General features: G+C 32.2%; 47 protein-coding genes and 2 CRISPR repeat arrays (2 of these 49 only partly in view). Of the genes, 44 read left to right on the top strand and 3 right to left on the bottom strand.

The window, feature by feature from the left end; genetic code table 11:
• A CRISPR array of direct repeats spans positions 1-4,484; the repeat unit is 30 nt; unit sequence GTTTAGAGAATACCTATAAGGAATTGAAAC (it extends 2,821 nt beyond the left edge of the window).
• 114 nt (positions 4,485-4,598) lie between these two features.
• The 14 genes from istA to EHE19_RS11415 all read left to right on the top strand — a co-directional run bounded on the left by istA (position 4,599) and on the right by EHE19_RS11415 (position 21,720).
• Complete coding sequence (gene istA / locus EHE19_RS11480; RefSeq protein WP_190530273.1) at positions 4,599-5,891, top strand: IS21 family transposase; 1,293 nt, start codon at positions 4,599-4,601, stop codon at positions 5,889-5,891.
• A complete protein-coding gene (istB, locus tag EHE19_RS11475) occupies positions 5,884-6,636 on the top strand; it encodes an IS21-like element helper ATPase IstB (protein ID WP_190530271.1) in 753 nt (250 codons plus the stop codon). The genes istA and istB overlap by 8 nt, the downstream gene beginning before the upstream one ends.
• Before the next feature lie 106 nt (positions 6,637-6,742).
• A CRISPR array of direct repeats spans positions 6,743-7,576; the repeat unit is 30 nt; unit sequence GTTTAGAGAATACCTATGAGGAATTGAAAC.
• Between the two features lie 276 nt (positions 7,577-7,852).
• A complete protein-coding gene (locus EHE19_RS11470) occupies positions 7,853-9,016 on the top strand; it encodes a GDSL-type esterase/lipase family protein (RefSeq protein ID WP_137695810.1) in 1,164 nt (387 codons plus the stop codon).
• 99 nt (positions 9,017-9,115) lie between these two features.
• Positions 9,116-9,838 (top strand): RNA 2',3'-cyclic phosphodiesterase, encoded by a 723-nt coding sequence (thpR, locus tag EHE19_RS11465; RefSeq protein WP_137695811.1) that lies wholly within the window; start codon positions 9,116-9,118, stop codon positions 9,836-9,838.
• A gap of 503 nt (positions 9,839-10,341) precedes the next feature.
• Positions 10,342-12,615: a methyl-accepting chemotaxis protein gene (locus EHE19_RS11460; RefSeq protein WP_137696637.1), complete on the top strand. Its 2,274-nt coding sequence runs from the start codon at positions 10,342-10,344 to the stop codon at positions 12,613-12,615.
• Between the two features lie 578 nt (positions 12,616-13,193).
• Positions 13,194-14,525 (top strand): methyl-accepting chemotaxis protein, encoded by a 1,332-nt coding sequence (locus EHE19_RS11455; RefSeq protein WP_137695812.1) that lies wholly within the window; start codon positions 13,194-13,196, stop codon positions 14,523-14,525.
• A 475-nt stretch (positions 14,526-15,000) separates the two neighbouring features.
• Positions 15,001-16,290, top strand: coding sequence for a replication-associated recombination protein A (locus tag EHE19_RS11450; protein ID WP_137695813.1), 1,290 nt, complete (start codon positions 15,001-15,003; stop codon positions 16,288-16,290).
• 55 nt (positions 16,291-16,345) lie between these two features.
• Positions 16,346-16,528, top strand: a complete 183-nt coding sequence (locus EHE19_RS11445; protein WP_137695814.1) for a hypothetical protein — start codon at positions 16,346-16,348, stop codon at positions 16,526-16,528.
• A 288-nt stretch (positions 16,529-16,816) separates the two neighbouring features.
• Positions 16,817-17,098, top strand: a complete 282-nt coding sequence (locus tag EHE19_RS11440; RefSeq protein ID WP_137695815.1) for a YkuS family protein — start codon at positions 16,817-16,819, stop codon at positions 17,096-17,098.
• A 794-nt stretch (positions 17,099-17,892) separates the two neighbouring features.
• A complete protein-coding gene (locus tag EHE19_RS11435; RefSeq protein WP_137695816.1) occupies positions 17,893-18,330 on the top strand; it encodes an RrF2 family transcriptional regulator in 438 nt (145 codons plus the stop codon).
• Positions 18,331-18,636: 306 nt separating this feature from the next.
• Complete coding sequence (gene nifS / locus EHE19_RS11430; RefSeq protein WP_137695817.1) at positions 18,637-19,824, top strand: cysteine desulfurase NifS; 1,188 nt, start codon at positions 18,637-18,639, stop codon at positions 19,822-19,824.
• 53 nt (positions 19,825-19,877) lie between these two features.
• A complete protein-coding gene (nifU, locus tag EHE19_RS11425) occupies positions 19,878-20,336 on the top strand; it encodes a Fe-S cluster assembly scaffold protein NifU (protein ID WP_483314004.1) in 459 nt (152 codons plus the stop codon).
• Positions 20,337-20,375: 39 nt separating this feature from the next.
• Complete coding sequence (gene mnmA / locus EHE19_RS11420) at positions 20,376-21,455, top strand: tRNA 2-thiouridine(34) synthase MnmA (RefSeq protein WP_137695819.1); 1,080 nt, start codon at positions 20,376-20,378, stop codon at positions 21,453-21,455.
• Positions 21,456-21,531: 76 nt separating this feature from the next.
• Positions 21,532-21,720 carry an asparagine synthase gene (locus EHE19_RS11415; protein ID WP_137695820.1) on the top strand — a complete coding sequence of 63 codons (189 nt, stop codon included), beginning with the start codon at positions 21,532-21,534 and terminating at the stop codon, positions 21,718-21,720.
• A gap of 47 nt (positions 21,721-21,767) precedes the next feature.
• Here EHE19_RS11415 and EHE19_RS11410 read toward each other — a convergent pair whose 3' ends face one another.
• On the bottom strand, positions 21,768-22,565 hold the full coding sequence (locus tag EHE19_RS11410; RefSeq protein ID WP_137695821.1) for a histidinol-phosphatase HisJ family protein: 798 nt from the start codon (positions 22,563-22,565) through the stop codon (positions 21,768-21,770).
• A gap of 240 nt (positions 22,566-22,805) precedes the next feature.
• Between EHE19_RS11410 and EHE19_RS11405 the strand changes: the two genes are divergently transcribed.
• The 6 genes from EHE19_RS11405 (at position 22,806) to EHE19_RS11380 (ending at position 28,015) form a co-directional block, all read left to right on the top strand.
• Entirely contained in the window at positions 22,806-24,239 is a 1,434-nt protein-coding gene (locus EHE19_RS11405; RefSeq protein WP_137695822.1) for an aminopeptidase, read from the top strand.
• 70 nt (positions 24,240-24,309) lie between these two features.
• Complete coding sequence (locus EHE19_RS11400) at positions 24,310-25,164, top strand: TIM barrel protein (protein WP_137695823.1); 855 nt, start codon at positions 24,310-24,312, stop codon at positions 25,162-25,164.
• Positions 25,161-25,595: a type II 3-dehydroquinate dehydratase gene (gene aroQ / locus EHE19_RS11395; RefSeq protein ID WP_137695824.1), complete on the top strand. Its 435-nt coding sequence runs from the start codon at positions 25,161-25,163 to the stop codon at positions 25,593-25,595. The genes EHE19_RS11400 and aroQ overlap by 4 nt, the downstream gene beginning before the upstream one ends.
• 91 nt (positions 25,596-25,686) lie before the next feature.
• Positions 25,687-26,772, top strand: coding sequence for a M24 family metallopeptidase (locus tag EHE19_RS11390; RefSeq protein ID WP_137695825.1), 1,086 nt, complete (start codon positions 25,687-25,689; stop codon positions 26,770-26,772).
• A 198-nt stretch (positions 26,773-26,970) separates the two neighbouring features.
• Positions 26,971-27,534, top strand: a complete 564-nt coding sequence (gene efp, locus EHE19_RS11385; protein ID WP_137695826.1) for an elongation factor P — start codon at positions 26,971-26,973, stop codon at positions 27,532-27,534.
• Positions 27,535-27,595: 61 nt separating this feature from the next.
• Positions 27,596-28,015 carry a CD1247 N-terminal domain-containing protein gene (locus EHE19_RS11380; protein ID WP_137695827.1) on the top strand — a complete coding sequence of 140 codons (420 nt, stop codon included), beginning with the start codon at positions 27,596-27,598 and terminating at the stop codon, positions 28,013-28,015.
• Between the two features lie 653 nt (positions 28,016-28,668).
• Here EHE19_RS11380 and EHE19_RS11375 read toward each other — a convergent pair.
• Both EHE19_RS11375 and EHE19_RS11370 read right to left on the bottom strand, forming a co-directional pair.
• Entirely contained in the window at positions 28,669-29,028 is a 360-nt protein-coding gene (locus tag EHE19_RS11375; protein ID WP_137695828.1) for a CRISPR-associated protein, read from the bottom strand.
• Positions 29,029-29,053: 25 nt separating this feature from the next.
• Positions 29,054-30,535, bottom strand: coding sequence for a TM1812 family CRISPR-associated protein (locus EHE19_RS11370; protein WP_137695829.1), 1,482 nt, complete (start codon positions 30,533-30,535; stop codon positions 29,054-29,056).
• Between the two features lie 158 nt (positions 30,536-30,693).
• On the opposite strand from EHE19_RS11370, the gene EHE19_RS11365 reads away from it, so the two are divergent.
• From EHE19_RS11365 to dxs, 24 genes are all read left to right on the top strand, one after another.
• Positions 30,694-32,571, top strand: coding sequence for a hypothetical protein (locus tag EHE19_RS11365; protein ID WP_137695830.1), 1,878 nt, complete (start codon positions 30,694-30,696; stop codon positions 32,569-32,571).
• Entirely contained in the window at positions 32,572-35,106 is a 2,535-nt protein-coding gene (locus EHE19_RS11360) for an RAMP superfamily CRISPR-associated protein (protein WP_137695831.1), read from the top strand.
• The gene (locus EHE19_RS11355) at positions 35,096-36,823 is read left to right on the top strand and encodes an RAMP superfamily CRISPR-associated protein (RefSeq protein ID WP_171003465.1); all 1,728 of its coding nucleotides are present in this window, start codon (positions 35,096-35,098) and stop codon (positions 36,821-36,823) included. The genes EHE19_RS11360 and EHE19_RS11355 overlap by 11 nt, the downstream gene beginning before the upstream one ends.
• Positions 36,816-37,442: a type III-D CRISPR-associated protein Csx19 gene (csx19, locus tag EHE19_RS11350; protein ID WP_137695833.1), complete on the top strand. Its 627-nt coding sequence runs from the start codon at positions 36,816-36,818 to the stop codon at positions 37,440-37,442. The genes EHE19_RS11355 and csx19 overlap by 8 nt, the downstream gene beginning before the upstream one ends.
• Positions 37,420-39,618, top strand: a complete 2,199-nt coding sequence (locus EHE19_RS11345) for a TIGR03986 family type III CRISPR-associated RAMP protein (protein ID WP_137695834.1) — start codon at positions 37,420-37,422, stop codon at positions 39,616-39,618. The genes csx19 and EHE19_RS11345 overlap by 23 nt, the downstream gene beginning before the upstream one ends.
• A 683-nt stretch (positions 39,619-40,301) precedes the next feature.
• On the top strand, positions 40,302-41,615 hold the full coding sequence (locus EHE19_RS11340) for an AAA family ATPase (protein WP_137695835.1): 1,314 nt from the start codon (positions 40,302-40,304) through the stop codon (positions 41,613-41,615).
• A gap of 10 nt (positions 41,616-41,625) precedes the next feature.
• Complete coding sequence (locus EHE19_RS11335; RefSeq protein ID WP_137695836.1) at positions 41,626-42,207, top strand: hypothetical protein; 582 nt, start codon at positions 41,626-41,628, stop codon at positions 42,205-42,207.
• Between the two features lie 845 nt (positions 42,208-43,052).
• On the top strand, positions 43,053-44,051 hold the full coding sequence (spoIIIAA, locus tag EHE19_RS11330) for a stage III sporulation protein AA (RefSeq protein WP_137695837.1): 999 nt from the start codon (positions 43,053-43,055) through the stop codon (positions 44,049-44,051).
• Complete coding sequence (gene spoIIIAB, locus EHE19_RS11325; RefSeq protein ID WP_137695838.1) at positions 44,048-44,566, top strand: stage III sporulation protein SpoIIIAB; 519 nt, start codon at positions 44,048-44,050, stop codon at positions 44,564-44,566. The genes spoIIIAA and spoIIIAB overlap by 4 nt, the downstream gene beginning before the upstream one ends.
• Before the next feature lie 282 nt (positions 44,567-44,848).
• Positions 44,849-45,046, top strand: coding sequence for a stage III sporulation protein AC (gene spoIIIAC, locus EHE19_RS11320; RefSeq protein ID WP_137695839.1), 198 nt, complete (start codon positions 44,849-44,851; stop codon positions 45,044-45,046).
• Positions 45,047-45,373: 327 nt separating this feature from the next.
• Complete coding sequence (gene spoIIIAD, locus EHE19_RS11315) at positions 45,374-45,760, top strand: stage III sporulation protein AD (RefSeq protein ID WP_137695840.1); 387 nt, start codon at positions 45,374-45,376, stop codon at positions 45,758-45,760.
• A gap of 507 nt (positions 45,761-46,267) precedes the next feature.
• A complete protein-coding gene (spoIIIAE, locus tag EHE19_RS11310) occupies positions 46,268-47,650 on the top strand; it encodes a stage III sporulation protein AE (protein ID WP_244648209.1) in 1,383 nt (460 codons plus the stop codon).
• 13 nt (positions 47,651-47,663) lie between these two features.
• Entirely contained in the window at positions 47,664-48,320 is a 657-nt protein-coding gene (locus EHE19_RS11305; protein WP_137695841.1) for a stage III sporulation protein AF, read from the top strand.
• 357 nt (positions 48,321-48,677) lie between these two features.
• Positions 48,678-49,349 (top strand): stage III sporulation protein AG, encoded by a 672-nt coding sequence (locus tag EHE19_RS11300; protein ID WP_244648207.1) that lies wholly within the window; start codon positions 48,678-48,680, stop codon positions 49,347-49,349.
• Positions 49,350-49,706: 357 nt separating this feature from the next.
• The gene (locus EHE19_RS11295; protein WP_137695842.1) at positions 49,707-50,270 is read left to right on the top strand and encodes a SpoIIIAH-like family protein; all 564 of its coding nucleotides are present in this window, start codon (positions 49,707-49,709) and stop codon (positions 50,268-50,270) included.
• A 295-nt stretch (positions 50,271-50,565) separates the two neighbouring features.
• Positions 50,566-50,952 (top strand): Asp23/Gls24 family envelope stress response protein, encoded by a 387-nt coding sequence (locus tag EHE19_RS11290; RefSeq protein ID WP_137695843.1) that lies wholly within the window; start codon positions 50,566-50,568, stop codon positions 50,950-50,952.
• 698 nt (positions 50,953-51,650) lie between these two features.
• Positions 51,651-52,202 carry an alkaline shock response membrane anchor protein AmaP gene (gene amaP / locus EHE19_RS11285; protein ID WP_137695844.1) on the top strand — a complete coding sequence of 184 codons (552 nt, stop codon included), beginning with the start codon at positions 51,651-51,653 and terminating at the stop codon, positions 52,200-52,202.
• 21 nt (positions 52,203-52,223) lie between these two features.
• Positions 52,224-52,454, top strand: coding sequence for a DUF2273 domain-containing protein (locus EHE19_RS11280; RefSeq protein ID WP_137695845.1), 231 nt, complete (start codon positions 52,224-52,226; stop codon positions 52,452-52,454).
• Between the two features lie 178 nt (positions 52,455-52,632).
• A complete protein-coding gene (gene nusB, locus EHE19_RS11275) occupies positions 52,633-53,088 on the top strand; it encodes a transcription antitermination factor NusB (RefSeq protein ID WP_137695846.1) in 456 nt (151 codons plus the stop codon).
• A 413-nt stretch (positions 53,089-53,501) separates the two neighbouring features.
• Positions 53,502-54,719 carry an exodeoxyribonuclease VII large subunit gene (gene xseA, locus EHE19_RS11270; protein WP_137695847.1) on the top strand — a complete coding sequence of 406 codons (1,218 nt, stop codon included), beginning with the start codon at positions 53,502-53,504 and terminating at the stop codon, positions 54,717-54,719.
• Positions 54,712-54,957: an exodeoxyribonuclease VII small subunit gene (gene xseB, locus EHE19_RS11265; protein ID WP_137695848.1), complete on the top strand. Its 246-nt coding sequence runs from the start codon at positions 54,712-54,714 to the stop codon at positions 54,955-54,957. The genes xseA and xseB overlap by 8 nt, the downstream gene beginning before the upstream one ends.
• Complete coding sequence (locus EHE19_RS11260) at positions 54,954-55,838, top strand: polyprenyl synthetase family protein (RefSeq protein ID WP_137695849.1); 885 nt, start codon at positions 54,954-54,956, stop codon at positions 55,836-55,838. The genes xseB and EHE19_RS11260 overlap by 4 nt, the downstream gene beginning before the upstream one ends.
• Before the next feature lie 1,004 nt (positions 55,839-56,842).
• A complete protein-coding gene (locus EHE19_RS11255) occupies positions 56,843-57,520 on the top strand; it encodes an Mg2+ and Co2+ transporter CorB (protein WP_137695850.1) in 678 nt (225 codons plus the stop codon).
• 14 nt (positions 57,521-57,534) lie between these two features.
• On the top strand, positions 57,535-57,671 hold the beginning of the coding sequence (dxs, locus tag EHE19_RS11250) for a 1-deoxy-D-xylulose-5-phosphate synthase (RefSeq protein WP_137695851.1). Its footprint extends 1,747 nt past the window's final position; only the first 137 of its 1,884 coding nucleotides appear in the window; it begins with the start codon at positions 57,535-57,537; the stop codon falls past the right edge of the window.

Genomic DNA, 57,671 nt, shown 5'->3' with positions numbered 1-57,671 from the left:
ATTTTCTATATGGAATGCGGGTTTAGAGAATACCTATAAGGAATTGAAACTCCTTTTTCATAGCATTATAAACACTATTAATAAATGTTTAGAGAATACCTATAAGGAATTGAAACTAACTTTGTATATATAGGTGGAAGTTTTTTTCAATCGTTTAGAGAATACCTATAAGGAATTGAAACCAGCTTATGTAGCTTTAATTGTTAATGATAAAAAATTGTTTAGAGAATACCTATAAGGAATTGAAACAAATAGTATAGTTATCATTTAGTATAACGCTTGCGTTTAGAGAATACCTATAAGGAATTGAAACGAGTATGGACATGCTAAACAAAATGGTGGACGTGTTGTTTAGAGAATACCTATAAGGAATTGAAACTATTCCTATATGTAGTACGTTTGCTGTAATAGATTTAGTTTAGAGAATACCTATAAGGAATTGAAACAAATTTTCTTTGTAATATGCTATACATATATTTATAGTTTAGAGAATACCTATAAGGAATTGAAACAAATTTATTTTGAAGGTTAAACCCTCTAGCAAGCCCAGTTTAGAGAATACCTATAAGGAATTGAAACAAAGATAATACTGTTATATATGACAGTGGAAATATGTTTAGAGAATACCTATAAGGAATTGAAACTATAACCTATTACATTTTCAGTTGCAGAATATCCATGTTTAGAGAATACCTATAAGGAATTGAAACTTGTCCATAGTACTCTTTGTAAAGCTGTGCAATTTGGTTTAGAGAATACCTATAAGGAATTGAAACGACCCTACGGCAGTAATTGAAATTGATGTTGATGGTGTTTAGAGAATACCTATAAGGAATTGAAACTAATTTTTATGAAAATTCTATAGGTATAAACTCGAAGTTTAGAGAATACCTATAAGGAATTGAAACTGGGATGGTATAAAGGCTAAATTTACATGGTTAAAGTTTAGAGAATACCTATAAGGAATTGAAACAAAGAGCCTTTCAGCTCTTTGAAAATACAAAATCTGGTTTAGAGAATACCTATAAGGAATTGAAACTTACTTGAAGATAATATAGATATATTACCTACTGTTTAGAGAATACCTATAAGGAATTGAAACTCTGTATGTCATGGCGTTTAAAAAAGTCTTTTTTTAGTTTAGAGAATACCTATAAGGAATTGAAACTGGTCTGGGAAAATGTACCCGGAGCATTTAGTTCAAGTTTAGAGAATACCTATAAGGAATTGAAACTATACTGATTTCCGATACCTTTATAATCTCTTGCGCGTTTAGAGAATACCTATAAGGAATTGAAACCTGTATAACCTAAAACTAGAAGAAGATGCAGACGGGGGTTTAGAGAATACCTATAAGGAATTGAAACTAGGTATTCTCTAAACAAGGTATGGAGTCAATTGGAGTTTAGAGAATACCTATAAGGAATTGAAACAAATACATATATTCTTCTTCTGAGCCTTTTTGAGTTACGTTTAGAGAATACCTATAAGGAATTGAAACACATTCAATTACATCAACACCATAATCTAAACTACTGTTTAGAGAATACCTATAAGGAATTGAAACCCCAATAGTCCATTTCAAGCTGTAGATACAAGTGATGTTTAGAGAATACCTATAAGGAATTGAAACATCTGTCCAATCCCATAAAAATTTTTGACCTGTTTCGTTTAGAGAATACCTATAAGGAATTGAAACATATTCAGTTAATTTTAAAAATCTCCAAATAGGTAAGTTTAGAGAATACCTATAAGGAATTGAAACAAGGGTATGTATAAAATAGTTCATCTATAACACTCGTTTAGAGAATACCTATAAGGAATTGAAACCAAGACTAGATATACTAGAACCTAGACTAACCAAAGTTTAGAGAATACCTATAAGGAATTGAAACCCGTACAACTTCTTTATGTATACATGAATATTGTACGTTTAGAGAATACCTATAAGGAATTGAAACGCGGTTTGAGGAACTGGAAGAGATACACCAGAACGTGGTTTAGAGAATACCTATAAGGAATTGAAACGGAAATTACTGTCATTGAACATACTGGCTTTGGATGTGTTTAGAGAATACCTATAAGGAATTGAAACAATGTTGTTCTTCAACCAATGCTGTATTTAAATCTGCAGTTTAGAGAATACCTATAAGGAATTGAAACTAAAATATTTTCTACCTTTTTTTATTCCTTCTATTGCGTTTAGAGAATACCTATAAGGAATTGAAACGAAGAAATAGAAGAAGCTGAGCAGGATTTGAACATGTTTAGAGAATACCTATAAGGAATTGAAACATTTTTTCGCCGTCTACCTTGACGGCTTTCACATTGGTTTAGAGAATACCTATAAGGAATTGAAACGCCGAGAGAGTTACACGGGTGGAGGAAAGCGCAAAACAGTTTAGAGAATACCTATAAGGAATTGAAACTGCACATTACAGCCTATCTTATCTAGAAGACAAAGTTTAGAGAATACCTATAAGGAATTGAAACCATAATATAGGAGGTAAAATTCCTAATGCCGTACAGTTTAGAGAATACCTATAAGGAATTGAAACCAAAATAAAAATAAAAGGTAGGTGATTAGCATAATAGTTTAGAGAATACCTATAAGGAATTGAAACATGAAAATAGAAGGTTAAATTATAATGATTGTAAAAGTTTAGAGAATACCTATAAGGAATTGAAACACTAATTAAGTCGAATTATAACACTGGCTTGTTGGTTTAGAGAATACCTATAAGGAATTGAAACCTTGTATCTATGTGTTTGCTGTCTTCTATAATTCCCCGTTTAGAGAATACCTATAAGGAATTGAAACGTCTATAAATTTCTCGGTCTTCTTTGCAGAAGCCAAGTTTAGAGAATACCTATAAGGAATTGAAACCGAAATAATAAAATAATATAAGTAAATAAAGAGGTAGTTTAGAGAATACCTATAAGGAATTGAAACTTGAAAAAGTTAAAACCCCATGTTGATTGGTCTGTTGTTTAGAGAATACCTATAAGGAATTGAAACAAACCTTTATAAGTCCATAACAGCAACCTTAAAAAGTTTAGAGAATACCTATAAGGAATTGAAACGTCTATAAATTTCTCGGTCTTCTTTGCAGAAGCCAAAGTTTAGAGAATACCTATAAGGAATTGAAACTCACTTCCTATAACTCCGTTGAATTCTGTGGAGTAGGTTTAGAGAATACCTATAAGGAATTGAAACTTTTTAAATTACCATCTTTGTCCAAATCCTTGTCATGGTTTAGAGAATACCTATAAGGAATTGAAACCTATGCTAATAATTAAAATGGATTTAAAGGGCAATTGTTTAGAGAATACCTATAAGGAATTGAAACTGCTTTCTTTTGAGAAAACATTACCTGCATATATAAGTTTAGAGAATACCTATAAGGAATTGAAACCTGCAAAAATTTTCAAAGGTTTCACTTCCTGCCATAGCGTTTAGAGAATACCTATAAGGAATTGAAACCCACATGATGTGCAAACAATTTCATTGTCTTCATTTTGTTTAGAGAATACCTATAAGGAATTGAAACTTCCAATAAGTATTCCTAATTCATCAGATTCAAAAACGTTTAGAGAATACCTATAAGGAATTGAAACCGAATTTTTATTACTTCTCCAAATTCTGCTGTATCTGTTTAGAGAATACCTATAAGGAATTGAAACGATAATTTAGCTAGTTGTACAATGACATACGTTGGTGTTTAGAGAATACCTATAAGGAATTGAAACTAACATCAGAACCCTCAGAAATACAAAAGGAGCTGGGTTTAGAGAATACCTATAAGGAATTGAAACTTCACACTGCAACGACAGAGAACTAAAAAAGTAAGAAGGTTTAGAGAATACCTATAAGGAATTGAAACAACAATTTATCTCTTAGGTCATTATATTTCTTTGTTGTGTTTAGAGAATACCTATAAGGAATTGAAACCGAAAATTCTATTGCTAGCTGCAGCAACAATTATTCTGTGTTTAGAGAATACCTATAAGGAATTGAAACTTATGCATTGGATTTTTTTGTGTAAAGAATTTTTTAGTTTAGAGAATACCTATAAGGAATTGAAACTTTTGTATAGATGTTCCCTTAGCCATCTCAACATGAGTTTAGAGAATACCTATAAGGAATTGAAACGCCATCTCAACATGACCACCAGTAAATTTTTCTTGGTTTAGAGAATACCTATAAGGAATTGAAACATTTCACTTATCCTTAAACTAGAACGAAATTCCTCAGTTTAGAGAATACCTATAAGGAATTGAAACATGTATCCATATTTTTCCATTACATACCTTGTTTTAGTTTAGAGAATACCTATAAGGAATTGAAACAATACTGCCAATATGATTTTTTCTTTCTTTGTCATTCGTTTAGAGAATACCTATAAGGAATTGAAACTACTTTGTTGTCTATATTCTGCGTCTTTTGGCAGATTGTTTAGAGAATACCTATAAGGAATTGAAACATTCTTTTGTTGTACCCTCATTTAATTTATAAAGTTATAATTAATAATGTACAAATAATATTAAATAAAAATGTACAAATGGTATGATTACAGGGTACAAAAGGAGGTACCCTAATGATTATCAAAAGTAGTATCATAACAGATTTAAATATTCAAACTGTCAAGGATCTTTATAAGTTAAAACCATTTATGGAGGACACAACATTGAAGGTTAATAAAAGCCAGATCGCAAGGGAACTTGATGTCGATAGGCGTACAGTTGATAAATACATTAATGGCTTTCATAAGGCCAAATCCAGAGAATGCGTGAATTGTATCACTGCTTACTATGACATTATCGCAGAGCTTCTATCTGATAACAGCCAGCAGATATTTTATTACAGAAGAGTTTTATGGCAATACCTAGTAGACAATCATTCTTATGAAGGGTCTTATGTGAATTTCTGCTACTATCTAAGAAAATATCCTGAACTAGACTCATATTTCAAAAAAAGCAGACCTTCAAACGCAAATAACGTAACCATACGTTATGAAACAGGAATGGGTCAACAAGCACAACTAGACTGGAAAGAGTCTATACGATTTACTCTTTCAACAGGTGAAATAATAGAAGTAAACATATTTGTATTATTGCTGTCATACTCACGTTTTAGAGTATACAGGGTATCTCTATCAAAAACACAGGACATATTATTTTCATTCCTTGATGATGCGTTTAACACGTTTGGAGGTGTTCCAAGTGAGATTGTCACCGATAATATGAAAACAGTTATGGATGAGCCAAGAACAGAGTATACAGAAGGGAAAATAAATATAAAATTTAAGCAGTTTGCGGATGATTATGGTTTTAAGGTGCACCCTTGTATTGCAGGAAGACCAAGAACAAAAGCCAAAGTAGAAGCACCAATGAAACTACTTGATGAGATAAGAGCCTACAATGGAAAACTTGATTACAAGGAACTTAATGAGTTGGTCACACGAATAAATAACAGAGTAAACATGCAGGTAAATCAAGGTACAGGTCGTATTCCATTAATGTATTTCAACAAGGAAAAAGCTTTCTTAGGAAGCTTACCAGCCGATACCATAAGAAAGCCTTATCAAATAACTCCACATAAAGTAAAAGTAAATTCATCCAGCATGTTCAACCATAATGAATGCCAGTATTCTGTACCACCAGAATACATTGGAAAAACTCTTACTTTACAAGTGTATGATGGTTACATACATGTTTATTATAACATGGAATTAATAACTATCCATACCCTTAGTAAAAAGAAACTAAATTATTTTACAGAACACTATACTGCTATAGCAAGAAAATCGCATGCATTTAAGGAAGAAAATATAAATGAGCGGGCAAAAGAAAACTTACAGGTTATAGGAGAAGTATATAGTTATGAATAACAGTACATACAACCAGCTATGCCGGAACATGGAAATTCTTGGTCTTGGGCAAATGGTAATTCATCTTGATGAAATATCTAATTTTGTGACATCCAACAATCTTTCGTTTACAGAAGGACTACTGAGACTTAGTAATTACGAAGTTGATTTTAAGGAGGCCAAAGCATCTAGATCTATGATTAAAGCAGCAGCATTTCCTTTTGTAAAGGAATTGAAAGATTATGATTTCAATTTTCAGCCGTCAGTAAATCAGCAAGAAATACAAGAACTTTGCACGCTTGGTTTTCTTGAAAGAAATGAGAATATAGTATTTCTTGGTCCAAGTGGTGTTGGAAAGACTCATCTGGCAACATCAATAGGAATAGCTGCAGCAAAGAAACGTACTAGCACATATTTTATCAAATGTCATGATTTATTGCAGCAACTAAAGAAAGCAAAACTGGAAAACAGACTTGATGTAAGACTCAGACACTTCTGCCATTACAGACTACTTATCATTGATGAACTTGGCTACTTACCCATTGATAAAGAAGATTCTAATATGTTTTTTCAGCTTATAGATATGAGATATGAGAGAAAAAGTACCATTCTTACAACAAACATGAATTTCAACGAATGGGATGGTGTATTCTATGACGCAGTTGTAGCCAATGCAATACTTGACAGGGTATTGCACCATGCACATGTAATATCTATATCTGGAAAGTCATACAGATTAAAGGATCATATGAAGCAAGGAGAATAGTTGTACATAATTATTTAATACTTTTTATACATTTTTCCTTGACAGTTTATACCTATGAGGAATTGAAACAGTGGTATTTCTGATTTCTTTTCTTGCTCTCTCATATGTTTAGAGAATACCTATGAGGAATTGAAACCAATATGGCTCTCATAGTACGACTTTTGTCTAATAAATCGTTTAGAGAATACCTATGAGGAATTGAAACGACATAGTATCATAGAAAACGGTGTAGATTTCGTTGTTTAGAGAATACCTATGAGGAATTGAAACACGTATAATAGCGTGAGTAGAAATGATATTGAAAGAGGTTTAGAGAATACCTATGAGGAATTGAAACATTTCAATATATCCGTCTACGTTTACCCTTACCGAACGTTTAGAGAATACCTATGAGGAATTGAAACTTTTCTCCATTCTTGCAATTTGAGTAGGGCTTCTTTCTGTTTAGAGAATACCTATGAGGAATTGAAACATGTATGGAACATTCACAGAGCAACAGGCTCTGGTGAGTTTAGAGAATACCTATGAGGAATTGAAACAGCCTTGAAATGAAAAAAGAGAAAATTGCAAACAGGTTTAGAGAATACCTATGAGGAATTGAAACCGAAAATTCTATTGCTAGCTGCAGCAACAATTATTCTGGTTTAGAGAATACCTATGAGGAATTGAAACACGTATAATAGCGTGAGTAGAAATGATATTGAAAGAGGTTTAGAGAATACCTATGAGGAATTGAAACAATTCTTTTGATTCCCTTCCTCAAGTTCATTGTTTTGGTTTAGAGAATACCTATAAGGAATTGAAACTCATTAGTTTTTTATCTATTTCTATGTCTATATTTTTGGTTTAGAGAATACCTATAAGGAATTGAAACTCTTTTGCTATTTCTTCAAGTCCTTTGACATCCAAAGTTTAGAGAATACCTATAAGGAATTAAATTTGACTTTATATGGAAATACTCAATAAAACAGATTATTTAAATTACTCACTTTTGGATAAATCTACTGTTGGAAAATTTACCATTAAAGAATGTATATATAGTTTGAGAGTATACCATATGCGAATGTCACTTGATTACCAAATATTACTGCCCAGATAACACCCGCCACAGCCCTCTGTTACATTTTCTTAATTTGAATAACCAAATTGAAAAATATATAATGAATTATAGGTATAAATACTCAGTATATATTTTGAAAAATTTGGAGCTGATTATATGAAGAAATTGAAAGAAATGCTTTCAATCGTACTTAGTGCTGCATCGTTATTTGGAGCGTCCTTACCTGCCTATGCTCCTAGCAATTTAGTAGAAGAGGTTATCACTACATATATCCCAATGAGTATTATGAATCAAAGTACTAAGTATGTTGCGTTAGGAGATTCTATTACAACGGGATATGGTTTGGAGAACTACAATAGTAACGATGTAAAGAATAAAACTAGTGAAAAGAGTTTTGTTACCAAATTAAGTAAAAAAATAGGGAAAGAAGCAGTGAATTTAGGGGTAGATGGAATAGATTCCACAAGGCTATTAAAAGCAATAACTAAGCCTTCAACAGCAGATGAGAAGGAGATAATAGCCCAAATAGAGAAAGCCGGCGTTATAACAATTTCTATAGGTGGAAATGATGTGTTTATGGCGTTGGCAGAGGTCTTAAATGACAAGCTTGGAAAAGACAAGAATCTTTTTAATGCCAATAAGCAGGATATTCTCAAGGTAACAATGGACCTTATTTTCAATAAAAGTGCAAAGGAAACCTTAAAAAATAACGTAATAAAAGCTACCAGAACATTTACTGGGGATAAAGCAAATAATGAGGAAGGAAACTTTGCTAGTATAATAAGAGAAATAAAGGAGTTAAATCCTGGTGCTCAAATTGTAGTAAACACAATCTATAATCCATATGATATTCAATTTGCCAGCTTTTGTAATGAAGCCATAGAAACAATAAACGCAAAGATAATAAGTGACTCTGAAAATGGGAAAAATTATCTAGTGGCTGATGTGTATTCGGCTTTTGCCAAAGCTAGGAAGGGAACTATACTTGTAAATGCCGATACTGGAAAAACCTTTGATCCCCATCCTACTGCAAAAGGGCATGAAGTAATTTATACTGTAATTGCGTCCGTTATGCAGAATAACACTCTTCCATACAGTATTAAAGCCTCTATTTCAAATGGTAAGCTGACTCATAGTGTTTTTGAAGGTGAAGTGCATTTTAAAGTTACGCCAGACAAAGGCTATAAGATTCCTAAAAATATTTCAATAACAATTGGAAACGGTGATAAGACAATTATTGCCTTAGACAGCAACGGTACGGCAGTAATACCAATTGCGGATGTTGGAGCAGATATGGTGGTTAGTGGAATTTGCGATTAGCTTATTGAAGCTTGGACTATAAATATTTAAAATAAAGCAGCTGAAGGTCGAAAGAATATGGTCTGAGTTTTTAGTAATGTCTTTATGAAAGGAAAAGAAATGAGATTATTTTTTGCTATTGAGTTTAATGAAGAACTAAAGGATTATTTATTTAGTATTCAAAAACAGGTCAGGCAATATTGCATAGGAGGAAATTTTACCTCAAAAGATAATTTTCACTTAACATTACGTTTTATTGGAGAGCAAAGTCAACAACAAGCAGAACTTTTAAAATCTGCAATGAAAGCTACTGCTACTAGCTTAGAAAGTTCAACAGAAAAGTCTGGCGCAAGATACCTTCTTAATAATAAGGAAAAACACATAGATACTTTTTCTGCTGTAAACACTGATGATGGAATTTCCCAAAGAGGGGCTAAGCTTTTTGAAGGTGAGGAGATTCATGAGAGCACGTCAATATCCAGCGGTGGTGCTTGTAAGCCAGGATTTGAACTGAGACTAAGTAAAATAGGCAAATTTGATAGAGGAAATAAGAAAATATTATGGGTTGGTCTGCAAAGAAGTCAACAACTGCAAGCCTTGCATAATAAACTTGAAACTAATTTATTTAAAGTTGGATACAATAAAGAAGAGCGAGGCTACAATCCACATATCACTTTAGCTAGAGAAGTTAGAATAGAAGCATTTGACCAGTTGGCAAATGAAATAAAGCTAAATGAAACTTCCATTTGGGTAAATGCTATTTCACTTATGGAGAGTAAAAGAATTAATAACAAGCTATGTTATGTGCCTATAGAGAGAGTGGAATTTGCAGGCAAGAAATAGTACTAAGTAGCAATATATATCTAATTGCGAATCTCAGTATAAAATTGATGCTAGAAATAGAAGATGAAAACACGTATTGCAGCCGACACAGGGAATGAACCATACAAATTCAATAAATATCTTGGAGTAGTCAAAAAGATAGGTTTGCATAGAAGTACCAGTAAGGGCACTTTTAATTTGGTTTCAAGGTTCATAAATATTTAGTAAAACACGTTATAAATATAAATAGGAAGCACGAGAGAGATAATTTTTCTTTCACGTGCTTTTGTTATGCTATTTACCATAAAATGAGATAAATAAAAGATTTGTGCTAAATATGACAAAATATTTTTAATAATTGTAAAAATAAGACTTGAAATGAAACATATAGTAACGTAATATTAATTTATAGACACATAATACAATAATGTAATAAATTTACAAACTATCTTTGAGATGGAAGAAAAATGAAGTTATTATATATGTCTAATCATATATAAAGGAGAATTATGAGTACATATAAAATGAAATTTAAACTAATGAAATCTAAAATATCAGCATTGTTTTTTTCTATAGCAAGCAAGTTTTCTAAGAAGAGAAAAACTAGTGCAGACAAAAATATTAGTAAACCTCCAAAAATCTCTAGTAAATTCATATTTCTAAGAAGATTTAAAATCAAGACTAGATTAATTGCGTCCTTTGTACTACTATTGGTTGCTGTAATTTTAATCACTGGCATTTTTTCATATAATTCATCAACGCAAACTATTGATGATAAAGTGAAAAGGTATTCATTACAGGTAATGGAACAAACTAGTGTCATATTAGATGGCAAAATAGAAAGAATGGAAGCGTACATTAATGATGTAGGTTTAGATAGAAATATTCAAAATGCTATAATAAAGTATAATGAAGGTAATGCTTTTGATAAATATGATCAAGTTAAAAGTATTATGGAATATTTAATGACTAAGTTTGTAGCTGACTATGATGTAGAGTATTGTGCTATATTACATGGTGAGGATTTTTCACAAGTACAAAACTTTAACCGAGGACAAGCTGAGTTAGATGCTCAAAAAATAGCAGGCGCAGATTTTAAGCAGTTGACATGGTGGGATGTAAATTTTGTAGAGTCAAATAAGCAGAAGAGTTATTATGGTATTACACAGAACATAAAGGGTGTTAACAGTGGAGGAGTTATTGCCAAAATGGTAGTAATTCCAAAACCCAACTATCTTGCCAGTGGATTTGAAAAATTAGATATTGGCAAAGACTTAGCATCAGATACAGTTTTTCCTATATTTGTAGTTGATGATGAGGGCAGAATATTAGCAACTAGAAATGCTGAAAGCTATACTATTGATTCGTCAAATGACAATTCAAAACTTATAACCAGTGAAATTAAAAAGGCAATAGAAGATGATACTAAACAAATAGAAATACTTAAAGATTTGTCAAAAACAAAGCCTCTTACTGATTCACAAAAATTAGAAATTGAAAACTTACAAAAAAGCTATAAATCTGGCAATATTGATATTAATGTTGATGGGGTTAACAGCTTAGTTACATATTCAAGAATTGGTAAGAAAAATTGGTATGTTGTTTCTGTGATTCCTTATAACTATTTAAATAGTGATGCTAATGAGTTAAGGACGAATATTATCTTGATTGGAAGTATTTGTATTTTATTTGCGTTTTTACTATGCATATTAATTGCTAGAAGTGTATCAAAACCACTATATATTCTTGTTTCAGCTATGAAAAAAGTAAAGGATGGAGATTTAACAGAACATGTAGCGGATAATGGGAAAGATGAAATTGCCGATGTGTGCAATAACTATAATGATATGCTTTCAAATATATGTTCCCTTATAAATAAGGTGAGAGATGCCTCAAAACATGTATTTGATTCTGCAAACAAGATAACGTTGGCTTCAGAATCAACATATTCTGTTTCTGAACAGGTTGCTCAGTCTGTAGCTGAAGTGGCTATGGGTGCTTCAGACCAAGCGATGGAGATAAATGAAAGTGTTACAGACATAAGTAAATTATCTGAGGGTATTACTTTGGTTGAAGAAAATGTAACAAAAGTAATAGAAATAGCAAACAAGATAAGCGGGTTAAATGAAGTTGCAGCTTCAACTATTAGTGAACTTAATACTAAATCAGCTCAAGTGAGTGAAACAACAAATAAAGTTTATACAAACATAAATGAACTTAGTAATAGTATGAAAGAAATACAAAAGATACTTAAAATGCAGAATACTATTTCTGAACAAACAAATCTTTTGTCATTAAATGCTGCTATTGAAGCTGCTCGTGCGGGTGATGCCGGAAGAGGCTTTGCAGTAGTTGCTAGTGAGGTTAGCAAATTAGCAGAAAAATCAAAAGAATTTAACAGTTTAATAAATAATATAATTTCTTCTATAGGGAAGAAAACTAAAGATACTGTTAATGAGGTGCTCAAGTCTAATGATGTAGTTAATGAGCAGATAAATTCTGTTAAGGGAACAGAGAATTTGTTTGAGACAGTATTTGGTTCTATGAAGGATGTATTAACAAATATTGAATTAACTGAAAAATCAGTTGAAAATATTATGATGTCAAAAAATAGTGTATTAGAATCAATAGGAAATATATCTGCAGTTGCGCAGGAATCAGCTGCTGCAACAGAGCAGATTTCTGCTAGTACACAAGAACAAATATCTGCAGCCCAAGAATTATCTTACCAAGCAAAAGATTTAGAAAGGCTTTCGGAAACTCTCAATAAGGAAATATCCAAATTTAGAATTGAATAAATTAATAATCGATCGATGATTTAAAATTGAAAAGATTTAAATTGAAAAGATTTAAAATTGAAAAGATTTAAAATTGAAAAGATTTAAAATTGAAAAGATTTAAAATTGAAAAGATTTAAAATTGAAAAGATTTAAAATTGAAAAGATTTAAAATTTAATAAAACACATTTTAATATTATTTAAACACTTCATTAACGAAATACCGGCCTCAAAGGGTTAGAACTAAAATCTAACCAATAGAGGTCGGTTTTTATTTGGTTCTATGTCAATAGTTGGAGTAGAACTTTAATCTGAATTTTATGTTCTGTGTCAATGGTTGGGGTAGAACTTTAATCTGAAATTTGGGTTCTGTGCCAATAGTTGATGAAGCAATGTAAACTGATATTTTAATTTGGATTAATATTTTGTGATTTCTGCAATTTTATTTTAAATAGCCTCATATAATTCCCATTTTTTTTATCGAGTATATATTCATTTTTACAAGTAGTAATTTAACGAATATCATTTCAGTAAATAGATTACCATATTTTACTAAAGCTTTATATGTCTTATATACAGCGATTTCTCAATTAAATGGTTTGCATATAGCAAGTGAAATTGAAAGCTATAATAAAGCAAATCCTGAAGCAAAATCTGCTAACCTTGATATTAATATAGATGGTGCTGATAGCCTTGTAACATTTGCTAAACTAAGTGACAATAAGGATTGGTATATTGTATCAGTAATACCATACAATTATCTAAATAGTTCTTCTAAGAATTTAGGAAATAGAATTGCTATTATTGGATTAATTTGTGTTGTAGTTGCGTTTGTGTTGTGTATCTTTATTGCAAGAAGTGTTTCAATACCTTTAGGCAGGTTTGTATCAACTATGGAAAAGGCAAAGAGCGGAGATTTAACGGATCAGGTAATAGACAATGGATCTGATGAGATAACTGATGTTTGCAACAGCTATAATGAAATGCTATTAAATATAAATTCACTTATTTCAAAGGTTAAGGACTCATCACAACATGTCTTTTCTTCGGCAGGCAAGATAACTACAGCTTCTGAATCTACGTACAATATATCAGGGCAAATAGCACAGACAATTGGCGAAATAGCAAAAGGATCGGCAAATCAAGCTTCCCATATAAGTGATAGTGTTATTGTCATGAACAATCTTTCTGAAGGAATTGCAACTGTTGATGAGAACGTAACTCAAGTAATAACTATAGCAAACAAGATAAACGGATTAAATGCAACTGCATACAGTACAATAAACAAACTCAATGATAAGTCGATTCTAGTAAGTGATACTACTAATAAAGTACATGCAAATATAAATGAATTGAGTAATAGCATGAGTGAAATTCAGAAAATTGTCAAGCTACAGAGTTCAATTTCTGAACAGACTAATTTACTAGCATTAAATGCATCTATTGAAGCTTCTCGTGCGGGTGATGCCGGAAGAGGTTTTGCAGTAGTAGCTAGTGAGGTTAGCAAGCTGGCAGAAAAATCTAAAGAATTTAATATGATTATCAATGACATTATTACGTCAATAGAAAACAAAACAAATGATACTGTAAAAGAGGTGCTAAAATCTAATGAAGTAGTAAATGAGCAGATAAATGCCGTTAAGGATACAGAAAGCTTGTTTGGTACAGTATTTAGTTCAATGGGAGAGGTGCTATCTAGTATTGAAAAAACAGAGCAATCGGTAGAAACTATTATGCAAGCAAAGAGCAATGTATTAGAATTAATTGAGAGTATTTCAGCAGTAGCACAGCAATCAGCTGCAACTACAGAGGAGATATATGCTAGCACAGAAGAGGAAATTGCAGCGGCTGAAGAACTAGCAATTCAAGCAAAAGAATTAAAAGAACTGTCAGAAGATTTGAATTCAGCAGTTACTAAATTTAAAGTATAGTAATAAATATTACATTTATATCAGAAACTCAACTTTCCCTCTTGAAAGGCCTAACTTCGTAAAAGCCTATCATTGATAAGGGTGAACATCAATAATTTAGTTGGAATTTTAGTTAGGAAAGTTGGGCTAATAAGTATAAAAATCCACTTAATGATTATATAAATAATTATTATTAGGGGGATTTTTTTGCAATTACTGAGTGTTTTATGCAATTGTATTGATGATGCATTGATGATAAAATATATTAATCGGCTTTTGCATATGAGGTTCTAGTAGTGAGGAAGATAAGGTGTTTGACAAGGATAATTTCACGTATGCTTTATAAGTGAAATGTATGACTTGAATGCTACAGACAAGGCAGTTGCTGAAATTAATGATATATGGAAATCCTTTAAGTTTAATAAATAAACTCTGGTTTACAGAGGGATGCCTTCTTTATGATTAAATCAAAATTTCATATCGAAAGGGAAATGAGATGAGAGAAAAAATACAACCATTGGCATATAGAATGTCACCAAGGACAATTGAAGAGTTTGTAGGACAGAAACATATAATTGGCAAAGATAAAATGCTGTACAGAATGATTAAAGCAGATAGAATAACGTCTATTATTTTATATGGACCGCCGGGCACGGGTAAAACCTCTCTTGCAAGAATAATTGCAAATACTACTGAGTCCAGCTTTGAAAAGCTAAATGCAGTTACTTCTGGAGTTGCAGATATAAAAAGGATAGCGGCAGATACAAAAAATACTATGCTAAATCCAAAAGGCAGGACTGTGCTATTTATTGATGAAATTCATCGCTTCAACAAGTCTCAGCAGGATGCGCTTTTACCCTATGTGGAGGATGGCTCAATTGTTTTGATAGGAGCCACTACAGAAAATCCTTTTTTTGAGGTGAATAAAGCCCTAATATCAAGGTCTACTGTGTTCATGCTAAAGCCCCTTGAGCATGAAGATATCAAAAAGCTTATAATTACAGCGATAAATGACAAAGAGCGAGGGCTAGGAACATACAATATCAATATATCTGAAGATGCCATTGATTATCTATGCGAGGTTTGCTCTGGAGATGCCAGAACAGCACTTAATTCTATTGAACTGGCTGTACTTACCTCTGAACTTAATGAAAATGGTATTATAGACATCAATCTTCATACAATTGAGGAATGTGTTCAAAAAAAGGCCATTCGATTTGATAAAAATGGTGAGGAGCATTATGATAATATAAGTGCGTTTATTAAATCAATGAGGGGTAGTAATCCCGATGCTGCTGTATTTTATTTGGCAAGAGCCTTATATGCAGGAGAAGACGTAGAATTTTTGGCAAGAAGAATAATAATATGTGCTTCAGAGGATGTGGGTATGGCTAATCCCACTGCTTTACAAGTTGCAGTTGCTGCGGCACAGGCTGTAAAAATGATTGGAATGCCAGAGAGCAGGATTATATTGGCACATGCAGCAGTTACAGTTGCATGCAGTCCAAAATCAAATTCTGCGTACATGGCTATAAACAAAGCTTTAGCAGATGTTGAGACAAAAAATACGGGAAGCGTTCCAATGCATCTTCGAAACGCCCCTGCAAAGGGAATGGAGCAGCTTGGTTATGGAAAGGGCTATAAATATGCTCATGATTACGAAAATAACCTTGTAAAGCAGGAGTATTTCCCAGAAGAAATGTTGGGTACGCTATATTACCATCCTACTGAAAATGGGTATGAAGCAAAGATTAAGGCTTGGTTGGAAAAATGGAGAGAGGCTTAACAGATAAGAATTTTAATATTTTATGCTCACAATTGGGCACGGGAGGAAGCGTTTTATGAAAAGAGTTTTAGCATGGATTTTGTTAGTTGGATTTATATTTTTGCTTGTGAATATATTTACATTTAAATTCTTAATAGGACCAAGTGTTATGGTTTATATATTAGCTATTGTTTTGTTTATATTTACTAATAAACCATATAACAGCAAAAGTAATGAGGCTGAAAAAGATAAAGTTTAAAAAATAAAGTTTAATTTTCTTAAGCTAAATTGCATAAATAAGATTAATTCAGATTGATTCAGATTGATATCGTTGGATTTGTAGTAGACCAAATGGCTTACAACATTGCAAGATTTATTAAAAAGAATCATTAGTTGGTACAGAAAGCAAAGTAGCAAATGCTGCATATGGTCAGCTAATAGGTTAAGCCCATTAAAAAGCTATATTTGATTGAATTTAAAGAATAATATTTGTTCCTTTTTGAAATAATATCCCATTATTGATATTTTAAAGATAGAGGTGGCAAATATGATTGTTGCAGTTCAATCAATGCGCTCAGGTATTGCTGACCAGCTAAAGCAAAGAGGATATACAGTTGTTGATTTATACACTTATTCAAAACCTATAGATGCAGTGGTTTATGAAGGAAATAAATTTGATTTTTCAGCCATTACTGAAGAAAATACTAGTGCAACTATGGGGGTAAATAACAGTTCTAGCTATGGCGTTTTTATAGTCTGTTCAAATGGAAAAAGTATTGATGAAATAGATTATATGCTTAGAACTAGGTGTTATAGTTCATTTATATGACTTTCTTCTAAATTAGAGTTATAGGTGATTACACATATCAATGGAAATTGGATATAAATAATTGGATGAATTAGCTTTGTGAATAAAGCTTGCAAACGCAGTATAAAAATATCTGTGTTAATAAAACCGTAAAATCAGCATTTATGCATGATTAAAGTTGGTTGGCAAGCTTTAATTTTTGCTGAAGGAGTTGTCAAAACAACATTTTCTGTATATCGATGTCTTATTAAGAAGATGTCTTATTAAGAAATAGTACTATACTAAGCATAAAAATATAATTGCGAAGCTGGGTTAGAAATTGAAGCTAGAAATAATGGGCGAAGAATGAGTATTGTATCCGGCACAGCGAAAGTAAGTAGCTGCGAGCATTGACCAAAGATAGGATTTCTTGGTTATTTGTGTTTTTAATTCTTCTCCTTATTTTTTTCTATAATCGACCAATGACAGGGTGCCTTGGTTATACGGTCGGCGTATATGCTTTTTTTCACTGCAATTATTTTAGTGTTAATTTCGGGAGCGAGCCATAGATTATGTTGCACGAGAGTACTATTTACTAAATAATATCTATTAAGAGACTCACTCAAACTTTAGTTACTCAAATAAGCCTTTGACAATACAATATAATTAATAAATTAAAAATTCATAGACTAAGCTAATATAACAGGTTGAATAATTACAAGCCTTCTGGAATTTCATTGGAATTTAAATAGTTTATATTTATTAGTACTTGCAATAATAAAGAAAGTATGTTACTATCAAATCGTAGTAAATTGATTGGAATTAAGGTGATTAAATTGAAGGTATCAACAAAAGGAAGATACGGCCTTAAAGCCGTTGTAGACTTAGCTATAAATCAGGATAATGGAATGATATCCATAAAGAGTATTGCTCAAAGACAAGGTATTTCAGAAAATTATCTTGAGCAGCTTTTCGCTTCATTGAAAAAGTCTGCAATAATTAAAAGTGTCAGGGGTGCTCAGGGCGGTTATATGCTTGCAAGACCTGCTGACAGGATAACTGTTGGAGATGTTTTAAGATCACTTGAAGGAGCACTTTGTCCTGTAGAATGTATGGATTTTGAATATCCCACTGAATGTGAGAAATCTGAAACATGCGTAACTGCTCCAGTTTGGGCAAAATTACGTGACAAGGTTAATGAGGTGGTAGATTCAATAAAAATCAGTGATCTTGTGAAAGATTATGAAATTAAGACAAAAAAAGTTTCTAAGTAGCTTGATTCTTGTGAACCTAAAAGGGTATATTATTATATGATAAAAATTTATAAGTTTATTTTTCATATATGTAAAGTTTGGGAGTACAAGAACTAGGATAGAGTTAGAATTGATTTCATAATCATATGAAAGCATTGAAACTTATTCCAGTTTTTAGAATACATAATATGTTTAAAAGTGTAGAAGAAAATATGTATTAAAAAATATGTATTAAAAAACTACAGAACATTATTAGTACAACTAAAGTAATTACTTAAATGGGCAAGTTGCTAGACAACATTGCTATTAAAAAAGGGAGTGTTTGTAATGGGAAATAAAACAATTTACTTAGATCATGCTGCAACCACATATGTAAAACCTGAAGTATTTGACGCTATGAAGCCATATTTTTGCGAATATTTCGGCAATGCTTCATCAATATATAGCATTGGCCGTGAAAGCAAGAAGGCAGTTGAAGAAGCACGTGAAAAGGTTGCGAAAGCAATAGGTGCTCAGCCACGGGAAATTTATTTTACAGGTTCGGGAAGTGAAGCAGATAACTGGGCATTAAAAGGTATTGCTGCAGCTTATAAGAAAAAGGGTAATCATATTATAACATCAGTAATCGAGCATCCTGCTATTCTTAATACTTGTAAGTACCTTGAAGGTGAAGGGTTTGAGATTACATATCTTCCAGTTGATGAAGATGGTCTTGTATCTTTGGAAGATGTGAGAAATTCAATAAAGGATAGCACTATTCTTATCAGCATTATGTTCGCTAATAACGAGATTGGTACTATTCAGCCAATTCAGGAAATAGGAGCAATTGCACGTGAAAAGGGTGTTTTATTCCATACTGATGCAGTACAGGCAGTAGGAAATATTCCAATTGATGTTGAAAAACTGAATGTAGACTTATTATCATTATCTGGCCATAAATTCTATGGACCTAAAGGAATTGGTGCATTATATATTAAAAAAGGTGTAAAGATTGCATCATTAATTCATGGAGGACAACAAGAAAGAGGAAAAAGAGCAAGTACTGAAAATATTCCAAATATTGTTGGTTTAGGTAAAGCAATTGAGTTAGCAACAGAAAATATGGAAAAATACAATAAAAAACTTATAGACTTAAGAGAAAAGACAATTGAAGGTCTTATGGCAAAAGTACCGTATATCAAGCTCAATGGTCATAGAACTCAGAGACTGCCAGGTAATGTGAATTTTTCCTTCCAGTTTATTGAAGGAGAGTCCTTATTACTAATGCTTGATATGAAAGGAATATGTGGTTCAAGTGGTTCAGCTTGCTCATCAGGCTCACTAGATCCTTCCCATGTTTTGCTGGCTATTGGACTTTCCCATGAGATAGCTCATGGCTCCTTAAGATTGAGTTTTGGTGATGAAAATACAGAAGAAGATGTTGAGTTCATATTAGAGGAGATACCAAAAATTGTTTCGAGACTTAGAGATATGTCACCTCTTTATGAGGCAGTTAAAAATAAACAAAAAGTATAAAGCTGCAATAAGTAATTTTGTTTAGTAAAATTATAATTTAGAAAAGAGGTTTTATTATGTATAGTGAAAAGGTTATGGATCATTTTACAAATCCAAGAAATGTTGGAGAAATAGAAGATGCAAACGGCATAGGTCAAGTTGGAAATGCAAAATGCGGCGACATTATGAAAATGTATTTAAAAATAGAGGATAATATAATAGTTGATGCGAAATTCAAGACTTTTGGCTGTGGAGCAGCTGTAGCAACAAGCAGTATGGCTACTGAACTTGTAAAAGGCAAAACCGTTGAGGAAGCTATGAAAATAACAAACAAGGCTGTTGCAGAAGCATTAGATGGTTTGCCACCAGCAAAAATGCATTGTTCAAATCTTGCTGAGGAAGCAATAGCAGCAGCACTGGAGGACTATAGGAGAAATATAGGTGAAGCTTCAAATGAAACTGTAGATTGTACAGGTTGTTGTAATAGCTGTGGGCATAGTCATGGACGTGAGGAAGATTTTGACGAGGAATAGAAATATTCTTTCTGAATTAATGATTTGGGAGAAGTTAAAATGGGCTCAAAAAAAGTTATGGTAGGTATGAGCGGCGGCGTAGATAGTTCTGTAGCTGCCGCCATTTTATTGCAGCAGGGTTATGAGGTTATTGGGGTAACACTTCAAATATGGCAGGATATGGATGAAGAAACGCAAAAATCTGAAGGGGGCTGCTGCTCCTTATCAGCAGTAGATGATGCACGCAGAGTTGCAAACAAGCTTGGAATACCCTATTATGTACTTAATTTTAAGGATATTTTTAATAAAAGTGTTATAGATTATTTTAAAGAGGAGTATTTCAAGGGGCGTACACCAAATCCTTGTATTGCCTGTAATAGACATGTTAAGTGGCAAGCAATGCTGGATAAAGCAGTTTCTATGGGTATAGACTATATTGCTACTGGTCATTATGCGAAGGTTTTATTTGATAAGGAAACTAATAGATATGTTCTTAAAAAGTCTGTTACTGACAGAAAAGATCAGACTTATGCACTATACAATTTGACACAGGAGCAGCTAAGCAGAACTTTAATGCCAATTGGAGACTATTCAAAGGACGAAATAAGAAATATGGCAAAGGAAATAGGGCTATCTGTAGCAACAAAACCAGATAGTCAGGAGATTTGCTTTATTTCTGACAATGACTATGGAAAATTTCTCAGTGAGAATTGTGATAAAAAGATTATACCAGGCAAATTTGTTGATACCAAAGGAAATGTTTTGGGCGATCATAAGGGTATAGTTCATTATACAGTTGGACAGAGAAAAGGCCTTGGAATAGCCTTTGGCAAGCCAATGTTTGTTGTGGCACTGGATGCTGAAAACAATACTGTTGTATTAGGCGATGATAGAGAAGTATTTTCTAGTGAACTTACTGCATCAGACCTAAACTTTATTTCTGTAGAAAAACCATATGACGGCATGAGAGTTGGAGCAAAGATTAGGTACTCATCAAAGGAAGCGCCAGCAACTATATATGTTCTCGATAATGATAAAGTAAGAGTGGTATTTGATGAACCTCAAAGGGCTATCACTCCAGGGCAGGCTGTAGTTTTTTATGATGGTGATGTTGTTGTAGGCGGAGGTACTATTGACTGAGTAATTTAAAGCATATTTTTTGTGTGGTTGCAAACAATAATATAGATCTTATTTCTAAATTAAAGGAGGAGTCTTAATGCGTGAAGGACTAATTCCTACAGTTTTAGGTACAGCAGTTACAGCTACAGGTGTGGCTTTGCGAGGTTATGACATGAAAAAACGTGGAATGACTAAGCGAGATACAACGGTTGCAATTGGTGCTGGTGTACTAGGATTTGGATTGGCACACGTAGTATTAGGTTCCATAGATTTAATTAAGAAGTAGATTATTGGGGTGCTGAAATCAGTACCCCATAAATTTTATGTTCATTATTACAGCTTTTCAAATATGGGATTTCTAGCTTCAAAATGTGCCACATACTTAAAGCCTATTTCCTTCAGATATTCAGCAGCTTCTTTAAAGCTATGGCCTACATGTTCTGTTCTATGAGCATCTGAGCCGATAGTAATTAATTCTCCGCCTAATTCAAAGTATCTTTTAAAAGTATCTAAACCTGGTATTGAACAATGTAAATCTGATCTTATGCCCGAGGTGTTTAGTTCTATGCCCTTGCCTTTTTCAATTACTGCTCTTAATATTTGGTCTAAAAGCTCAGCATAATCATTATATCTGAGGGGCTTATCTTCAACTTTGCAATACCTTGCAACATAACCAATATGGCCAATGATATCATAATTATCATATGAAACTATGGAACTCAAAATTTCTTGCAAATACCTTTCATAAGCTTGTCTCTGAGTTTTTCCTATAAAATACTGTCCTGTATATGGATCTAAGTGATCAATAATATGAACGGAGTTAATAATAAAGTCAAAAGGATAATTATTAATTGTTTTGTTAATTTCATCTATTACATGAGGTTGAAAGCCCATTTCAATGCCAATTCGAATATCAAGTTTATCTTTCCAATTACTTTGAAGCTGTTTAAAATAATTAAAATATTGATCTAAATTTATTAAAAAACTTTCATCAAAATCCGGATAATCATAATCTACATGGTCAGTGAAAACTAAGCCAGATAAGCCCATTTCCAAAGCTTTTTGGCATGCACTATTTGCTTCCATATCGGAATCACCGGAAAAATTTGAATGAATATGGTTATCATGCATTGTTTATTTCTCCTTTGAAAAGTATAATTATAATAAATAAACTATCATAAATTATTATATTTTGGTAAAATTTATTTTAAATTAGTTGTATAGCTTAAGACTACTAAGCAAACATTTTTATCCTAAGGAATCAATAATATAGTATTGGTAATAGTAATAGTATCAAGTTTTGATTGATTAATCAACTTAAACGTGTAAAAAACAAATAACATAAAACTAGTTAAAAGAGAGGATTATAAAATGAGTGAAGAAAAGTCACAGGCAGAATTGTTAAAAGAAAGTTTATCCTATGAGATTAAAAATGCTTGGGAACAGAGTGATGACAGTCAAATAAGAAAGGCATTTGACCTATGCGAAAATTATAAGGTCTACTTAGACAAGGGTAAAACAGAGAGAGAGTTTTCTACTCTAGTTGAAAAGGAATTAATAAAGGCTGGATATCATAATTTACAGGAATTATTTAAACAACGTAAAAAGCTAAGTAAAGGTGACAAGGTTTACTATGTTAACAAGAAAAAGTCTGTTGCTTTTGCTATTATTGGACAAAAGCCTTTGACAGAAGGCATTAATATGGTGGGTGCTCATATTGATTCACCTAGAATTGATATAAAGCAAAATCCGTTATATGAGGATTCAGGACTTGTACTGCTGAAAACTCATTACTATGGAGGAATAAAAAAATATCAATGGGTTACAATTCCATTTTCTCTTCATGGTGTAGTTATTAAAGCAGATGGAACAAGTGTTGAAGTTTGCATAGGTGAGGATGAAAATGACCCAGTATTTACAATTACTGATTTGCTTCCACATCTTGCTCAGAATCAGATGCAAAAGAAGGCAACTGAAGTTATTAGCGGTGAGGGACTCAATCTTTTATTGGGCTCTAGACCGTATAATGACAAAAAAGTTAAGGATAAAGTGAAATTAAATATTTTGAAAATACTTAATGATAAATATGGCATAGTTGAAGAAGATTTTCTTTCAGCTGAACTTGAGGCTGTACCTAGCTTTAAAGCAAAGGATATAGGACTTGACAGAAGTATGATAGGTGCATATGGTCAAGATGACAGGGTTTGTGCCTTCACATGTGTAAAGGCTATGCTAGATGCTAAGCCATCAGATAAGACTGCATTATGTATTCTGACAGATAAAGAAGAAATTGGAAGTATGGGTAATACAGGAGCTCAGTCCAATTTCTTAAAGAGTTTTATTTCAAAGCTGTTATATTTAACTAGTGAGAGCTATTCCGATGTATTAATGAATATATGCTTGGAAAATTCAAATATGCTTTCAGCTGATGTAAACTCAGGTGTTGACCCAAGCTATGCAGATGTAAATGACAAAATGAATGCTTCATTTTTAGGAAATGGCGTTGTAGTGCAGAAATACACTGGTTCAAGAGGAAAGTATGATGCTAGTGATGCAAATGCTGAATATATGGGAATGATAAGAAAGCTATTCAATGAAAATAAAATCATATGGCATACTGCAGAGTTAGGAAAGGTTGACCAAGGTGGAGGAGGAACAATAGCGCAGCATGTTGCAAACTTGGGAGTTGATGTTATTGACTGTGGAGTACCTATATTGTCAATGCATTCACCAATGGAGATAACAAGTAAAATTGACGTTTATATGTGCTATCTTGCAATGAAGGTCTTTTTGGAAAGCAAATAGCTAATTATAAATATGGCGTAACCTCTGAAAAATCTATATTTTAAGGTAAATAAAAAACAGGAGATAATTCATGATAAGATTCGGACCATCAGGAAACTCAGACAGCTTTTATGAACAGGGCTACAAAAACTCTTATCAAATGCCCCAGTGGCTTGCTGCAATGGGTTTAAATGCATATGAATATTCATGTAGTAAAGGTGTTAATATTAAAGAGACAACCGCTGTTGAGATTGGAAATGAAGCCAAGAAGCATGACATTTATTTAAGCATCCATGCACCATATTATATAAGTATGGCAAGTGAGGAAGCTGATAAGAGGGAAAAATCTAAAAAGTACATTTTAGATACTCTTATGGTTGCTAAATGGATGGAGGCAAAAAGGATAGTTGTTCATTGCGGAGCCTATAGCAAGGTGGATAAAAGGTGGGCGTTAGATACAGCAAAGCATGTCTTGAAAGAAACGATAGAATTAGCAGATGCAGCTGGATTTGGAGATATTCACATATGTCCTGAGGTTTTAGGAAAACAGAACCAATTGGGAACACTTGAGGAAATACTAGAATTATGTCAATTAGATGAAAGAATTATTCCAACCATTGATTTTGGCCATATTCATGCCAGAGGTCTTGGAGTTCTTAATTCAGAAGAGGATTTTATTGGCATTATTGATTCAATTGAAAATGCCATTGGAGCAGAAAGAGCAAAAAATATACACTGCCATTTTAGCAGAATAGAATATACAAAGGGCGGTGAGAAAAGGCACTGGAATTTTGAAGACAGAGAGTTTGGTCCCAATTTTGAACATTTGGCTCCAGTGTTAATTAAAAGAGATATGGAGCCAGTAATTATCTGTGAATCAAGAGGTAAGATGGCTGAGGATGCGTTAGAAATGAAGAAAATTTATGAAGGGATAAAAAGTGTATGAAAAAAGTACTTGTAATAAATGGCCCCAATCTTAATTTGCTTGGGGTCAGAGAAAAGAGTGTTTATGGAAGCGAAACGCTTCTAGATATTGCTAAAGCGGTCAATGATGAATCTTTGAAGCTTGGGCTTGACACTGATTTTATTCAATCAAATATAGAGGGTGAAATAATAGAAAAGCTACACTCTGCAAGAGGTGTATATGACGTTGTTATTATAAATGCTGCAGCTTATACCCATTACAGTATAGCAATAAGAGATGCAATAAAAGCAATTGAAATACCAGCAATTGAAATACATCTTTCAAATATACATAGCAGAGAAGAATTCAGACATACATCTGTTATAGCACCAGTTTGCGTGGGTCAGATATGTGGCTTTGGAAAAATGAGTTATATTCTGGCACTACATGCGGCAGCAAATTTGCAGACATAAAGTAAAACTTCTGACAAATTCAATGGTTTTAGATGAATTAGTATTATTTTTGTGTATAATTCTAAAAATAGAATTTATAGGAGGCGGAAAAATGTTCGACATAGATAATTTATCTTTACGCTTGAATACATTTAGAAATAAACTTAAGGACTTAAAAATTGATGGGGCACTTATAACGAAAAGGGAAAATTATATGTACTTGTCAGGGTTTTCCGGTAGTTCTGCAAATTTGCTTATAACTGATAAAAAAGCATATTTACTTACTGATTTCAGATATGTTGAACAGGCAGCAAAGCAAGCACCATTATTTGAAATTGTTCAGCATAAGTCTAATATATTAGACACAATATATGAAATAGTTAATTCAGAAGGAATAAAGAAGCTTGGATTTGAAGACCAAAGTGTGACCTATTGTCAATACAAGGAATATTCTGAAAAGCTGAAAAATACGGAGTTATTTAGTATTGGCAGTGTTGTTGATGATTTGAGAGCCATCAAGGATGAGCAGGAAATAGAAATAATTAATAAGGCGGTAGAAATAGCAGATAAAGCATTTGAACAGGTTTTGAAAATTATAAAGCCTGGTATTACTGAATTGGATGTTGCAGCTGAATTGGAATATAAAATGAAAAAGCTGGGTGCTTCAGGTGCATCCTTTGAAACAATTGTGGCCTCTGGCATAAGATCATCAATGCCACATGGAATAGCATCTGAAAAGAAACTTGAACTAGGTGATACCATTACAATGGATTTTGGTGCTATGTACAATCATTATTGCTCGGATATGACTAGAACTGTTTTTTTAGGACAGCCTAAGGTAGAAATGATAGAAATTTATAAAATAGTCCTAAATGCACAGCTAACATCTGAAAAAGGAGCTATAAAAGGACGTACAGGAAAAGAAGTTGACAAAATAGCAAGAGACATTATATACAGAAATGGCTATGAAGGCAAATTCGGTCATGGCTTAGGTCATGGTTTGGGTTTGGAAATCCATGAAAGTCCAAGGCTGTCAGTGGGCGGCGATAAAGTTTTAGAAAACAATATGGCTGTTACAATTGAGCCTGGAATATATGTAGAAGGCTTAGGCGGTGTAAGGATTGAAGATACAATTATTATCAGGGATGACAATCCAAGGGTATTGACAAAGTCAGCAAAGGAAATAATAATATTATAGTATGTGGCAATATTTGCATAGTTATAGTTTTGTTTAGCTAAGAATGATAAAAAAATATGAAAAAACGTATAATAATGAAAATTTTCCTTGCCTTAGAGTCAAATATAATTTAATATAAACTAAGATGCAAATAATGCAAAATGGTTATTTTTGTTTATGAATTAATCATAAAATGTTTATTTATTACGGAGGTATATTATGATAGTAGCTGGTGATTTTAAAAATGGTGTGACGTTTGAATATGATAATAACATATTCCAAGTGGTGGAATTCCAACACGTTAAGCCTGGAAAAGGAGCAGCTTTTGTAAGATGTAAGCTAAAAAATATTGTTACTGGTGCTACAGTTGAAAGAACTTTTAGCCCAACTGATAAAATGCCAAAGGCACACATTGATAGAAAAGATATGCAGTATCTTTATAAAGATGAAGATCTTTACTATTTCATGGATGTTGAATCATATGAGCAGATTCCAATAAGCAAGGAAACAATAGGTGATTCACTTGCTCTCGTTAAGGAAAATGAAATAGTTAGAATATTATCACATAAGGGAAATGTTTTTGGAATTGAGCCACCTACATTTGTTGAACTTGAAGTTACAGAAACAGATCCTGGCTTTAAGGGTGATACTGCTACAGGAGCAACTAAACCAGCTACTGTTGAAACTGGTTATGTTGTAAAGGTTCCATTATTTATTAATGTTGGAGATATAATCAGAATTGATACTAGAACAAATGAGTACATGGAAAGAGTAAACAAATAATTAACACAAAATACTGATAAAATACTGAAAAATACTAAATGGTAATGAGGAGGTAAGATTAATGAGCTATATTAGCGAAAGAGTAGCTTTCATCAAAGGTTTGGCAGAGGGTATGAAAATTGACGATTCAACAAATGAGGGTAAATTGCTGAATGCAATCATTGATGTTTTGGATGATATTTCTCTTGCAATTGAGGATATTGAGGAAATTCAGGACGAAATGAGCGAACAGGTTGACGGCATTGATGAGGATCTTGCTGAGCTTGAAAAAGTGGTATATGATGACGAAGATCTAGAATTTGAAGAAGTTGAATGCCCATACTGCGGTGAGATAATAGAAGTAGATCTTGACATGATTGATGAAGATGCTGAAACAATTGAATGTCCCCATTGCCATGAAAAGATTGAGTTAGAGTGGGATTGTGACTGTGGTGATGATGATTGCGGTTGCGGTTGTGACTGTGATCATGAAGAAGAATAAAAATATTTAATAAGAAAAAGAAATATCAGATGAATAGCTGCTGACATCCAATGTTAGCAGCTTTTTTATGTTTTAGGATTATCAAACTAAAATGTTTTGTAAATAACTATCATATTTTATATTATTTAATAAATGTTTGATAATTATATACTTTTTATTTTGATTTTTAGTATAAAAATCTCAAAAGCCTTTATAATAAAGGGTTTCAAGTATATAAAACTAGCAAAAAAGCACCTTGAAAACATAAAAAAGCGTTAAAAAGTGCAATTTTAACCCAATCTCAAAATGGCTGAAAGCCTTGGTGTTACTGAGAATAACTCAAAAACGAGTTGAAATGCATGTGACCCGTTGTAGGGAATTGAAACACAACTTGTCTGGCTTGTGTTCTAGGTATTCCCAACAGTTGAAATGCATGTGACCCGAATTAGGGAATTTGAAAAGTCCATCAGCTAGAATTTTGTAAATTGATTGGGCAGTAAGAATGCAAGTGTTCTGAATCGGGGAAATGAAAAATTTATGTTCTAGTATTCCGCTACCTGATAGACGGTAAGAATGCTAATGAGCAGATGTAGGGGATTTGAGCGTTAAAAAAGCTTCTCACAGAATAAATCTGTAAGAAGCTTTTGTTATTAGAAATAGATAAATATTTCGGTTTAATATTCTCTGAATTGAACAAATTCAAAAGTGGAAAGCCTAACAGTTTTGCCTTCTGAATCTACTTTTTCAGAAGTAACACGCTCAGAACATGCTGCCAATACTTTAATTCCTGAGTTTTGTAGCAATTTTGTAAGACAAAATGTAAAGGTCATTTCACCTTGAAGCAAAACCGCTTTGGGCTTTAAAGCAATAATTTTAGTCAAATAATCCTGTGCTAAAGCTTCAATGCCCTCACGTGACAAATGCGGTGAAATCTCAGGAAATGGCATATCAACTATTTCACCATAAGCTTTTGCATATGATGTTTGCTTTTCACTCCAGTTTGAGTGAGGGTGGTTTGTAAGGTTAAGGAACATGGTGGGGGTTCTCCTGTGGTATAAGTTATTTATAGTTTTTGTTGTTCTTATTAAGAAGATTGATATATTCAATTAAATCATTTTTAATATGCTCTGAAGTTTTAAAGTTTTTCTCATTACTTGCATGGTTAGAATTGTTTCGGTCATCTTTTATTGTATAGTAATTTTTAAGTATATTTTTTAAATAATCGGAGTCATATTTGATAACATCTGATTTTAATTTGACGATTTTATTATTTAATCTATTTATAATTAATTCAGCTTTTTTATCTGGTTCTAAAAAATCTTTTTCTTTATTCTTTTTGGGTTTATAATTTGCATTGTTTTTTGATAAAATGTATTTATTAATTAAATAGAAGCCTAGGCTAGTATTTGACCAACACGATTTTTCTACAATTTTTAATTCTTTATCATCTAGAGATGGGAAAAGATTGCTATAAATAAAATCAGGAACCTTCTCAACATACAATGTTAGTGCTTGTTGTAAATAACCCTTTTCAATGCACCATGAGATAATATCTAAATCTGTTCTATCTTGTTTTAGTAATAAATCATATTCTTTTTTTATTGTTGATAAAAATAAATAAAAAATTTTCTCATTAATATCATTTAAAGCATTTCTTCTATAATTGTTTATACAATCTTTTAATTTATCTATTGATTCTTTAAAATATCCATATCTACATAACTTTAGATTTTCAGAAAAGTTATTCATTGCATCAATTAATAGCGATAATGGAGAGGTGGGATTATTATTTATAAATATTTGAAAATATTCTGTTAGTGTTTGTGCACTACCAAACTTAACAAATTCTTCAGCACCTGCAATTAAATTATTTATTTTATAAATATCTGTAATATTATCAATGGTGTTATATTTTTGTTTATCATCATTTTGCTTGCAAACAGAATTTTTATCTTCATTACTTATAATTTCCATATATGTTTCACCAGTATCGGGTGACCAATTTGAATATAATACTTTTTCTATTTTTATCCCCTTGTATTGTAGTAATCTCATAATGGATAGCATAAGCATAGAAGAATTTCTCATTCCACCAGTCATATCAGCATATACCGTAATATCAGATGAGTTATAATCTTCGTCAATTTTATTTGCCATGTTGATTATTTCATTAAATACTTTTTCTCCTTTACTACTCTCATCATAATCAATTTTTTCAAATTTAGGACAACTGTATTTATTATCTTCACAAAATTCTTTAATTCTTCTTTCAAAGAATTCTTTGTGCTTTTCTTCTAATCCTTTTATCTCATCAAGCACTGTTTTTGTGCAGAGCATATAAACAGTGGAAAGCTTTTTTTGAGATTCATGTAATAATTGAATTACTGTTTTAACAGCAGCTTCGTTAGTTTGTACACCTTTAATATCAAAATTATAATTATGATTTTCATTTGTTTCGGTATACTTGTATGGATACTTTTTTAAATTATTCTTAACAGGCCGTACATTACTTAGAAATAAAATCATTATATTCTCATTCATTATTCAATCTCCCTTAATATTATTAGTTTATATGTATAAATTTACCACTTAAAATTTGTAAAAACAATACAAAAATGAAATAAATATAATAAAAATTGTAATATATACAATAATTAGTATTATAATATAAGCATATGTAAAACTAAGGAGGAATATGAATGTCAGTGTTGACGGTTTTTGATGTAAGAGGAATACAGGAATTCATTTTTCGTACTAATAAGATTAAAGAGATAATAGGTGCTTCGGAGATAATCAAAAATATTCTTAGAAAATGCTTTGAAGAAGCATGTGAATATGTGTTTGGTAAGAACAATTCAGAAAAAATGGATTTCGACTGGGAAAATAAAAGTGAGGAATTTGATTTTGAAGGCAAAAAATATTTGCAAGTCGAGATTATTTATGAAGGTGGCGGAAACCTTTATGCAGCATTTAAGAGTGAAGATGAATATAAGCGAGTGTACAGAAGGATGAACGAAATAATTCTTGAAAAGACCTATAGTTTATCTGTTTCTTCAGCATTTGTTAAATGTGAAGAAAATTATAAAGATGATATAGATAAATTAATGAGTAAACTTAACGAAGCAAAGCAAAAAAATCCTCCTCTTACACTACCTAGAGGAATAGCTGTTACAAAAAGAGACTCTATTTCTGGATTACCAATAGTATCAAGGAATATATATAAATCAGATATAAATGATAACGATTTAAACTCTACAGAAGCTAATCTAAAATTGAAGACTTATATTAAATATAAAGAAGATTCTAATAAATATGATGATTTCAACTATATGCTCAACCTTGATGAAATGGTTACAGACAAGGGAACAGAAAGCTTGCTTGCTATTGTACATATTGATGGTAACAACATGGCATATGCAATTAACCAGAGTATGGCTGATGAAACTGAGTATAAAAAGGCAGTACCTAAAATTAGAAAATTATCACAGATAATAACTAACTCGTTTACTATAGAAGCATATAATGTAATGCCTGAAGCACTGGAAAAAGCAATTTGCACTAATAATGATTGGAAAAAACTTGATATAAATAAGAACTGCGATAGACCTAAATTGCCAATGAGACCAATAATCTGTGCTGGTGATGATATTACATTCATCTGCAATGCTAGAATTGCAATTCCACTTACAAGGCTTTATCTTGAGAAGATTGTTCAATGTGGAAAGAATCAAAAAAATAATTCTGAAAGTGACAACTTAGACAATAACGCTAAGTCAACAGAAAATGATGATTTGCAATTTTCTGCTTGTGCAGGAATTGCATTTATACACAGTCATTTTCCTTTCAATTTAGCATATAAAATTGCCGAAGAATGCTGTTCAAATGCTAAAGCTGAGGCAAAATCAAAAGCAAGTGATATAACACGTGGCTTTATTGATTATCATTTCTGCTTTTCAGGGGTTACAGAAGATTTGGAAAATATGAGGAAAAATCAGTATGTAAATGATGACGGATACAGCCTGTTAAGACGTCCTTGGCAAGTAACAGGTAAAGAAATTGATCCTTTAAAGGACATAAGGATGCTTGAAGAATTTGCAGAATACTTTTCCACTGGTAAAACTCCAAAGGAAGAAAGCAATAATTCAGAGAATAAGGTTTCAAATAAAAATTGTGAAACATCTAAAGAGACTGATATCAATGATAGTGCCGAAAAATCAGACGACTCAAGTAAAAAGAAACAGCTTAAAGCTTGGCCTAGTACAAGAGTTGCAGAGTTCAGAAATCAATATTTTTCAAGTTATGATGATTTGCAAGATACTATTAAGCAATTTGAGTCTAGAGGGTATTCTTTACCTGAATATCAGAAATATCTGAACAGAGATATATTTGAAGAATCAGATGAAAAAGTTAAGAATAAAGCTTTTTATAATGATGGTAATTCTTTTAAGGCCATTTACTATGATTCATTAGAAATTAGTGATATTTATTGTAACCTAGAAGATTTTGCGCTTGAATTTATAAATAATAAGCTTAATGCGCAGCTTGATGAGCAAAAGAAGAAGGAGATGAAAAATTAAATGAAACATTACAGGATAAAAATAGAGCTTAAATCAGATTTGTGTGCGGCATCAGGCAGTGGACACGGATGCTATATAGATAGTGATGTATGCTTTGATAAATTCGGATTCCCATATATTCCTGCAAAAAGGCTAAAGGGCTGTTTGCTAGAAGCTGCTAATGAATTAATAGAATGGGAAAGCTGCACTGAGGAGGATAAGAAACGACTTTTTGGTGAAAAGGGATTAAATGAAGGTGGAGCATTTAGCATATCTAATGCCTACATAGAGAATTATAGAGAAATTTATACTATGCTTGATGAAATGTATAGCCAGTCTGAGAATGTACACAATCAGCAAGGCATAAAAGATACTAAAAATGAAAACAAAGGCGAGAAACAAATAAAAAGAAGTGACATTATAAACTACTTTACGTCTACCAGAACCAGAACAGCAATTAATGAATCAACAGGAGCGGCTAAAGATGGAAGCCTCAGAACCATTAGAGTTATTAATTGTATAGATCCCATTAAGAAAGAAAAATTTGATAATTTAAAAAATGAAGATGTAGCTAACAAAAACAATCATGAAAAAAATAATGAAAATAATATCGAAACCAATATAAACGATATAAACAGGGTATTCATTGCTGAGGCAAGCTTGTCAGACCCAAGTGATAAAGAACTATTAGTTAAATGCTGTAAAGCATTAAGGCACATTGGCTCACACAGGACAAGGGGCTTTGGAGCAGTAAAGCTCAGTTTAGAGGAAAATAATGCAATTGAAAAAAATGTAATTAATATTTCTGATAATTGTAATAAAATTAAGCTTCTGATCAGATTGGATTCACCGATAATGATTTCCAGCAATAAGGCTTCTGAATCAATGGACTATATTCCAGGCTCAACTATATTAGGCTATTTCGCAGGTCAGTATTTAAAGTATAACAAAGATGATGAAAATTTCTATAAGTTCTTTGTTAATGGTCAGGAGGATGGATTGTATTTTTCTAATTTCTATATTTCGGATAAGAATTATAGCAGATATTTTCCAGCACCTGTTACATGTAAAAAAGAAAAAATCAGTGAAGGAATTTGCTATAATAGTGTATTTTATGAAAAAGAACAAAAACAAAATCCTTCTAAATCTTTAACAAACAAGTTTATCCGTGATATAGATATTTATCCATTTGGTAAATTGCCTGACTGTAAGAGTAGTAAAGAGAATAACTGCAAAAATGAATATGAAATTGATAAAAAACGTTTTGTGGAGGTCAAAAAAGAAGTATTCTACCATCACGCAAGACCTGTTGATGATAAAGATGGTAAAAAGTCAAAGGACAAAGCTATAGATACATTTTATCAATATAATGCAATAAGTGCAGACCAATACTTTATTGGTGAGATTAAAGGCAGCAAGGAAGGCATAAAGACGATAGTTGATTTGCTTAATAAAAATAACTGCAAAATGCGTATTGGAAAGTCAAAAACTGCTCAATATGGCTCTGTAACAGTTGTTAAGTATAAAGAGGAAACATCAGATGAAATAAAAATTTCAGTAAACAATGGTAATGAACTTGCAGTAGTTGCACAATCACATATTATGCTTCTTGATGATTTGGGAGGCAATATTATAAAGCCAGAGGAAATTGTTAAGAAAATTGCAGAGAAGCTTTTTGGCAAGGATGATACAAAGAAATATTGTGACAATGAAAAAATATCATTCATTAAGGTTGACCAAATAGGCAGCTACAATAGGAAATGGAATTTGGAAAGACCTCCTGTTCCAGCAATTGCTACAGGTAGTGTGTTTACTTTTATATATACAGGTGACGAAAAAGAAATTAATAAATACATTAGCATAGGCGAAAGACAGAATGAGGGCTTGGGCAAAATGTATGTCTGGGTAAAAGATGCTGTTTTAAATGATAATCTAGCTCTAAAGGAAAAAGACTGGATTAGTACAAGCAATAAAGAGAAAGCTAAAACTCCAGATTTGGAAAATGTGCTTAGTATATTAATAAATAATATCAAAAGGCAAGAAAACTTATTAAAACTTAAGAAAAAAGCACTTTATAATGCAGAAAGGCTTAATAATAATTCGGAAAAAATAGATAATCAACAAAAGCTTTCAATTAATTCAACAACTATAAATAACCTTCTTGTAAAATACATAAATGGTTGGAAGTATTCGGACTTTGTGGAATTTATCAGTTATATTAAAGATACGGATAAAAGGAAAATGGTAGAAGAACTAGTATTTAAGGATAAAGAAGAAGGTTCCTTAGAAATTAATTCTTCTAATGAATCAAATAATTCTCCAGAAGTTAATACTAATTCAATCAACAAAGCTGCTGAAGAAAAAAGGAAAGATTTAAATGAAATAAAAGAATCCATTGAAAGATTTGAAGATGTGAAAAAAATAAGTAATAACAATGCAAAAGAAGAACTTTTGGAATATTATTTGAAGTACTATTACATTAACTTGCTGACACAATGCAGACTTAACATAAGAATAATTGGCAATGAAAAGGGAGGCGATAAAAATGACAAATAGTACGAAAGAAAGAGTATATATAAAACTAATTCTTACAACAAAATCTCCTTTTTCAGTATGCTCAGGTATGGATGAGTTCAGCGATAAGGATATTATCAAGCAAGGAGATGAACCATTTATTCCAGGCTCAACACTGGCAGGAGTATTCAGGCACTACATAAAAACAAATGGTTTAGATTCATCTGATATGAGTATTGATGATATTGATAAAGAATTCTTTGGATATATTCATAGAGGAAACTCAAAAGAGGAACACAAGGCAAGGCAAAGCGAAATAATTTTTGGTGATGCAGTACTTGCAGAGGTAGAAGGTAGAAATTCTTCTGAAAATAATGCAGAGAATAATTCTTCCACGAATAACACAGACAATCCAAACAAAAAATCAAAATCCAGATTTGTTATTTCATTTAGAGATGGTGTAAAGTTGGATGATAGGAAAACAGCCATTGACACTGGAAAGTACAATTATGAAATTATTGAAAAGGGTGCGAAATTTGAAGCAATAATTGAATATTGTGGTGAAAAAGCCAAAGTATTTAAAGCGATAATTAACAAAATAGCAATTGCAATCAATTCAGGCGACCTTCGTATAGGCTCAAAAACAAGCCGTGGATTGGGTTATATGGAAGCAGAGTATTATACAAAAAGCTTTATAAAGGGAGAATGCAAAGCTGAAGATTGGTTGGAATTTGATCCATATTGTTCTTCTGAGTGGAAAGATGGAAATTATACATCAAGAGAGGACCTTGGTAGTAATGATATTTACGGAATTGAAGCAAAAATTAAAATACCAGATACAATAATGATACGTGATTATAATGTTGATCCAAATATTATAGTTCAAAATAATTCTCAACAAAGTGGAGAAAATGATAGTAATTCTGAACAGAGAATAGATTGTAAAAATAACTCTGAAAAGAACAAAGTCAAAAGTTATCCTAATATAGAAAAATTTGATTATGGACAACTTTGTTTGGACGATGAAACACCTGTAATTCCTGGTACAACTTGGGCAGGAGCATTCAGACACAGGTCAAAAATTATTTTGGAAGAAATATTAAATTCTATGGACTTAAATGCAATAGGCGTTGATGTAAATGATGATAAAGATAATGTTAGACGCAAAATAAATGAGAAAGTTAATCGCATACTTAGCATTGCCTTTGGTCAGAATGAAAACGAACAAAATGCTGAAAATACTAAAAACAATAACGTTCAAAATAGTAGCACAAATAATATAAGTGACAACAAAACGGAAGTAGATGGAAGCAAGAAAAACAAAAAACAGTTCTGCAAATCAAACCTCAGCTTTTTTGAAAGTGAAATTGAGAATTTCACAATTATGCCTATAACAAGAACTAAAATAGATAGATTTACTGGTGGCTCAATGCATGGAGCTCTATTTACTGAAAATGTATGCTGTGGTGGAGAAACAAAACTAAAAATAGGAATAAACAGAAAATGTGATGAGAAAAAAGCTGTATTGGGTTTAGTTTTCCTTTTCCTTGATGAACTTAATGATGGGCTGTTAGCTGTAGGTGGTGAAACTGCTGTAGGTAGAGGACTTATGAAGGTTACTGATATTAAGATTCATAAAGATATAGTAAAGGAAATAGCGAACGATATAGGAAAAGATATACCCCAAAATAATGAAAAAGATATAGTAAGTAAAGAATGCTTAAAATCACTTGCGGAGGAGTTGAGAAAAAATGGGTGATACTAAAGAAATGAACTGGTCAGATATAGAAGTGGAAATAAAAAATGTAATTCCTCAGGATTTGATTGGTAGACTAAAGAGTATTTATGAAAACAGGACAGAAGATGATTCTGATAATAAACAAAAATTTATAGTGAGTGAAAAAGATGAAAATTGCTTTGTATATGCAGTTTTCAAAGATCATGTTTGTTTTGGAAAATTTGTAAACATGAAGTTTTGTGATAAGTTTAAAAATGATAATGAATTTACTCAAAATGATACAAATAACTTGTTAGAACTTCGAGTTTTTAATAGATGCTTTGAGGTTAGGGTTATATATTCATTTGAACAAGATAAGTTCTTATATCGCTATCTTGATGATTACAATGAGTCAAAAAAGCTTTATATATATAAAGAAGAGCACTATCTTGATGGTGAGTGGCAAAAAGACGGTAAATTTAAAAGTAAAATTAGAAATTTGCCCGAGCTGCCTTTTAATGCTGAAGCTTACAAAGATCAGGATTTAAAGCTATTAATTAAGACTTACATAAAATTTAATGAAGATGGCTCTCCAGAAGTAGCAGATTGGAGATTAGCAGGATTTAAAGCTGGAGGAAATGAGGTGGAGTGTGATGGGTGATATGGCTAGTGAAATGATGAAATGGAAAAATAATATACAGAAAAAGAGTAAATATCCAAACAATATTGAAGAATTTGGAGACAAATTTGTTAATCCATATAATTTCATAAGTCTTGGAAAAGAAGTTAAACGAAGAGAAAAAGGTAAAGAGGATTTCTCTGATGAACTGCTAACGGGCTCAATTAGTTGTACATTGAGAACAAAGACACCAATTTTTATACCAAATATAACTAATGACAATGCGTTAGGATTAGCTGATTTGATAAATGAAAAAAAGGATGAACAAGATAATAAAGCTGATGGAAATAAAGAAACAAATGAAAAACATAAGAACTATGACTTTTTCTCATATAATGATTTGTCTGGAAAAGTTTCATTGAATGAACCAAAGGAACCTTTAATTCCAGGTAGTAGTATACGTGGAGTTATGTCTGAAAAAATTTCATTGAATAATCTCAAAGAACCTATAATTCCAGGTAGTAGTATACGTGGAGTTATTAGGTCTGCTTTTGAAGCATTAACAGATTCTTGTATGATGACGTCGGATAACCCATTAACAGCACGAGAAAGTAAGGCTAAAAAAGCTGGAATACTTGTTAAAGAAAAAACAGGTTGGAAATTATATGAAGCAAATAAATATATGATAAAGACTAAAGAGTGCAAAAATGATCCAGAACCTATACATAGTATAGAGTCAGGTAAATATATAAAAGTAGGTGAGGATAAATATTACACTGGTGATAAAATTAAATTTAATGTTGGAAAGCGATATAAGGACAATAATTATTATCCATATCTGGCTCAAGATATTGGAAATGGTACGGAAGAAGAAGGTATACTACTTTTAGGAGAACCTTTTGGAAGTAGAAAGCATCATGACAGTATATTTGCATATAATTTAAATAATGCTAATAGAAAAAGGATTGAAGTACAGGGAGATATTAATGAAGCAATAGAAAAATTGGAATTAGTTTTGGAAGTATATAAAGACCCTGCAGTAAATAGAAACTTAGGGGAAAAGAATGATGAACATAATGGATATAAACACTATAGTTTAAACAGCATTAAAGAAGGAATGGAATATCCTGTTTGGTATGAAAAAGTAGGTAGTACAATATATTTAGCTCCAGCATGTATTTCAAGAATTGGATTAAATAATACAATTATGGGAATTTTAAAAAATAAAAATAACGGTGAATTTAATTCTTGTTCTGAAGCGAGTAATTTATGCCCAGCATGTGAACTCTTTGGTATGGTTGGAGATAATTCTGCATTAGGTTCGAAAATTAGGTTTTCAGATGCTAAGCTTAAAAAGGGTTTTAATGAAAGCAATTGTTTTGATGAAATTATGACATTAGAAGAACTAAGTTCACCAAAACCATCAGCAATGGAGTTTTACACAGAACGTCCAAAGATTGAACTTAATGGTAAAAAGGTAAATGCACATTTTTGGAATTACGACTATAGTAGAATAAACAAAAATACTGATATAAATAAAGAGTTAAAGATTCTTGGAAGAAAGTTTTACTGGCATTCACATTCAATTAAAGCCCAAAAACTTAGTGAACGTAATAATACAGAAAGTGATTTGGGAATTACAGCTCTTAATACTACTGTTAGACCTGTTAAAGCAGAAGTTGAGTTTAAATTTGATATATACTTTGAAAGAATAACTAATAAAGAACTAGAAAGTCTTATTTGGGTTTTGACAATTGGTGAAAATAATATTAATGGAAATAGGTGCCACAAAATAGGAGGAGCTAAGCCATTAGGCTTTGGAAGTGTAAAAATAGTAGTAAATGAAGTTAAAAATAGAACATGGAATATTGCAGAAGATGGCTCTATTATAAGAACATATAAGCCTATGAATTTTTTAGAAATATTATCAGAGAATTCTTCGTTTAATGATAAGGCATATAGAGAATTTCTTTACATAACAAATTATGCAAGCATGGAAGGAAAAAATGTACAATATACTTTTGGGAAAATAATAGATAATAATAAAAGCAAAAAGGATAAAAAAAGTAATAATGACGAAGGAAGTCATGTTTGGTTTAAGTTAAATCGTATAGCTGGTGATGGGGCTACAGAAGTGAAGCAGAATATTAGATTTACATTAAAAGGGATTTTAGAGGATCCAAGGTTACCTCAATTACAGCAAGATAAAAATAAATAAACTAAATAGTTAAGGGAGAGCAATTTTCTCCCTTAACTGATTAAACCCAATCTCAAAATGGCTAAAAGCCTTGAAAATACTGAGAATAGCTCAAAAAAACAAGTAAAAATACTAATGACCTGAAATAGGGAATTGCACTTATTTACCTGTTAAAAGATTGGATTTTTCATTTAAGTTGAAATGCAAGTGACCTGAAATAGGGGATTGAAACCAGCTGATTACAATGGAAATACTCCTATTTGTTTTGTTGAATTGCTAATGACCCAGATTAGAGGATTTGAAAAGTCTATCAACTAGCGTTTTACAAACACATGGAAAGTAAGAATGCTGTTGGTCTGAAATAAAGAAATTACAAAATCATCATCTAGTGTTCCGCTATCTGATAGATCTCGAATTCGGGATTTGAAAAGTCTATCAACTAGCGTTTTAGAAACACATGGAAAGTAAGAATACTGTTGAGCCCAAATAAATATAAATTTATGATAGTTGCCCCAAACAATGAAATGAAGATTTAGTTTTGGCGTTCCGCTACCTGATAGACGGTAAGAATGCAAGTGATACGTATTAATACTGACGAGTGTATATGTCCTTGTAAAGAATTGTATTTCATTAGGGAATAAAGTATAATTGATTCTAAAGATTAAGTTTACTATTTATGATGTATTGTTTTTGAAAGGGTTACTATGAAATTAATAATTGATAATTTTGCAAAGATAGAACATGCGGATATTCTAGTTGATGGGATTACTGTTATTGCTGGAGAAAATAATACTGGAAAAAGTACAGTGGGAAAGGTGCTTTTTTCGTTGTTTAATTCAATAGCTGGTATTGAAGGCCAAATTGTTAATCAACGATTAAAAGAAATTGAGGATATTTGCTATATTTTAGTGAAAAATAATTATATTGAAAAAATTGAAAATAATTCAGTTGAAAAAGAAATATCAATGGTAGCAAAACATATTGCTTTTACTATAACAAATGAGCTTGATTTAAAAACTTTTCTGGGTGATAATTCTTATAATAAAAATGACATTACATTTACTATAAAAAAAGTACTAAAATATTCGAACATAAAGTATAGTGAAATTGATGAATTTAATCAAATGATTGATGAAACAGCTGACAAAATAATATCTATTTTTAATTTGCCTAATCAGGCTATTATATCAGAAGTTCTAACACGATATTTTAACAGTGTATTTTATAAACAAATTAACTCTCTTAATAATGAAAATAAAAATGCTATATTGGAATTGGAGATAAAGAAGAAGTGCATTAATCTAGTGTTTTCAAATAATGAATGTACAGAGTTTTCAGCAGATATTCCTATTTTAAACAAAGCAGTTTATATTGATAACCCTTTTATTATAGATACGCTATCTAGTACTGGTGAGTTAAATACTATTGATGATTATTTGAAAAATTTATTAATTAAAAATAATAAAGCAGACATAATGGATGGGATTTTTGAATCTGTTCTTGCTAAAGAAAAGCTAAAAGAAGTTTATCAGACTCTGCAAACAGTTGTTGATGGACAAATAATTAAAAATCAGCATGGATTTGCTTTACAAAATGATGGCTTTAGCGAGCCTGTTAATTTTAACAACCTTTCAGCAGGACTAAAATCATTTGTCATTATAAAAATGCTGCTTGAGAAGGGTGTATTAAAGGAAAAGGATGTTTTAGTTTTAGATGAGCCAGAAATACACTTACATCCTCAGTGGCAGGTAGCATACGCAGAGTTAATTGTATTGCTGCAAAAAAGCTTTGATTTATCAATAATAATTGCAACCCATAGTCCATATTTTTTGGATGCAATAAATTTATTTTCTGTAAAGCATGGTATTGATAAAAAGGTTAATTACTATTTGTCTTCCATGGAAAATAACAAGGTAAATATGGAAATAGTGACAGATAATATTGACTTGATTTATAAGAAAATGGTGTCTCCTGTCCAGTTACTGGATACATTGCGCCACCAGCTAAATAATGAGTAAAGGAAAGTCTATGACAGAAGAAATTATTCAAAATTTACGTGAAGCATTAATAAAACATGAATGTACACTAAAGAAAGCTTCCTTTGATAAATGTAGTGTAAGTTATATGTGTGAAAGCAAGTTAAAAGTTATTAATTTTGATAAAATACCAAAAGAATATAGCAAAGAAAAACATTTGCCCTGTCTTCCGGCTTCTAATGATGCCTTGTATATCAGTAAAGATGGTAGCTGGTACTTTATTGAATTCAAAAACGGTTCAATAGATAGGGCTGATTTATTCAGAAAAATATATGATAGTATTATTATGCTGTTAGAACTGGGGATTATTCCTGACTTTGATTTTGCAAGGAAGAATATAAGCTACATACTTGTTTATAATTCCGATAAATATCCAAAAATACAGAAGTCTGAAAGTAGAGAAGAGAATTTTTCGTATTTTATGCGATTGGCCAAAACAGAAGAAAAATTATTTGAAGTGGAGAAGCTAGAAAAGTATTTATTAAAAGAAACCCATACATATTCAAAGGAACTCTTTAACACCAAATTTATAATCCCCATGGAAAGCATTGAAGGTATGGCTGTAACAAGATAGTGTTGTTTTAAGTGATAGATATATGAGCGAAATGTTGGTATTTAGTATAAAGCAGGAGATCTAGATGCATTACGTTTTTAGCTTATTCACTAAAAATTACAATCTTAACCCAATCTCAAAATGGCTGAAAGCCTTGAAAATACTGAGAATAGCTCAAAAAAACAAGTAAAAATACTAATGACCTGAAATAGGGAATTGAAACCAGCTGATTACAATGGAAATACTCCTATTTGTTTTGTTGAATTGCTAATGACCCAGATTAGAGGATTTGAAAAGTCTATCAACTAGTGTTTTACAAACACATGGAAAGTAAGAATACTGTTGAGCCCAAATAAATATAAATTTATGATAGTTGTCCCAAACAAGGAAATGAAGATTTAGTTCTGGCGTTCCGCTACCTGATAGACGGTAATAATGCTGTTTATCCGTTACTATTCAGTCTATAAATTAGCTTAGTCAATGAGTTAATGCAAAAAACATTTTCTGTATAACGATGTCTTTTTGATATAAATAGTACGCGAGTGTAATATATATCTAGTTGCGAAGCTCGGTTAGAAATTGATGCTAGAAATAGTAGGTGAATAACAAGTATTGTAGCCGACACAGCTACAGGAGTAGCTGTGAGTATTAACCCGAGACAGGAAGTCGAGTGTAATACGGTCGGCGGGAGTACTATTTAAGTAAATTACTGCTTGGTATATTGTATTGTCAAAAGCTGATTACAAATTCGAATTATATTTGAATTTGTAATCAGCTTTTTTATTTTATTTAAGTCATATTGTTGGACAAAGCCTAATATATTATTAGTAATTAACTCGAAGGATAAGAAGAGAGGATGGACACAAATGAGCAATAAGCCTTTGCAAAAGCTAAAATCTGTTGAAAATGACATTCTGCCGTTTGTCATACCCAGTATAAAAAATATACTGCTTAAAATGGAAAGTGATATTTTGGACAATCTAGAGGAAATAAGATTAAGGGCAAGCAAGCCTTTGATGGTATTTTACAAGAACTTTGACTGGTTTGTTACAGCAGAGGGCTTACTGACAAAGGATATCTCTGCATCCTATATATTAGCTCAAATGGAAATATTAAAAACAATGGAGCTAATGAGTGAGAACTCAGTATATGCTTACCAGGATGAAATAAGAGCGGGGTATCTAACTCTTCGTGGAGGCCATAGAGTAGGGCTTTGCGGTAAAACAGTAATTCAAGAAGGACAAGTAAGAAATATAAAGGATTTCAATGGGCTAAATATTCGTGTTGCTAAGGAAATATCAGGCTGCTCCAAGCATATCATAAAATTCATAATAAAAAATAGCAGTGATATATATAATACCTTGTTAGTCGGACCACCCCAATGCGGTAAAACTACTATTTTAAGAGATGTCGCAAGAATTATGAGCAACGGTGCTGCAGATTTTGATTTTACAGGGCTTAAGGTTGGAATTGTAGATGAGAGATCAGAAATTGCAGCTTGCTTCAAAGGCATTGCACAAAATGATGTTGGCTTTAGAACTGACATTATGGATGGATGCCCTAAAGCCTTAGGTATGGAAATGCTACTTCGAAGTATGTCTCCTAATATAATAATTACTGATGAAATTGGAACTCAGGGCGACAAGGCAGCAATACTAAAGGTTTTGAACTCAGGAGTTAAAATTATAACCTCTGCTCATGGCTATAGCATTACAGAACTCAAAATGAGGGAAGAACTGCTGGAAATGATTAAGTCAGGCGTATTTGAAAGAATTATCGTACTAAGCAGCAGAAATGGCCCCGGAACTCTTGAAGAAGTTGTTGACTCCAAGCTTACAGCAATATACAGGAGGTGCCGGGCATGATAATAAAACTTATAGGGGCAGTCATACTTATTGGCGGCACTAGCATAATAGGCTTTTCAATGGCAGCTGAATGCTCAAAAAGACCAAGGGCTTTACGAGAATTGCAATCTATGCTGCAAATGCTGGAAAACGAGATAAGCTATTTGTCCAATTTATTGGCAGAAGCATTTATTAGAATATATAACAGCGCTAAATTTGATACTGCAATAATTTTTAGGGAGGCAGCTAAATATCTAGGTACAAATGGTTACACAGCAGATTTGGCTTGGGAAAAGGCGGTTGAGGAAAACTATGGAAAGCTGTCTTTGAATTATGAGGACAAGACAATTCTTCTAACCTTTGGGAAAATGCTTGGTAATTCCGATTTGGAGGGTCAATTAAATAATATTAGGCTTATTTCGTCACAACTAAAGCTGCAAGAGCAAAAGGCTGAAGAAATGAAAAAGAAGAACGAAAAAATGTATCGAAGTCTTGGAGTTTTGAGCGGTTTGGCAATAGCTATAATATTTTTCTGATGGTTATAAATTAAGTGGGAAGTACAGCTTTGAAGGCTTGAGCAGTTTTCTGCCAAAACGAATTAGAAATTTGCAAGCATAAAATATTTAATTAGTTAATAGCATATAGGAGCAAATTTAGTGATATTTAGATTGAACTGCAAATCTAATATGAATTAATTCATCAGTAGCTGATAATACAGCTGTTACAATTGTAAGGAAAGACAGTATTTTGATATAAATGCATAGGTTATCCGCTGAAAGTTTTACTATATTATTGTCCAATGTGGCGTGGAGGTTTGTATGGATGGCATTGATCTTATATTTAAAATAGCAGCAATAGGAATAATTGTTTCAGTACTTTATGAATTGCTTAAGCGAACAGGCAGAGAAGAGCAGGCAATGATGATAACCTTGGCAGGAATAGTTGTTGTGCTGATGATAGTTTCAAAAGAAATAGCAGGACTTTTCCAGGCTGTTAAAACTATGTTCCAGTTCTAATTGGGTTAGGGTTTAGCTTGCATAATTGTGAGGAAGCAGTAAGAAATACTACCTAACGCCTCTGAAGCAAAAACTCTACGCTGATAGTTTAGCTATAATTTTGTGAGCAAATGAGTTTAAGAAGGTTTTATGTCTAATATGTTTGTCTAATAGAAGGGTTGTATGAACATATTAGGATGGCTAAAACACCGTAAAAACTATGGTTTTAAGATACAAGCTAATCAAAATAAACTAAATTGCAGCTGCCATAATTAAAAGCTATTTGAAAAGATTAATCACAAAGGGCTAAGCAAAACAACAAATAACTAATAAGAGGTCAAAGGTGCTATGGATATACTTCAGATTGTTTGTGTCGGCATAATTGCGGTTGTTTTATCATCAATAATAAAAAAGCAGCGTCCTGAGTTAGCTTTACAATTGGGAATAGCTACGGGCATATTAATATTTATTGTTGTTATAGTAAAGCTGTCTGCCGTAATAGATTTTTTGCAAAGCTTCAGCAAAAAAGCAAATATAGATTATACCTACATAAATATACTTTTGAAAATAGTTGGAATTGCCTATATTGCTGAGTTTGGAGCTGAGGTTTGCAAGGATGCCGGTGAATCCTCCATTGCCTCAAAAATAGAACTTGCTGGAAAAGTGACAATTGTGATTTTGGCTGTACCGATAATTTCTTCATTGCTGGATTTAGTAATAAAGCTTATGCCTTAGACTAGCAAATCCTTTGTACAAGCATAATGGGGGGTCGAGAAGCGAAAAGTTTCAAGCAGCTTTTATTGAGGAAATATTTCGTGAATACATCATTTTCTTAATATGGATATAGCGTACTCTGTACAAGCATAATTAACTTTTGCCTATAGAAAACCACATGTGATTTTGATGACATGTTTTGAAATAAAATTGCCAAAAGTAGGCGCAACTCAGTCAGCAGCTTTTTGTGGATTTAAGAGAACTCTGTACAAGCATAATTAACTTTTGCCTATAGAAAACCACATGTGATTTTGAATGACATGTTTTGAAACAGAATTTCCATAAGTAGGCGCAACTAGTCAGCAGCATTTCGTGGATTTAAGAGAACTCTGTACAAGCATAATTAACTTTTGCCTATAGAAAACCACATGTGATTTTGAATGACATGTTTTGAAATAGAACTATTAAAAGGGGAGGCGTAACTCAGTCAGCAGCTTTTTGTGGTTTGAGTAACCAAGGGGGATGGATATGCCAATGAAAAAAATTTTATCTGTACATATTGACAAACAAAAATTAAGATTTATCTCTTTTGCGGTTCAAGCAAATGAGACCATTTTACATAATTTTAAAAGGAAAATGAATATTCGCATTAAAACATGTACTATATTTTTGATTGTTTTCATATCCATATTAAGCCCCATGGTATTAAACCCTATGGAAGCTTTGGCTGCTAAAGACAATAATGCTAGTAGCGGTCAAATTATTGGTCAAGAGACAGAAAAAAGTCAATATGATGATACAAATAGTTTAGATGATACAAGTAGTTTAATTGAAGAGCAGCTAAATGCAAACGATACTAAATCCATTACAGAAAGCGTTAAAAAGTATTATTCCAAGGAAGCTGAAGAGCTGTTTCCTGAATTCAAGCCTGATAACATAATATCCTCAGCGGTTAAGGGGGATTTTGATTTAAGCATTACCGGAATAATTAACAGAGTAGTGAGATATTTGCTTGGCGAGGTGTTTTTGAACACTGATATCTTGATTAAGATAATTATTCTGGCGATTATTTGTGCCATATTGAAGAACTTGCAGAATTCATTTTTAAGTGAAAGTGTGGGAGAACTTGCATTCTTTGTTTGCTATATTGTTATAGTTTCGGTATTGATGATTAGCTTCAGCACTGCTATGACCATGTGTGTGTCTATAATTGACAAAATGGTTAGCTTTATGCACTCAATTATTCCGTTATTAATCAGTTTGCTTGTATCAACAGGAAATCTTTCGTCAGCTGGAGTTTTTCAGCCTATACTTATTATGCTTGTGGAATTAGGGGCTACAATTATAAAAAATTTCTTTATACCCCTAATATTTTTGATAACGGTGTTAAATATCGTTAACAATATTTCGGACAAGGTTCAGTTAACAAAACTCTCCGGCTTTATTAAGCAAATATGCACATGGGGAATTGGCCTGATATTGACAATATTTATTGCGGTTGTTTCCATTCAAGGCACCATGGGAGCAGTAGTAGATGGTGTAACAAGCAAAACAGCTAAATTTGCTCTTGGAACCTTTATACCTGTTGTGGGAAAATATTTGGCTGATGCTGCTGATACAGTAGTTGGCTGTACTTTAGTAATAAAAAATGCCTCTGGTATTGTTGCTATGATTGGCATAATAATAATTTGTCTAGCTCCATTATTGAAAATACTTGCTCTTGTAATATTATACAGACTAGCCAGTGCAATTGTTGAGCCAATATCTGATAAGAAAATTACAAACTGCATGAGTGACATGGCAAGTTCATTGACCTTCCTGCTGGGAATAACGGCGGCAGTATCTGTTATGTTCTTGATAGCTATAACAGTTGTAATAAGTACAACTAATTTATCAACAATGATAAGATAGGGGGAATAGGCAGATGCTTCTATTTTTGAAGGACTGGATAATAAATATTGTAACTATTACAGTAATACTTATTCTCTTTGAAATTATAATTCCAACAGGCAAAATAAAGAAAATAATTAATTTGGTATCAGGCTTTATTTTGTTAATTGTAATTATAAATCCATTTATAGCGTTAAGGAATCAGAATTATACATTGAGAGAAGACATTATTTCCGACAGCTTTTATATTGATAAAAAAGAACTGGAAAACAGCAGCAAGCTATTAAATGATACTCAAATGAAACAAATTGCAGGTATTTATAAAAAGAAACTGATAAATAAAATACAAGCTGAAACAGAAGAAATAGAGGGTGTAGTAGCCTTAAAGGTAGATGTTCAAATTAATGAAGACTACAATAGTGACAGTTTTGGTGAGGTTAATAGAGTGTATTTAGAAATGCAAAAAAATAAAAAGCAAGATAAAGATGAAAAAACAGCTGATAGTATAAAAATAAAGCCTGTTTCGGTAGTGAATGTTGAAATTAATTCACAATCAGAAAATGCGAAAACGAAAGCATCAAATCAAATAAATGAAAATAACAGTAAAATTGCAGAGCAGGTTAAAGACAATCTTAATAGGGCTCTTGAAATAAATAAGGACTTGATTTTCGTAACAATACTAGAAGAGTGAAGAATAGTTATTTATGTCCTAAAACCTCTAGGATATATGTTTTAGACCAACGATGAAGCAAGGATGCTGAATGTGGTGAGGGTGTACAAATAACTATGAATCAACCAATACAAATTCAATAAATATCTAGTGAGCAAACCATAAAGTAAGTTAGTACGGAAGAATCAGTAAGCTAGTACTGAAGTTTTATCGCAGTCTTACTGGTACGCGAGTACAAGTAAGAATAAGCCAGTACTATACAAGGTTCGTAAAATATTTAGTCAAACATATTAAATTAGTACAATAGACAAACAAAATAGATTATAAAGGAGGGGAGTCCAAAGACTGCACATATACATTGCCGGACATATGCAGAGTATGGGCGAAAATATGAATATGTTTAAAAAGCTTCTGGAAAAAGCAAAAGGATCAGTTAAAAAGCAGGGCAGCAAAAAAATCATAGAGAAGGCAGCAATTATAGCACTTTTGGGGGCTATGTTCCTTATTGCTGGAAGTGCCCTGTTTGAAAAAGAGCCTGAAAATAATGCAATTAATAGAACTCTTGTTAATGCTAGTGATGCTGGACTTGATGCTAAAGCTGTTTCTGATACTAGGGATGGGTCGGCAGAAACCTTTAATCAATCAAATAAAGATCCCAAAAGTGAAATGGAGAGCAAGCTGCAGGCAATATTGTCAAAAATAAAGGGTGCAGGTAAAGTAGACGTTATGATTACATTTTACACCGGAAATGAATATATACCGGCTGTAGACGTTAATACAAGTGAAAATAGTACTCAGGAAAAGGACAAAGAAGGTGGTTCTAGAATTGTTAGACAAACTGACATAGAAAATTCAACTATTTATGAAGAAGCTAATGGATCAAAAAAACCATTTATAATCAAGGAAATTTTCCCAAAGGTTAAGGGTGTGGTAGTAGTGGCTGATGGGGCTGATGACGCGGAAGTAAAGGCTAATTTGTCCAAAGCAGCAGAAGCTCTTTTGGATATAGCTGCTCATAAAATACAAGTATTTGAGAGAAACGGAAATTAACTAGATATTATAATCATCAAAATTTTAAATTGAAAGTTGAGTAATTAATTTAAAAAACAGATATAAAGTGTATAAATAATGAATATACATAATTCTAAGATAAGTTATAACGCTAATGATTCAAATATAAATTTTTCAATAAAATTTTATTGATAAAGTTGTTCTAATGAAGTTTTACTAATAAAGTTTTTCTAATAATTTTTTAAATAAAGCTTTTACATTTTAGAGAAATTTTTTAGTAGAAAAATCATTAATAATCAGCGGCGTGAAAGCGAGGACAAAAACCTCGTTATAATCCTTAAGTTAAAAGCTAAGGAGGAATAATAAATTATTAACATTGTTAGGAGGGTCTATGTAATGAAATTTCTACAAAGAAAACAAATTGTTGTACTTTCCCTTGTATTAATGCTTGTTATAGCTGGCTACTTACAAATCAGCTACAACCAACATTACAGTACAGCTGAAGATCCTGCCCAAAGTGGTGATGCTGTATATGTAGATAACTTAGGCATTTCTACAGGAGAAGTTGCAGACAATGAACAAGAGGCTGTAACAGCATCTAAGGAAACAAATAACTATTTTGCGCAGACAAAAATGGACAGAGAAAAATCCAGAGATGAAGATATTGAGACAATAAAGAGCATAACTTCTGATGAGCTTGCTTCAAAGGAAGCTAAAGCTAAGGCTCAGGAAAAAATGTTGAAGCTTATTGAAATCAACCAAAAAGAAGCAAACATTGAATCACTGATAAAAGGAAAGGGCTTTAGTGATGCAATAGCATTGTTTGCAGATGACGGAAGTGTTGATATTATTGTTAAGGCTCCGGCGATTTCAAAGGCTGATGCAGCAAAAATAGCTGATATAGTTGTTAGACAAGGAAATGTTTCTTTTGATAAAGTGATTATCAAGTCAATGTATTAAGATTATAGCCCAACTATCCATTGTTATGCCCCTACATCTATAGTTTTTAACTTGGAAAGTTGAGATAATAATTAATGAGGTTATCCTTCAGATTAGGATAGCCTTTTTCTCTTGTATAAAAGTATATTTATTTCATTGATAATTGTACTTTTAAGTGGTATAATTTACAAAGTTCTAAACAGTTTCTTTTTCAAGAGTTATTAGAGTTATGTTTGGTGGGTATAATAAAGTATTAAGTTACTTTTAAGCCATAATCAAACTTCTTGCAAGAAGTTTTCCTATAGAGAGGTGCAATATGGACGAAGAAAATAGTGTTTTAGATGATTACGGGTCTGTAAAAATTTCTGAAGAGGTTGTTGCCATTATTGCAGGAATTGCTGCTACTGACGTTCCTGGAGTTGCAGGTATGAGTGGAGGAATAGTAGGAGGCATTGCCGAAATACTTGGAAGAAAAAATCTTTCAAAGGGTGTAAAGGTTGAGGTTGGAGAAAAAGAGGCTGCAATTGACCTTTATATAATAGTAGAATTCGGTGCTAGAATACCTGAAGTTGCATGGAATATACAGGAGAAGGTTAAAACTGCAGTACAGACAATGACAGGCTTGAATGTAATTGAAGTAAATATTCATGTTCAAGGTGTAAACTTTGACAAAGAAGTTAAAAAAGAAGCTGAAGCAAAGTAAATGTCTGCAATTAATTGGTCATTTATTTGCAAGTGTTAACTGCGTACTAATGCATATAGCGTTTTTATTACTAAGTTAATAATGGCAGGTACAAAGCCAGATTTTTTACTGGAAAGTATAACAAGGCGAGAAATTGTCCTCTGCATTTATAAGTGGCGGGTACCCGTTTGGTTTTCAGGTGATGACAAAAATATCTCCTACCTCACTTACACGCCGCTGATTAACATAATTTTTCTATAAATATATAGAAGTTTTATTTTTAGAAATTTAAATTTGATTCTAAGCTTTATAAAGGGTATTATAATACGGATAACTGGATACAATTAATAGTAAAATAAATAATATATGACATATCTTTGCAGTTAATATTATGTAAGATTGGTGTATTTATAGTTATTTCATACATACAGAGTTTGATTTTTATTAGTATTTGAAATATAATAAGCTTATAACGGGGCAAGAAAATGTTACCACTTCTCTATGTGGTGGTATCTATTTGGTATTAAGGCTTTGAGAGTATATTCCGCCTCGTTGAAGCATCGCAGATGTAATGATATTTTTCTATATTACAATTTTAGAAAATTAATTTAAATCTACGTGCTGTAATAGATACTTAAATAGGTAATGTTTGGCTTTTAAATTCAAAAACTAAGGTTGGTAAGCCAATATTTCTTATGTCAATAGAAGAGGTGGAGACTATGAACATAATTTTACGAGTTTTGTTAGCAATATATGCATTTTTTCTGACTATTGCATCTATGTTTGTAATGCTTGTTACTGTAAAGTCTAGCATACTAACAGATACTTATACATACCTATATAATGAAGTACTGAAATATAGAAATCCGTCAATAATTATGTTTATTATTGCTTCAATATTTTTCTGCTTGAGTTTGACTTTTCTTCTTTCAGGATTTAAACCAGAGGGAGATAAAAAGGCAATTATAAAATATAATAAAAATGGTGATATCAGAATTACTCTGAATTCCATTGAAAATATTGCACTTGCAACATCAAGAAAGCTATCAGGCATTCGTGATTCAAAAGCATATGTTACTAAAATAGGGGAATGTGTTAGCATTACTGTGAAAGCCATAGTACTTCCAGATATAAACATACCTTTGTTATCTGAAGATATGCAAATCAAGGTTAAGACTGCGGTTGAGGATTGTACTGGAGTTCAAGTGGATAGTGTAAAAGTACTTATAGAGAGTATTTTTACAGGCTATAAGTCTTCTAGGGTCGAGTAGCATATGGAGGTGTTCAAAATAATGGATAAGCAAAAGGTATATGAAATTTATAGGCTTCATAAAGGAGAAATACTTGGTGCTGCAATTGGTCTTGCTATTGCCGTTATTGTACTGCTGCTTGGCATTATTAAGGCTTTGTTTGTTATTATATGTGTTACTGTTGGATGCTATATAGGTAAAAGATTACATCAAGATAAGGATTACATTAAGAATTTACTGGATAGAATTCTGCCGCCGGGTACATACAGATAAATACCTGAGTTTTTTAATAAGAGAGTAGGGGTTGAACTTTAGATACTGTTGCCAGGCTTTTTAGAAGTAGGTTCTGCGTACATTCTTGTATTGGAGCAAAGTTAGATAAAATAATTTAAGATAAAATAGTTAGATTGGATAAAATAATTTAATTTGAAGATACATAGGAGGAATTTTAATGGGACGTCGTGCATCCAGGGAAACTGCGATGAAATTGTTATATCAAATGGAAATACAAAAAAGTGATAAAAGTGAACAAATTGAAATGGCCCTGGAAGATGGAAACTTTACAGAAAATGATCAAAAGTATATTAGAAGCATTATAGATGGGGTAAATGAAAAGATTAATATTATTGATTCCATCATAGAAAAAAATGCAATGGGATGGAAGATAAACAGATTATCAAAGATAGATTTGTCCATACTTAGAATTGGAATTTATGAAATTCTATACCGTGAGGATATTCCATTCAGCGTTTCTGTAAACGAAGCAGTTGAATTAGCCAAAAAGTATAGTAATGAAGATGCAGGGTCATTTGTAAATGGACTTTTAGGTAAAGTTACAAAAGAAGATGCTAATGCTGAGAGCGCTTTAAAAGACCAATCAGTTAAAGATAATGCTTCATTAAAATAACTCAAAACTTAAGTATATAAGGATTAAGATGTAGAGGGTTACTTTGATTTCTTGCAAAAAGAAAATAATATCTGTTATCAACAGCGCATAGACAATAATTATAAAATAACAGACTATATTTTGGATTTGATTTGTAGGCTTTAAAACATACTAGATGCATAGTAACCATAATAGAGTTAATAAATCGGGTAATGTAAGGTTATATTTGCATTATCTTTTTTATTTTTTTAATTCAAACTCTTTTTAATTCAAACTTCGTACAAAGTACATCAATGAAAGTACATAAAGCGTGTTGTTTTAATAATGGTTTACTGATAAGATAATTGCAAGAAAAACTTGTTATATGAAATTATTTCACTTTTTCACTTTTTATTAAATAAGTTTTTCAACGCCTATTTATAGGAGAATAATTAATGGAAAGAGTTTATTCGGTTTCAGACATAAATAATTACATAAAGCAATTAGTTTCAAATGACGGCATTTTATCGGGATTATCTGTAAGAGGTGAAATTTCGAATTTTAAGCATCATTATACTGGACATATGTATTTTACTATAAAGGATCAAAATAGTGTGTTAAAATGCGTTATGTTTAAATCCCATGCCTCATTGCTAAGATTTGCTCCGCAAAATGGTGAAAAGGTTATTGTTTCAGGTTATATATCTGTTTTTGAAAGAGATGGACAGTATCAGCTCTATGCAAGTGATATGCAGCCTGACGGTGTTGGGGCTCTTCATCTTGCTTATGAGCAGTTAAAAAATAAACTGCAAAAAGAGGGCTTATTTGATGCTGATAAAAAGAAAAAAATTCCCATATTGCCTAAATGTATTGGTGTTGTTACCTCTTCAACCGGTTCAGTTATCAGAGATATTATAAATGTAACCTATAGAAGACATAGCAAAATGAGAATTCAGTTATATCCTGTTGCAGTACAGGGAGCGCAAGCTGCAGGCCAAATTGCTGCTGCAATAACAAAGCTAAATCAATTAAAGCAAGTAGATGTAATAATTGTTGCAAGAGGCGGAGGGTCACTGGAGGAACTCTGGGCATTTAATGAGGAAGTAGTAGCAAGAAGTATTTATGCATCTGATATACCAGTTATATCTGCTGTTGGACATGAAACTGATTTTACAATTTGCGATTTTGTTGCTGATATGAGAGCACCAACGCCATCTGCAGCAGCAGAATTGGCAGTTCCAGATTTAGAGGTGCTGTTATATAAGCTTCAGAATTATAGTATAAGAATGAAGACTTCTCTTGTAAATAAGCTGGAGGCTTGTAGAAATCAGCTTCAAAAGGTTAATTCCAGAAACGTTTTTCGTCAACCATATGATAAAGTTAATCAGCATAGATTAAGATTGGATAATGATTTGAAACATTTGATTAAGAGCAGTGAAATGCTTATTAAAGAGAAAAAATCTCAGTTTGCAATGCTTGCAGGCAAGCTAGATGCACTTAGTCCGTTAAAAGTATTTGAACGGGGTTATAGTGTGGTTAAGAACTCAGAGGGTAATATAGTTAGTCGGGTAGAGCAGGTTAGTATAGGAGATACTCTTGAAGTTTCTTTAAGGGATGGAAAAATAGATTGCAAGGTAGTATCAACAAAACAAGGAGGTAGCTTAAATGGCTAGAAACCTAAAAAAAAATGATGCTGATAAAAGCTTTGAAGATGCAATGCTTGAGTTAGAAAATATAGTTTCAATACTAGAAAAGGGTGATACAACATTAGAAGAATCAATTAAAAATTTTCAGCAGGGAATAGAACTTTCTAGATATTGTGCAGCTAAGCTTGATGAAGCGGAGAAGAAAATTTCAATACTGCTGCATGATGAAGAAGGAAAAATAATAGAAAAGGACTTTGATATATGAATTTTACACAAAAGCAATCAGAATATGTACAAATTATAGAGGATACACTTAACAAAAGTATAAAAATTGATAATCCCTACTATATCAGTTTAAAGGATGCTATGCAATATAGCTTAATGGCTGGCGGCAAGAGACTAAGGCCTGTTCTTGCTCTCGCAGTTGCAGAAATGCTTGGAAAAGATTTAAATGAGGTACTTGCTTTTGCTTGTTCTATTGAAATGATTCACACATATTCTTTAATACATGATGATTTACCAGCTATGGATAATGATGATTACAGACGAGGCAAGCTTACAAATCACAAGGTATATGGGGAGGCAATGGCAATTCTAGCTGGAGATGCACTGTTAAATCTCGCATATGAGAATATGATAGAAGATGCGATAAACTCTAGTAATAGCAGGAAGCTGGAAGCAATGAGGCTTATTGCAAAATATGCCGGAGCACTTGGAATGATCGGAGGTCAAGTAATTGACTTGAGTTCTGAAGGTAAAAGTATTGATGAGGATAGGCTTAAGACTATGCATAGGCTAAAGACAGGAGCGTTGATTAAAGCACCTGTTGAGGCGGCAGCTGTAATTTGTGGTGTTACTGATAATGAACTAAAGTTATTATCCAATTTTGCCACAAATTTAGGATTGGCATTTCAGATTAAGGATGATATATTGGATGTTGAAGGGGATATTGAGAATATGGGCAAGAAACCAGGAAGTGATGCCCTTTGTGAGAAAACCACCTATGTAACTATGTTTGGAATTGAGCAATCTAAGAAGTTATTGGAAACAGTCACAAATGAAGGGATTACTTATCTGGAGCAATTCGGCTCAAAGGCTGAGTTTTTAAGGGATATGGCAAAATCTTTAGTGGAAAGAACAGGTTAAGAATATGGTTTGTATTTTATAATTAATTATGTTATAATATTGTCTCGATGGCACTAATATCGCCATTGTACTAAAAATATAGAGTCAAGCAGTACTCTCTTTTTTAGTATTTGTACTGGTTTTATCAGATGAGAAGATTGGTTATATTTTTTTAGTTAGTTATAGTAATTTTAGTTTTGTGCTGAGTTATTATATCGCCAAGATTAAGATAAAATTTATTTAATGATATTTATTTAGTGTGATTTATTTAAATAAAAAATTCGTTTATAGAAATATAAAATGGTGCAAAAACGAGGCGAGAGATATTCTCACCGATTATAATTCAAGTGGTGATATTTCTTTCTTCGTTATATATAATTTTGAATAAAAACATGGTGGCGCAGTATTCTAGTCAGTACTAATGGCTCTGAAGACGGGCCTAAAAATCCGTTAAAGGGCACATCGATGAAGTTCCTTGTGCCGGCTTGCTACGCCCAGTGGTGGGTTGGTGCTGGGAGTTAAGGCTTAGGGGCGATCCGCAATGGCATGCGGGCGTTGACCCCTTTTCCGTGGAGACCCTGACTTGTGGGTGAAAAGCTAAGCTTTTGCTTACCACCTCATCTACGATAAGGGATTAAACCTGTTATGCGGTATCGAAAGATGCTGTGAACAGAGTAGCCTGCCTTGAGTGAAATTTGGTGGATAGTGGATCGGATGCTTAATGTATTGGCCGATATATGAGCATTATTGCTGCTTGAAACCTTTTTTGCAAAAGAGGCTAGGAGTCATTTTGACTGTTGGGGAAAACCCCTAGACTGTTCTATATGTGGCTTATTGGGGATTAAAGTGTGGACTAAGTGGTAATCAGGCCCCATATTTGGTAACAATATGGAGATGCGTTTAATGGGAAACCTCTGGTTTGGCGACATTCCAGTACTGCATTTGGGAAATCCTGCCTGACCTAAGCCGCAAAATTTACTCAGTAAGCTGCCACCTGTTTTTCTATATAATTTGGAGGATTGGTGTTGGACGATAATTATAAACATCCGGTCGATGAAAAAAAGGTAAAGTTTAAAGCAAATATTGTTGGTTCAAAAAAAGAGACAAGAGTATGGACACTCTTAATTATAGTTGTCACATTTTTTATTTCTATTTTTATGTCTTTCTTCTCTAATAAAACAATTGGCAATGCATCTACAGCAGTTTCTTTTCTTATTGTTTTCATTATAATTATCATAAGTATTTTGTTTGATGTGGTTGGAACTGCTGCTACAGCTGCAGATGAAGCACCCTTTCATTCAATGGCTTCAAGAAAGCTATATGGTGCAAGGCAGGCTATACGATTGATAAGAAATGCAGATAAAGTATCTAACTTTTGTAATGATGTTGTAGGTGATATTTGCGGTGTAGTCAGCGGAGCAGCAGTTGCATTGATTGTTTACAGGTTTTCGGGGAATGCTACTAATTCTCAGAACTCAATATTTGCTCTGTCATTTACTGCATTGGTAGCTTCTTTAACTGTTGGAGGGAAATCTTTAGGAAAGTCTATAGCTCTTTCAAATAGTAATTACATTATATATAAAGTTGCTATAATAACTAATTTTCCATTTGGAAAATTTAAAATATTGAAAAAACTTAATTTTAGGTCAAAGAGAAAGAAACAAAATAAAAAGACTAAGTCCCAAAAGGATAAAGGTAATTAAAGGAGTATAAACAAGTGCGGTATTTGGATAGTATAAACTCTCCTGAAGATATACAAAAACTAAATAATGAGCAGCTAATATGCTTAGCTGAGGAGATAAGAACATTTCTTATTCAAAAGGTTTCAAAAACAGGAGGTCATTTGGCGTCAAA

It is taken from the genome of Ruminiclostridium herbifermentans (assembly GCF_005473905.2).
GTDB classification, from domain to species: domain Bacteria; phylum Bacillota; class Clostridia; order Acetivibrionales; family DSM-1351; genus Ruminiclostridium; species Ruminiclostridium herbifermentans.
The sequence above is the reverse complement of the archived record's forward strand: the minus strand, read 5'-3'. Positions and strand labels throughout refer to the sequence as shown.

Bases quoted from the DNA above. Each gene is read 5' to 3' on its own strand.
- istA (WP_190530273.1), top strand. From the start codon at position 4,599: ATGATTATCAAAAGTAGTATCATAACAGATTTAAATATTCAAACTGTC.
- xseB (WP_137695848.1), top strand. From the start codon at position 54,712: ATGGCTAGAAACCTAAAAAAAAATGATGCTGATAAAAGCTTTGAAGAT.
- xseA (WP_137695847.1), top strand. From the start codon at position 53,502: ATGGAAAGAGTTTATTCGGTTTCAGACATAAATAATTACATAAAGCAA.
- nusB (WP_137695846.1), top strand. From the start codon at position 52,633: ATGGGACGTCGTGCATCCAGGGAAACTGCGATGAAATTGTTATATCAA.
- EHE19_RS11375 (WP_137695828.1), bottom strand. From the start codon at position 29,028: ATGTTCCTTAACCTTACAAACCACCCTCACTCAAACTGGAGTGAAAAG.
- EHE19_RS11400 (WP_137695823.1), top strand. From the start codon at position 24,310: ATGATAAGATTCGGACCATCAGGAAACTCAGACAGCTTTTATGAACAG.
- EHE19_RS11340 (WP_137695835.1), top strand. From the start codon at position 40,302: ATGAAATTAATAATTGATAATTTTGCAAAGATAGAACATGCGGATATT.
- spoIIIAD (WP_137695840.1), top strand. From the start codon at position 45,374: ATGGATATACTTCAGATTGTTTGTGTCGGCATAATTGCGGTTGTTTTA.
- EHE19_RS11405 (WP_137695822.1), top strand. From the start codon at position 22,806: ATGAGTGAAGAAAAGTCACAGGCAGAATTGTTAAAAGAAAGTTTATCC.
- EHE19_RS11345 (WP_137695834.1), top strand. From the start codon at position 37,420: ATGAGGTGGAGTGTGATGGGTGATATGGCTAGTGAAATGATGAAATGG.
- EHE19_RS11445 (WP_137695814.1), top strand. From the start codon at position 16,346: ATGAAAAGAGTTTTAGCATGGATTTTGTTAGTTGGATTTATATTTTTG.
- csx19 (WP_137695833.1), top strand. From the start codon at position 36,816: ATGGGTGATACTAAAGAAATGAACTGGTCAGATATAGAAGTGGAAATA.
- amaP (WP_137695844.1), top strand. From the start codon at position 51,651: ATGAACATAATTTTACGAGTTTTGTTAGCAATATATGCATTTTTTCTG.
- istB (WP_190530271.1), top strand. From the start codon at position 5,884: ATGAATAACAGTACATACAACCAGCTATGCCGGAACATGGAAATTCTT.
- EHE19_RS11370 (WP_137695829.1), bottom strand. From the start codon at position 30,535: ATGAATGAGAATATAATGATTTTATTTCTAAGTAATGTACGGCCTGTT.
- EHE19_RS11440 (WP_137695815.1), top strand. From the start codon at position 16,817: ATGATTGTTGCAGTTCAATCAATGCGCTCAGGTATTGCTGACCAGCTA.
- EHE19_RS11460 (WP_137696637.1), top strand. From the start codon at position 10,342: ATGAAATTTAAACTAATGAAATCTAAAATATCAGCATTGTTTTTTTCT.
- EHE19_RS11280 (WP_137695845.1), top strand. From the start codon at position 52,224: ATGGATAAGCAAAAGGTATATGAAATTTATAGGCTTCATAAAGGAGAA.
- EHE19_RS11365 (WP_137695830.1), top strand. From the start codon at position 30,694: ATGTCAGTGTTGACGGTTTTTGATGTAAGAGGAATACAGGAATTCATT.
- aroQ (WP_137695824.1), top strand. From the start codon at position 25,161: ATGAAAAAAGTACTTGTAATAAATGGCCCCAATCTTAATTTGCTTGGG.
- EHE19_RS11380 (WP_137695827.1), top strand. From the start codon at position 27,596: ATGAGCTATATTAGCGAAAGAGTAGCTTTCATCAAAGGTTTGGCAGAG.
- spoIIIAB (WP_137695838.1), top strand. From the start codon at position 44,048: ATGATAATAAAACTTATAGGGGCAGTCATACTTATTGGCGGCACTAGC.
- EHE19_RS11305 (WP_137695841.1), top strand. From the start codon at position 47,664: ATGCTTCTATTTTTGAAGGACTGGATAATAAATATTGTAACTATTACA.
- EHE19_RS11290 (WP_137695843.1), top strand. From the start codon at position 50,566: ATGGACGAAGAAAATAGTGTTTTAGATGATTACGGGTCTGTAAAAATT.
- EHE19_RS11260 (WP_137695849.1), top strand. From the start codon at position 54,954: ATGAATTTTACACAAAAGCAATCAGAATATGTACAAATTATAGAGGAT.
- EHE19_RS11295 (WP_137695842.1), top strand. From the start codon at position 49,707: ATGAAATTTCTACAAAGAAAACAAATTGTTGTACTTTCCCTTGTATTA.
- spoIIIAA (WP_137695837.1), top strand. From the start codon at position 43,053: ATGAGCAATAAGCCTTTGCAAAAGCTAAAATCTGTTGAAAATGACATT.
- EHE19_RS11355 (WP_171003465.1), top strand. From the start codon at position 35,096: ATGACAAATAGTACGAAAGAAAGAGTATATATAAAACTAATTCTTACA.
- efp (WP_137695826.1), top strand. From the start codon at position 26,971: ATGATAGTAGCTGGTGATTTTAAAAATGGTGTGACGTTTGAATATGAT.
- thpR (WP_137695811.1), top strand. From the start codon at position 9,116: ATGAGATTATTTTTTGCTATTGAGTTTAATGAAGAACTAAAGGATTAT.
- EHE19_RS11450 (WP_137695813.1), top strand. From the start codon at position 15,001: ATGAGAGAAAAAATACAACCATTGGCATATAGAATGTCACCAAGGACA.
- EHE19_RS11300 (WP_244648207.1), top strand. From the start codon at position 48,678: ATGGGCGAAAATATGAATATGTTTAAAAAGCTTCTGGAAAAAGCAAAA.
- EHE19_RS11335 (WP_137695836.1), top strand. From the start codon at position 41,626: ATGACAGAAGAAATTATTCAAAATTTACGTGAAGCATTAATAAAACAT.
- spoIIIAC (WP_137695839.1), top strand. From the start codon at position 44,849: ATGGATGGCATTGATCTTATATTTAAAATAGCAGCAATAGGAATAATT.
- mnmA (WP_137695819.1), top strand. From the start codon at position 20,376: ATGGGCTCAAAAAAAGTTATGGTAGGTATGAGCGGCGGCGTAGATAGT.
- EHE19_RS11390 (WP_137695825.1), top strand. From the start codon at position 25,687: ATGTTCGACATAGATAATTTATCTTTACGCTTGAATACATTTAGAAAT.
- EHE19_RS11415 (WP_137695820.1), top strand. From the start codon at position 21,532: ATGCGTGAAGGACTAATTCCTACAGTTTTAGGTACAGCAGTTACAGCT.
- EHE19_RS11470 (WP_137695810.1), top strand. From the start codon at position 7,853: ATGAAGAAATTGAAAGAAATGCTTTCAATCGTACTTAGTGCTGCATCG.
- EHE19_RS11410 (WP_137695821.1), bottom strand. From the start codon at position 22,565: ATGCATGATAACCATATTCATTCAAATTTTTCCGGTGATTCCGATATG.
- nifS (WP_137695817.1), top strand. From the start codon at position 18,637: ATGGGAAATAAAACAATTTACTTAGATCATGCTGCAACCACATATGTA.
- EHE19_RS11360 (WP_137695831.1), top strand. From the start codon at position 32,572: ATGAAACATTACAGGATAAAAATAGAGCTTAAATCAGATTTGTGTGCG.
- spoIIIAE (WP_244648209.1), top strand. From the start codon at position 46,268: ATGCCAATGAAAAAAATTTTATCTGTACATATTGACAAACAAAAATTA.